63 protein-coding genes and 1 pseudogene (1 of these 64 cut by a window edge) are annotated in these 53,257 nt (G+C 69.1%); 26 read left to right on the forward strand and 38 right to left on the reverse strand.

Annotated features, from left to right (window positions below):
- Positions 1 to 383, forward strand: a pseudogene (locus tag FY251_RS12060) (Rieske (2Fe-2S) protein); the annotation flags it as partial.
- Between the two features lie 70 nt (positions 384 to 453).
- Here FY251_RS12060 and FY251_RS12065 read toward each other — a convergent pair.
- The gene (locus FY251_RS12065; RefSeq protein WP_148415105.1) at positions 454 to 1,488 is read right to left on the reverse strand and encodes an NAD(P)/FAD-dependent oxidoreductase; all 1,035 of its coding nucleotides are present in this window, start codon (positions 1,486 to 1,488) and stop codon (positions 454 to 456) included.
- Between the two features lie 156 nt (positions 1,489 to 1,644).
- Here FY251_RS12065 and FY251_RS12070 point away from each other — a divergent pair, with 156 nt between their 5' ends.
- From FY251_RS12070 to msrB, 5 genes are all read left to right on the forward strand, one after another.
- Positions 1,645 to 2,376: an HAD family hydrolase gene (locus FY251_RS12070; protein ID WP_148415106.1), complete on the forward strand. Its 732-nt coding sequence runs from the start codon at positions 1,645 to 1,647 to the stop codon at positions 2,374 to 2,376.
- Positions 2,373 to 3,149: an aldo/keto reductase gene (locus FY251_RS12075; RefSeq protein ID WP_148415107.1), complete on the forward strand. Its 777-nt coding sequence runs from the start codon at positions 2,373 to 2,375 to the stop codon at positions 3,147 to 3,149. Before FY251_RS12070 ends, FY251_RS12075 begins: the two co-directional genes overlap by 4 nt.
- Before the next feature lie 86 nt (positions 3,150 to 3,235).
- A complete protein-coding gene (locus FY251_RS12080; protein ID WP_089781871.1) occupies positions 3,236 to 3,940 on the forward strand; it encodes an ATPase domain-containing protein in 705 nt (234 codons plus the stop codon).
- 13 nt (positions 3,941 to 3,953) lie between these two features.
- Complete coding sequence (locus tag FY251_RS12085) at positions 3,954 to 4,373, forward strand: hypothetical protein (protein WP_148415108.1); 420 nt, start codon at positions 3,954 to 3,956, stop codon at positions 4,371 to 4,373.
- 63 nt (positions 4,374 to 4,436) lie between these two features.
- Positions 4,437 to 4,838, forward strand: coding sequence for a peptide-methionine (R)-S-oxide reductase MsrB (msrB, locus tag FY251_RS12090; protein ID WP_089781868.1), 402 nt, complete (start codon positions 4,437 to 4,439; stop codon positions 4,836 to 4,838).
- 93 nt (positions 4,839 to 4,931) lie between these two features.
- Here the strand turns inward: msrB and FY251_RS12095 are convergent, their stop codons facing one another.
- The 3 genes from FY251_RS12095 to FY251_RS12105 form a co-directional block, all read right to left on the reverse strand.
- Entirely contained in the window at positions 4,932 to 5,384 is a 453-nt protein-coding gene (locus FY251_RS12095) for a hypothetical protein (protein ID WP_148415109.1), read from the reverse strand.
- Positions 5,381 to 5,680 carry a winged helix-turn-helix domain-containing protein gene (locus FY251_RS12100; RefSeq protein WP_089781884.1) on the reverse strand — a complete coding sequence of 100 codons (300 nt, stop codon included), beginning with the start codon at positions 5,678 to 5,680 and terminating at the stop codon, positions 5,381 to 5,383. The genes FY251_RS12095 and FY251_RS12100 overlap by 4 nt, the downstream gene beginning before the upstream one ends.
- Positions 5,681 to 5,942: 262 nt before the next feature.
- Entirely contained in the window at positions 5,943 to 6,566 is a 624-nt protein-coding gene (locus FY251_RS12105) for a hypothetical protein (RefSeq protein WP_148415110.1), read from the reverse strand.
- A gap of 249 nt (positions 6,567 to 6,815) precedes the next feature.
- Between FY251_RS12105 and FY251_RS12110 the strand changes: the two genes are divergently transcribed.
- The gene (locus FY251_RS12110; RefSeq protein ID WP_148415111.1) at positions 6,816 to 7,094 is read left to right on the forward strand and encodes a hypothetical protein; all 279 of its coding nucleotides are present in this window, start codon (positions 6,816 to 6,818) and stop codon (positions 7,092 to 7,094) included.
- 36 nt (positions 7,095 to 7,130) lie between these two features.
- On the opposite strand, the gene FY251_RS12115 is transcribed toward FY251_RS12110, so the two are convergent.
- Both FY251_RS12115 and FY251_RS12120 read right to left on the reverse strand, forming a co-directional pair.
- Complete coding sequence (locus tag FY251_RS12115) at positions 7,131 to 7,559, reverse strand: universal stress protein (protein WP_148415112.1); 429 nt, start codon at positions 7,557 to 7,559, stop codon at positions 7,131 to 7,133.
- 152 nt (positions 7,560 to 7,711) lie between these two features.
- Positions 7,712 to 8,581 carry a DUF4332 domain-containing protein gene (locus FY251_RS12120; protein WP_148415113.1) on the reverse strand — a complete coding sequence of 290 codons (870 nt, stop codon included), beginning with the start codon at positions 8,579 to 8,581 and terminating at the stop codon, positions 7,712 to 7,714.
- An 83-nt stretch (positions 8,582 to 8,664) separates the two neighbouring features.
- On the opposite strand from FY251_RS12120, the gene FY251_RS12125 reads away from it, so the two are divergent.
- Positions 8,665 to 9,684 (forward strand): NAD-dependent epimerase/dehydratase family protein, encoded by a 1,020-nt coding sequence (locus FY251_RS12125; protein ID WP_148415114.1) that lies wholly within the window; start codon positions 8,665 to 8,667, stop codon positions 9,682 to 9,684.
- 76 nt (positions 9,685 to 9,760) lie between these two features.
- Here FY251_RS12125 and FY251_RS12130 read toward each other — a convergent pair whose 3' ends face one another.
- Positions 9,761 to 10,372 carry a cyclopropane-fatty-acyl-phospholipid synthase family protein gene (locus FY251_RS12130; RefSeq protein ID WP_148415115.1) on the reverse strand — a complete coding sequence of 204 codons (612 nt, stop codon included), beginning with the start codon at positions 10,370 to 10,372 and terminating at the stop codon, positions 9,761 to 9,763.
- A 147-nt stretch (positions 10,373 to 10,519) separates the two neighbouring features.
- Between FY251_RS12130 and FY251_RS12135 the strand changes: the two genes are divergently transcribed.
- Positions 10,520 to 10,747: a hypothetical protein gene (locus FY251_RS12135; RefSeq protein WP_148415116.1), complete on the forward strand. Its 228-nt coding sequence runs from the start codon at positions 10,520 to 10,522 to the stop codon at positions 10,745 to 10,747.
- 126 nt (positions 10,748 to 10,873) lie between these two features.
- Here FY251_RS12135 and FY251_RS12140 read toward each other — a convergent pair whose 3' ends face one another.
- Complete coding sequence (locus FY251_RS12140) at positions 10,874 to 11,482, reverse strand: translation initiation factor IF-2 subunit beta (protein ID WP_004975572.1); 609 nt, start codon at positions 11,480 to 11,482, stop codon at positions 10,874 to 10,876.
- Between the two features lie 138 nt (positions 11,483 to 11,620).
- On the opposite strand from FY251_RS12140, the gene FY251_RS12145 reads away from it, so the two are divergent.
- Positions 11,621 to 11,839, forward strand: a complete 219-nt coding sequence (locus FY251_RS12145) for a hypothetical protein (RefSeq protein ID WP_148415117.1) — start codon at positions 11,621 to 11,623, stop codon at positions 11,837 to 11,839.
- A gap of 76 nt (positions 11,840 to 11,915) precedes the next feature.
- Here the strand turns inward: FY251_RS12145 and FY251_RS12150 are convergent, their stop codons facing one another.
- The 17 genes from FY251_RS12150 to FY251_RS12230 all read right to left on the reverse strand — a co-directional run bounded on the left by FY251_RS12150 (position 11,916) and on the right by FY251_RS12230 (position 27,921).
- Positions 11,916 to 12,635, reverse strand: a complete 720-nt coding sequence (locus tag FY251_RS12150; RefSeq protein WP_148415118.1) for a fumarylacetoacetate hydrolase family protein — start codon at positions 12,633 to 12,635, stop codon at positions 11,916 to 11,918.
- A gap of 109 nt (positions 12,636 to 12,744) precedes the next feature.
- A complete protein-coding gene (locus tag FY251_RS12155; protein WP_148415119.1) occupies positions 12,745 to 12,969 on the reverse strand; it encodes a hypothetical protein in 225 nt (74 codons plus the stop codon).
- A gap of 184 nt (positions 12,970 to 13,153) precedes the next feature.
- Positions 13,154 to 13,996 carry an ion transporter gene (locus FY251_RS12160; RefSeq protein WP_148415120.1) on the reverse strand — a complete coding sequence of 281 codons (843 nt, stop codon included), beginning with the start codon at positions 13,994 to 13,996 and terminating at the stop codon, positions 13,154 to 13,156.
- A 113-nt stretch (positions 13,997 to 14,109) separates the two neighbouring features.
- On the reverse strand, positions 14,110 to 14,928 hold the full coding sequence (locus tag FY251_RS12165) for a hypothetical protein (RefSeq protein WP_148415121.1): 819 nt from the start codon (positions 14,926 to 14,928) through the stop codon (positions 14,110 to 14,112).
- Positions 14,929 to 15,056: 128 nt separating this feature from the next.
- Complete coding sequence (locus tag FY251_RS12170; protein ID WP_148415122.1) at positions 15,057 to 16,427, reverse strand: uracil-xanthine permease family protein; 1,371 nt, start codon at positions 16,425 to 16,427, stop codon at positions 15,057 to 15,059.
- 145 nt (positions 16,428 to 16,572) lie between these two features.
- Positions 16,573 to 17,118 carry a hypoxanthine/guanine phosphoribosyltransferase gene (hpt, locus tag FY251_RS12175; protein WP_148415123.1) on the reverse strand — a complete coding sequence of 182 codons (546 nt, stop codon included), beginning with the start codon at positions 17,116 to 17,118 and terminating at the stop codon, positions 16,573 to 16,575.
- A 257-nt stretch (positions 17,119 to 17,375) separates the two neighbouring features.
- Complete coding sequence (locus FY251_RS12180) at positions 17,376 to 18,449, reverse strand: hypothetical protein (RefSeq protein WP_148415124.1); 1,074 nt, start codon at positions 18,447 to 18,449, stop codon at positions 17,376 to 17,378.
- A 93-nt stretch (positions 18,450 to 18,542) separates the two neighbouring features.
- Positions 18,543 to 19,802, reverse strand: coding sequence for a M20 family metallopeptidase (locus FY251_RS12185; RefSeq protein WP_148415125.1), 1,260 nt, complete (start codon positions 19,800 to 19,802; stop codon positions 18,543 to 18,545).
- Entirely contained in the window at positions 19,795 to 21,195 is a 1,401-nt protein-coding gene (locus tag FY251_RS12190) for an APC family permease (RefSeq protein WP_148415126.1), read from the reverse strand. The genes FY251_RS12185 and FY251_RS12190 overlap by 8 nt, the downstream gene beginning before the upstream one ends.
- Before the next feature lie 114 nt (positions 21,196 to 21,309).
- Positions 21,310 to 21,999: a helix-turn-helix domain-containing protein gene (locus FY251_RS12195; protein WP_148415127.1), complete on the reverse strand. Its 690-nt coding sequence runs from the start codon at positions 21,997 to 21,999 to the stop codon at positions 21,310 to 21,312.
- A gap of 102 nt (positions 22,000 to 22,101) precedes the next feature.
- Entirely contained in the window at positions 22,102 to 23,127 is a 1,026-nt protein-coding gene (locus FY251_RS12200) for a deoxyhypusine synthase (RefSeq protein ID WP_148415128.1), read from the reverse strand.
- Positions 23,128 to 23,208: 81 nt separating this feature from the next.
- Positions 23,209 to 23,970 carry a Nif3-like dinuclear metal center hexameric protein gene (locus tag FY251_RS12205; RefSeq protein WP_148415129.1) on the reverse strand — a complete coding sequence of 254 codons (762 nt, stop codon included), beginning with the start codon at positions 23,968 to 23,970 and terminating at the stop codon, positions 23,209 to 23,211.
- Between the two features lie 54 nt (positions 23,971 to 24,024).
- Complete coding sequence (gene speB, locus FY251_RS12210) at positions 24,025 to 24,846, reverse strand: agmatinase (RefSeq protein WP_148415130.1); 822 nt, start codon at positions 24,844 to 24,846, stop codon at positions 24,025 to 24,027.
- A gap of 15 nt (positions 24,847 to 24,861) precedes the next feature.
- Entirely contained in the window at positions 24,862 to 25,236 is a 375-nt protein-coding gene (locus tag FY251_RS12215; protein ID WP_148415131.1) for a translation initiation factor IF-5A, read from the reverse strand.
- Positions 25,237 to 25,330: 94 nt separating this feature from the next.
- Positions 25,331 to 25,759, reverse strand: coding sequence for a DUF5518 domain-containing protein (locus tag FY251_RS12220; protein ID WP_042662279.1), 429 nt, complete (start codon positions 25,757 to 25,759; stop codon positions 25,331 to 25,333).
- Between the two features lie 57 nt (positions 25,760 to 25,816).
- Positions 25,817 to 27,493 carry an AarF/ABC1/UbiB kinase family protein gene (locus FY251_RS12225; protein ID WP_148415132.1) on the reverse strand — a complete coding sequence of 559 codons (1,677 nt, stop codon included), beginning with the start codon at positions 27,491 to 27,493 and terminating at the stop codon, positions 25,817 to 25,819.
- 8 nt (positions 27,494 to 27,501) lie between these two features.
- Positions 27,502 to 27,921: an Hsp20/alpha crystallin family protein gene (locus FY251_RS12230; RefSeq protein ID WP_042662277.1), complete on the reverse strand. Its 420-nt coding sequence runs from the start codon at positions 27,919 to 27,921 to the stop codon at positions 27,502 to 27,504.
- A 144-nt stretch (positions 27,922 to 28,065) separates the two neighbouring features.
- On the opposite strand from FY251_RS12230, the gene glp reads away from it, so the two are divergent.
- The 3 genes from glp to FY251_RS12245 all read left to right on the forward strand — a co-directional run bounded on the left by glp (position 28,066) and on the right by FY251_RS12245 (position 32,033).
- Entirely contained in the window at positions 28,066 to 29,286 is a 1,221-nt protein-coding gene (glp, locus tag FY251_RS12235) for a gephyrin-like molybdotransferase Glp (RefSeq protein ID WP_148415133.1), read from the forward strand.
- Complete coding sequence (locus FY251_RS12240; RefSeq protein WP_148415134.1) at positions 29,283 to 31,187, forward strand: molybdopterin biosynthesis protein; 1,905 nt, start codon at positions 29,283 to 29,285, stop codon at positions 31,185 to 31,187. The genes glp and FY251_RS12240 overlap by 4 nt, the downstream gene beginning before the upstream one ends.
- A 99-nt stretch (positions 31,188 to 31,286) precedes the next feature.
- Positions 31,287 to 32,033, forward strand: coding sequence for a response regulator (locus FY251_RS12245; protein ID WP_148415135.1), 747 nt, complete (start codon positions 31,287 to 31,289; stop codon positions 32,031 to 32,033).
- A gap of 67 nt (positions 32,034 to 32,100) precedes the next feature.
- Here the strand turns inward: FY251_RS12245 and FY251_RS12250 are convergent, their stop codons facing one another.
- The 8 genes from FY251_RS12250 to FY251_RS12285 all read right to left on the reverse strand — a co-directional run bounded on the left by FY251_RS12250 (position 32,101) and on the right by FY251_RS12285 (position 37,789).
- Complete coding sequence (locus tag FY251_RS12250; protein ID WP_089781721.1) at positions 32,101 to 32,769, reverse strand: HAD family hydrolase; 669 nt, start codon at positions 32,767 to 32,769, stop codon at positions 32,101 to 32,103.
- A 46-nt stretch (positions 32,770 to 32,815) separates the two neighbouring features.
- A complete protein-coding gene (gene lwrS / locus FY251_RS12255; protein ID WP_148415136.1) occupies positions 32,816 to 33,211 on the reverse strand; it encodes an LWR-salt protein in 396 nt (131 codons plus the stop codon).
- Complete coding sequence (locus FY251_RS12260; RefSeq protein ID WP_007275669.1) at positions 33,208 to 33,483, reverse strand: 4a-hydroxytetrahydrobiopterin dehydratase; 276 nt, start codon at positions 33,481 to 33,483, stop codon at positions 33,208 to 33,210. The genes lwrS and FY251_RS12260 overlap by 4 nt, the downstream gene beginning before the upstream one ends.
- A gap of 45 nt (positions 33,484 to 33,528) precedes the next feature.
- A complete protein-coding gene (locus tag FY251_RS12265) occupies positions 33,529 to 34,059 on the reverse strand; it encodes a hypothetical protein (RefSeq protein ID WP_187367405.1) in 531 nt (176 codons plus the stop codon).
- Positions 34,060 to 34,121: 62 nt separating this feature from the next.
- The gene (gene hemA / locus FY251_RS12270; RefSeq protein WP_148415137.1) at positions 34,122 to 35,516 is read right to left on the reverse strand and encodes a glutamyl-tRNA reductase; all 1,395 of its coding nucleotides are present in this window, start codon (positions 35,514 to 35,516) and stop codon (positions 34,122 to 34,124) included.
- Entirely contained in the window at positions 35,513 to 36,160 is a 648-nt protein-coding gene (locus FY251_RS12275) for a bifunctional precorrin-2 dehydrogenase/sirohydrochlorin ferrochelatase (protein ID WP_148415138.1), read from the reverse strand. The genes hemA and FY251_RS12275 overlap by 4 nt, the downstream gene beginning before the upstream one ends.
- Position 36,161: 1 nt before the next feature.
- Complete coding sequence (locus tag FY251_RS12280) at positions 36,162 to 37,223, reverse strand: Lrp/AsnC family transcriptional regulator (protein WP_148415139.1); 1,062 nt, start codon at positions 37,221 to 37,223, stop codon at positions 36,162 to 36,164.
- Between the two features lie 167 nt (positions 37,224 to 37,390).
- The gene (locus FY251_RS12285) at positions 37,391 to 37,789 is read right to left on the reverse strand and encodes a DUF5778 family protein (protein ID WP_148415140.1); all 399 of its coding nucleotides are present in this window, start codon (positions 37,787 to 37,789) and stop codon (positions 37,391 to 37,393) included.
- 149 nt (positions 37,790 to 37,938) lie between these two features.
- Between FY251_RS12285 and uppS the strand changes: the two genes are divergently transcribed.
- A complete protein-coding gene (uppS, locus tag FY251_RS12290) occupies positions 37,939 to 38,868 on the forward strand; it encodes a polyprenyl diphosphate synthase (RefSeq protein ID WP_007275676.1) in 930 nt (309 codons plus the stop codon).
- Positions 38,869 to 38,891: 23 nt separating this feature from the next.
- On the opposite strand, the gene FY251_RS12295 is transcribed toward uppS, so the two are convergent.
- From FY251_RS12295 to FY251_RS12305, 3 genes are all read right to left on the reverse strand, one after another.
- Entirely contained in the window at positions 38,892 to 40,256 is a 1,365-nt protein-coding gene (locus FY251_RS12295; RefSeq protein ID WP_148415141.1) for a serpin family protein, read from the reverse strand.
- A 70-nt stretch (positions 40,257 to 40,326) separates the two neighbouring features.
- Entirely contained in the window at positions 40,327 to 40,695 is a 369-nt protein-coding gene (locus FY251_RS12300) for an Rz1 protein precursor-related protein (protein ID WP_148415142.1), read from the reverse strand.
- A gap of 78 nt (positions 40,696 to 40,773) precedes the next feature.
- Positions 40,774 to 41,382: an undecaprenyl diphosphate synthase family protein gene (locus FY251_RS12305; RefSeq protein ID WP_148415143.1), complete on the reverse strand. Its 609-nt coding sequence runs from the start codon at positions 41,380 to 41,382 to the stop codon at positions 40,774 to 40,776.
- Between the two features lie 161 nt (positions 41,383 to 41,543).
- On the opposite strand from FY251_RS12305, the gene FY251_RS12310 reads away from it, so the two are divergent.
- Both FY251_RS12310 and FY251_RS12315 read left to right on the forward strand, forming a co-directional pair.
- Positions 41,544 to 42,857 carry a DUF92 domain-containing protein gene (locus tag FY251_RS12310; protein ID WP_148415144.1) on the forward strand — a complete coding sequence of 438 codons (1,314 nt, stop codon included), beginning with the start codon at positions 41,544 to 41,546 and terminating at the stop codon, positions 42,855 to 42,857.
- Positions 42,854 to 43,309: a GNAT family N-acetyltransferase gene (locus FY251_RS12315; RefSeq protein WP_148415145.1), complete on the forward strand. Its 456-nt coding sequence runs from the start codon at positions 42,854 to 42,856 to the stop codon at positions 43,307 to 43,309. The genes FY251_RS12310 and FY251_RS12315 overlap by 4 nt, the downstream gene beginning before the upstream one ends.
- A 42-nt stretch (positions 43,310 to 43,351) precedes the next feature.
- Here the strand turns inward: FY251_RS12315 and dnaG are convergent, their stop codons facing one another.
- Positions 43,352 to 44,761: a DNA primase DnaG gene (gene dnaG / locus FY251_RS12320; RefSeq protein ID WP_148415146.1), complete on the reverse strand. Its 1,410-nt coding sequence runs from the start codon at positions 44,759 to 44,761 to the stop codon at positions 43,352 to 43,354.
- A gap of 213 nt (positions 44,762 to 44,974) precedes the next feature.
- Positions 44,975 to 45,724, reverse strand: a complete 750-nt coding sequence (locus tag FY251_RS12325) for a sugar phosphate isomerase/epimerase (protein ID WP_148415147.1) — start codon at positions 45,722 to 45,724, stop codon at positions 44,975 to 44,977.
- Positions 45,725 to 45,940: 216 nt separating this feature from the next.
- On the opposite strand from FY251_RS12325, the gene FY251_RS12330 reads away from it, so the two are divergent.
- The 10 genes from FY251_RS12330 to FY251_RS12375 all read left to right on the forward strand — a co-directional run.
- A complete protein-coding gene (locus FY251_RS12330; RefSeq protein ID WP_089781695.1) occupies positions 45,941 to 46,162 on the forward strand; it encodes a DUF3311 domain-containing protein in 222 nt (73 codons plus the stop codon).
- Positions 46,162 to 47,661 carry a sodium:solute symporter gene (locus FY251_RS12335; RefSeq protein WP_148415148.1) on the forward strand — a complete coding sequence of 500 codons (1,500 nt, stop codon included), beginning with the start codon at positions 46,162 to 46,164 and terminating at the stop codon, positions 47,659 to 47,661. The genes FY251_RS12330 and FY251_RS12335 overlap by 1 nt, the downstream gene beginning before the upstream one ends.
- Positions 47,662 to 47,749: 88 nt before the next feature.
- Entirely contained in the window at positions 47,750 to 48,034 is a 285-nt protein-coding gene (locus tag FY251_RS12340) for an amphi-Trp domain-containing protein (protein WP_148415149.1), read from the forward strand.
- A gap of 75 nt (positions 48,035 to 48,109) precedes the next feature.
- The gene (locus tag FY251_RS12345; protein WP_148415150.1) at positions 48,110 to 48,628 is read left to right on the forward strand and encodes a GNAT family N-acetyltransferase; all 519 of its coding nucleotides are present in this window, start codon (positions 48,110 to 48,112) and stop codon (positions 48,626 to 48,628) included.
- Between the two features lie 113 nt (positions 48,629 to 48,741).
- On the forward strand, positions 48,742 to 49,539 hold the full coding sequence (locus tag FY251_RS12350) for a YqcI/YcgG family protein (protein WP_148415151.1): 798 nt from the start codon (positions 48,742 to 48,744) through the stop codon (positions 49,537 to 49,539).
- Positions 49,540 to 49,567: 28 nt separating this feature from the next.
- Entirely contained in the window at positions 49,568 to 50,134 is a 567-nt protein-coding gene (locus FY251_RS12355) for a cysteine hydrolase family protein (RefSeq protein ID WP_148415152.1), read from the forward strand.
- 84 nt (positions 50,135 to 50,218) lie between these two features.
- The gene (locus FY251_RS12360; protein WP_148415153.1) at positions 50,219 to 50,602 is read left to right on the forward strand and encodes a hypothetical protein; all 384 of its coding nucleotides are present in this window, start codon (positions 50,219 to 50,221) and stop codon (positions 50,600 to 50,602) included.
- Between the two features lie 125 nt (positions 50,603 to 50,727).
- Positions 50,728 to 51,852 carry a putative sulfate/molybdate transporter gene (locus tag FY251_RS12365; protein ID WP_148415154.1) on the forward strand — a complete coding sequence of 375 codons (1,125 nt, stop codon included), beginning with the start codon at positions 50,728 to 50,730 and terminating at the stop codon, positions 51,850 to 51,852.
- Positions 51,853 to 51,903: 51 nt separating this feature from the next.
- Positions 51,904 to 52,848, forward strand: coding sequence for a DUF6293 family protein (locus FY251_RS12370; protein ID WP_148415155.1), 945 nt, complete (start codon positions 51,904 to 51,906; stop codon positions 52,846 to 52,848).
- Positions 52,849 to 53,025: 177 nt separating this feature from the next.
- Positions 53,026 to 53,257: the 5' portion of a DUF4242 domain-containing protein gene (locus tag FY251_RS12375; protein WP_007275693.1), read on the forward strand. It continues 5 nt past the right edge of the window; 232 of the gene's 237 nt are visible here — the first part of the coding sequence; it begins with the start codon at positions 53,026 to 53,028; its stop codon lies beyond the right edge, outside the window.

Genomic DNA, 53,257 nt, shown 5'->3' on the forward strand with positions numbered 1-53,257 from the left:
TTCCCGACCCGACCCCCGACGCCGACCCGGCGGCGGCGCTCGAAACGCTCTCCGCGGCGTTCGACGCCGAGGGGCGGGTGAACGACGCCGGTCGCGCGGCCGCGGGGTTCCTCGACGGCGGCGGCGACCCGGCGAGGCTCCGCCGCGAACTCGGGGGCGCGCTGCTCCGCGAGGACGCCGGCTTCCACACCTATCAGGCGCTCGAAGCCGGGTTCAGACAGGCGGCGACGCGGCCGCCCGAGGAGGCGCGGACGCTCCTCGTCGGCGTCGCGCGCTACCTCGCGGCGCACTCGCCGACGCGCCGGGAGCGAGAACAGACGTTCGGTATCGCCGCTCGGCTCCAGCGCGGCGAGTCGGTGTACGGCGAAGACGCCGACCTCTGAGCCTGAGTCGGGTCGTCGCACCGATCCTGTGGCTGTCGTCGCCGTCGCCGTCGCCGTCGGCTCTTTTCGCCTACTGCTCGGCGATTCGCTCGCCCGCGTCGACGCCGCTCCAGAGCGCGGCGTGGACCCGGCCCTCGCCGACCGTCCAGTCGCCAGCGAAGTAGAGGCCGTGAGACTCCCCGCGGCGGAGTATCTCGCGGTCGGCGACGCCGTCGGGGAGGGCGTATCGCCAGCCCTGGTCGTCCACCCAGTCGGGGTCGCGCAGGCGCTCGTCGTCGAGGAGGGCCGCGACCATCCCCGCGACCTCGTCGGCCGCGTCGTCGAGGGGGTCGTCGTAGTGCGCCGCGGACCACTCGGGGCTCGGTTGGACGACGAGCAGGCTCTCGCCGTCGGGGACGTGGCCCTCCTTGCACTCCTCGCGGGCGACCCAGCCGACCGGGTGGGTCTTGTCGGGGTTGACGAGCGCGTACCACGGTTCCTCGCGCTCGAAGGGGTAGTGGAGGACGACGGTTCGAACCGTCCGGTACTCGACGCTCCCGATGGCCTCGCGGAGCGCGACCATGCACTGGTCGCCCCAGCCCATCTCGGTGAGAATCCCCGCCGTCTGCGGGGCTGGCGGCGTCAGAAGCACCGAGTCGAACGGGCCGTGGCGCGTCCCCGCCTCGTCGACGACCGACCAGTAGCCGCTGTCGGGGTTGTGGTCGATGGCGGCGACACGCGTCTCCCGCTCGACGGTCGCCTCGGTCTCGGCGAGCAGGCGCTTCGCCAGTTGGGTGATGCCCTCGGTCCACGACCACTTGTGCTGGTCGCGGGCGTCACCCTCGGAGATGACGCCGTCGCCGTCGAACGTCCAGACCGGCTCGTCGATGTCGACCAGTCCGTCCGCGCCCAGTCCGCGGACGAGCCGTTCGGTTCGGCGGTCGTAGTCCTTCACGTAGTTCGCGCCGTGGTCGTACCGACAGCCGCGTCGGCGGCGCGTCGCGGCGCGCCCGCACACCCCGCGGCTCTTTTCGAGAATCGTGACGTTCGCGTTCGCCTCGCGGAGCGCGTACGCCGCGCCAGCCCCAGCGGCCCCGGCTCCGACGATGCACACGTCGCGAGTCATCTCGCCACCCCGCGTGAGAGTCCAGCCAGCATCGGCTACAACTGCGGCTTCGAGGCGCTAAAAGACTCGCAACGCGGCGGGAATAGGGACCGCGTCCGCGCCCGCCGCCCCGGCGGGAGGCGAAAACGATTCACGTCGCGCCGCCGGAGTCGGTGTATGTACGACTCGGTTATCTTCGACCACGACGGCGTGTTGACCACGCTCGTCGACCTCTCGCCCCTCCGCGACGCGACGTGGGACGCCTTCGCCGAACTCGGCGTCTCCGACCCCGACCCGGACCACGTCGAACAGGTGGTCATCCACGTCTCCCCCGAGGACGTGCGCGCCGCCGCCGAACCGTACGACATCGACCCCGAGACGCTGTTCCGCGTCCGCGACGAACGCCAGTCGGCCGCCCAACGGCGGGCCATCGCCGACGGGCGGAAAGTCCCCTACGACGACTTCGACGCGCTCCGCCGCATCGACGCCCCGATGGGCATCGTCTCCAGCAACCAGCAGGCGACCATCGACTTCGTCGTCGACCACCTCGACGCCGCGGACCTGTTCGGCACCGCCTACGGCCGCGAGCCCTCGATGACGAGCCTCCACCGCAAGAAGCCCGAACCCTACTACCTCGAACGCGCCATGGCCGACCTCGGCGTCGACTCGCCGCTTTTCGTCGGCGACAGCGACAGCGACATCGCCGCCGCCGAGGCCGCGGGCGTCGACTCCGCGTTCATCCGCCGCGGCCACCGCGCCGACCACACGCCGACGCCCGACCCGACCCACGAAATCGCCGGCCTCGACGACCTGCTCGAACTCGACGGCGTGCCCGTCGTCGGCGACGCGTCCGCCGCGTCTGGTCCCGCGGCCGATGGCGGCCGCGAGGACGGAGCGCCGTCTCGATGACCCACTCGCTCCCCCGCATCGGCCTCGGGACGATGGGTCTCGACACGCCCGACGAGGCCGCCGCCGTGACGACGGCGCTGGAGTTGGGTTACCGCCACGTCGACACCGCGCAGATTTACGGGAACGAGGCGGTCGTCGGCGACGCGCTCGCGGCGGCGGACGTCCCCCGCGAGGACGTGACGCTCGCCACCAAGGTCTGGGCGGACAGCCTCGCGCCCGCCGACGTGCGCCGGACGACCCGCGAGAGTCTCGACCGACTGGGCACCGACTACGTGGACCTCCTGTACGTTCACCGCCCCGTCGACACCTACGACCCCGAGGCGACGCTTGCGGCCTTCGATGGACTCGTCGACAACGGCCTCGTCCGCGGGGTCGGCGTCAGCAACTTCGCCGTCGCCGAGATAGACGAGGCGCTCGACCTGCTCGGCGCGCCGCTCGTCGCCCACCAGACGGAGTACCACCCGCTGTTCCAGCGCCCCGAACTCCTCGACCACGCCGAGGAACACGGCTACGACGTGGTCGCGTACTCGCCCCTTTCGGGGGGCCGCGTCCGCGACGTGGACGAGGTCGTCGCGGTCGCGGAGAGACACGGCGCGACGCCCGAGGCGGTGAGCCTCGCGTGGCTGGCCGAAAAGGGGCTGTGTCCCATCCCGAAGGCGTCGAGCGAGCGTCACCTCCGGGCGAACCTCGACGCCGTCTCGCTGGAACTCGACGCGGCCGACGTGGCGATCATCGACGGTATCGAATCTGAGGCGGAACTGTTCCCCGAGTGACGAGTCGGGCGTTCGATGCCGTCCAGAAGTCTCAATTTCGATACTAGTCCCGGAACGATTATATCAGGGCGGGCGAGTGTCCGACCATGCGGATTCCGAGTGGGGTAAGCGGGTTCGACGAGCTCATCCAGGGTGGTTTCCTCCCGCGCCGACTGTACGTGCTGAGCGGACCGCCGGGGAGCGGGAAGACGACGTTCACGGCGCAGTTCATGGCCGAGGGGCTTCGCAACGGCGAGAAGTGCATGTATATCACCATGCACGAGACCGAAGACGAGCTGATAAACGACATGTCGGGGTTCGACTTCGGCTTCGAGACGCTCGCCAGCTCCGATGGCTTTCACTTCATCAACCTCGTGAGCCCGAAGGGGAAACACATCCTCAACCAGTTCTCCCAGAGCGGGGGGTCGTCGAGCGTCCAGAGCCTCACCGACAAGATCGTCGCGTTCGTCAACTCCCGGCAGGTCGACCGGCTCGTCATCGACTCGACGATGCTGCTCCGGCTGTTTTTCGCCAACGGCTCCGAGGAGATGACGCGGTTTCTGACGGCGCTCAAGCAGGGCGACGCCACGACGCTTCTCATCTCCGAGATGACCGACCCCTCGTCGTACTCCGACGAGCACTTCCTCGCCCACGGCGTGGTGTTCTTCCACAACTATCTGGAGGCGACGGGGATGACGCGCGGCATCCAGGTCATCAAGATGCGCGGGTCGGACATCGACTGCGACATCCGCTCGATCGAGTTCACCGACAACGGGCTGGTCGTCGACCCCCGCTCGAAGGTCGACCTCTGAGGTACCCATAACCATGTACGAACGGGTCTACGGGACGGACTGGCGGACGATTTCGGACGAGGAGGCCATCCGCCGGATGTACGCCCTCGGGGTCTCCAGCGCGCTCGGCCACCCGAACCGCGGGGAGTTCGAGCGCATCCGCCGACAGGCCGGCACCGCCTACGGCCGGAGCGTCCTCCAGCTCGCCTTCGAGGAGGGCAAACAGCGCGTCGCCCGCAACGAGTCGGAGTACGACTCGAAACAGGACGTCTGGGAGGCGCTCGTCGACGAGGAGACGACGCCCGCCACGACGGGTCGCGCCGACGTGACGATGCAGAAGCCGACGGACAAACAGGGCATCCCCGACGCCGTCGGCCGCGCGTCAGTCCTCGACGGCGGCGGCGGCGACGACTTCGCTCGGATTCGACTGCCTGAGTTCCTCCGGCGCGGGTAGCCGGCCACACCGCCGGCGCGGGTAGCCGACGGGCCTTTGGGCGTCCGAGTCCTCTATGAACCCATGAGCGACAGCGAATTCAGCCTCTCCGAGTCCGAGTGGCGCGAGCGCCTCTCGGAGGACGCCTACCGCGTCCTCCGCGAACAGGGGACGGAACCGCGGTTCTCCGGCGAGCACGTCGACCGGAGCGACGACGGCGTCTACCGGTGTGCCGGCTGCGGGACCGAACTGTTCGACTCGGAGACGAAGTACGACTCGAACTGCGGGTGGCCGAGCTTCTACGCCGCCGAGGACTCGAACATCGAGCTTCGGCGCGACCTGAGCCACGGGATGGACCGCACCGAGGTGGTCTGTTCGACCTGCGGCGGCCACCTCGGCCACGTCTTCGACGACGGCCCGGAGCCGACCGGCAAGCGCTTCTGTATCAACTCGGTTGCGCTCGACTTCGAGGCCGACGAGGAGTAGCGCGGAGAGAGAACGCGACAGAACGGAGAACGCGCGACGGAAGGGAGAACGGGGCGGACCGAATCGCCGCCTCCGACCCCGACACCGCCCGCCTCACGCCGAACTCTGGTACGTGAGGAACGTCACGGCGACGGCCGCAAAGAGGTCGGGCAGGAACGTGAAGGGGCCCAGCCCGCTGCCCTTGAACCCGAGGAGGAGAGACGCCAGCGGGTTCGACGTCAGGGCGTACAGGAGCAGCGCCGCCGTGAAGAGGAGCAGGCTCAGGGTAAAGCGGTTCGGAAGCTCCCGGTAGAGCATCGCGTAGGTGCCCGCCAGGAACCCGAGCGCGACGAGGTTGTACGTCGAGACGAACAGCTTCAACTGGATGAACAGGTCCGGGATGGGCGGGCCGCCGGGGCCGCCCGGCTTGTGCGGGCCGAACAGGTCGGGGGCGAACCACGCCACGAGCTCGGGGGTGAACCACGTCGCGAGCGCCGCGACGGCGAGCGAGACGCCCACGACGATGGCGGTTCGTCGCAGGGGGTCTCGGTTAGACGTGTCGCTCACGCGTCGTCACCTCCCGCGGAGACGTCGGTCAAGTTGGCCTTTCGAGCAACCTCGTCGAGCACGTCGAGGTTGGCTTCCATCCGGTCGGTCAGAAAATACGTCTTTCCGTAGTTGTCGCCCATAGTCATCAACACGTTGTTCTCGACGAGGAGTTCCAGGTGGTGCTGTGTGGTCTTGTAGTCGAGGTCGAGTTCGTTCGAGAGTTGGTTGGCGTTCATCGGCATGTCGTCGAGCGCGCGGATGATTCGCAGGCGGTTCCGCCCCCCGCGCGATCCGCCGATTAGCCACCACAGCACACGTCGCATCCGGGTAAACCGTCAAATCCGGACGTATTAAAACGGCGGGCCTCGCGTCCGCGCCGGCCGAGGCCCGCGGTGATTCGCACGTGGTGGGGTGTGGTGGGTGCGTTCAGCAGGGTGCGTTTCGCGAGGGGTTCGAGGGGAGCGAGTCGATGCGTGCCGGTGGGCGCGACGGTGGTGTTTCGGTGGGTCGTCGCGGGTGAATCGGCACGGGTGGTGTGCGTTGGGAGGCGAGTCGTCAGCGGGTGGAACGCGGGCGTCAGTTACCGCGCGGCCCGAAACCGCCGCGGTCGCCCGCGCGGACTTGTACGCCGTCGCGGTCGCGGTCGCCGACGCCATCGCCGTCACAGGCGAGCGTCGGCGTGTCGACGCCGAACTCGGCGAGCGTCTCGTGGACGGCGGTCCGAATCTCGTCGGTCGTCGCGCCGTCGGCGCGCATGTCGGCGACGAGCGTTTCGAGTTCCGTGGCCTGTTCATCGGTCAGGTCGAGTCGCTCCGTGACGTAGAGCGCCGGGTCGGGAAGCAGGTCGGCTTCGTCGACGCCGAACGCGACGAGTCTCTCGTGGACGGCGGTCCGAACCTCGTCGGCCGTCGCGCCGTCGGCGCGGAGGTCGGCGACGAGCGTTCGAATCTCGTCGGTCTGTTCGTCGGTCAGGTTGTAGCGGTCTTGTAGGCGGTCGCCCGGCGCGTACCGGGTTTCGTCGTCGGTCCCGGCGAAGGGACCGTGCCAGTCGCCGCCGTCTCTGACGGTGGTTCCGCCGGTCGCGTGGACGGCGTCCGACGCATGCGTCTGGACCCCGAAGCCGCCAGTGGCGGCGGCCGTCCCCGCGAAGACGAGCGAGACGACGACGAGCGCAACCCCGAGCGTTGTGAGTTTGGTCATAATCTGTTCCTCCGTCTTATCCGACGTTCAGCGGCTAAAAGAGGGTTTTCCGAACTCGAACACGAGTCCACCGTGAATCCGCCCGGAGTTAGGCCCAAATTACGCCGGAAACCCACCGACTGACGGTGGTGAGCGGCGGTGCGCGCGGCGCTCCGAGAACCCCGGTTTCATGGCGGTAGGACGGGTCTAACGCCCGTCCCCGGAGAGTAGCCGACACGTACCAAACTAGGGTGACGGCGTATGTGGTGTATGTCTCGCAGCTACCCCGTCAGCCGTCATACGACCCGGACCCGGCGGAGTCCCTCGCTCACGCCGTACGCGTTCGTCGTCGCCGGCCTGCTGACGTTCTGTGTCGCCGTCATCGCTCCCGTCGCCGACCTCTCGGCGGGCATGTCGGTGATGAACATCGCCGGCGGCGGGACGCCCCCGGCGTTCGACGGCGGCACGCTCGTCGTCAGCGGGGGCCTGCTCCTCGTCAGCGTCGCCTCGACGTTCTTCGGCGTCCTCCTGTTGCTCCTCAGACTCTGAGTCGGGCGCAACGGCGGGCGGGCGACCGCGGGCGACCTAGCGGCGCTCGATAGGGGTGGCGAGTACGGGGACCTTCGACTGGACGACGACCGACCGCGAGACGCTTCCGAGGATGTTGTCCTCGAACCGGGCGTGGGTCCCCATCGAGATGAGCGCGGCGTCTATCTCCTCGGCGACGGCGAGAATCTCCTCGGCCGGGTCGCCGCGGCGGAGTTCGGTGGCGGCGTCGACCCCGTACTCGGCCATCGTCGCGGCGGCTTCACCGAGTGCCGCCTCGCCCTGCGACCTGAGTTCCTCGTACACCTCGTCGACGCGCTCGTCGGCGAGCGTCAGGAAGGCCCGTTCGTCGACGACGTAGAGCAGGGAGACGGCGGCGTCGCGTTCGGCCGCGAACGCCGCGGCGTCTTCGATGACCGGTTGCATCGAGTCGCTCCCGTCTATCGGCACGAGGATTGTGTCGTACATCAACCGGAAGTTAGGTGGGGAAACTATCACTCTCTTCGCCGGTTCCCGCACGGTGGGAACTACGCGGGACGTGGAACGCTACGCGGGGCGTGAGACGCCGACCGAGGCTCCCCCGGAGGCGAACGACCCGCGCGACGGAGGCGACGGGCGACTCACTCGGCGTCGGTCGCGTCGTCGGCCGCCCCACCGGCGTTGGCGTCACCGTCGTCGGCGTCGCGTCCGGTGCTCGCGTCGCTCTCGGGTTCGGCATCGACCTCCGACGCCGGGCGCTCTGCGTACCGGTCGGCCCGTCGCTTCCAGTCGGTGACCCGTCGCGCCGACACGCCCGCGGCCGCCGCGAGCTCCTCGTCAGACGCCTCGCGGAGCGCCGACACGGTGTCGATGCCCGCCGCCCGGAGCCGGGTCGCGTACGCCTCGCCGATACCGCGGACGTTCCGCGGGTCTTCGGGGTCGCGGTCCGCTTCGGTCTCCCCGGTACCGTCGCCCGCCGAGACGACCGCCGCGAGCCGTTCTGTCATCGCGTCCACCCGGCCGTCGAGGCCGTCCACTCGGCGTTCGACTGCGTCGATTCGCTCGACGAGGTCGGCGTGGGTGTGTTCGGTCCCCCCGTCGTCGTCCCCGGTCACGCCCGCGACCCCCGAGTCGATACCGGCCTCGACGGCGGTCCGAGCGGACTCGTCGCTGTCGGAGTCGGCCGTCTCTCCATCTCCGGTCTCGGCTTCTCGTTCGTCGGCTTCGTCGTCTCCGTCCTCGTCGCCCGCGTCGTCGGGTCCGTGGGCCTCGTCGCCGTCGAACTCGTCGGGTGTCCCGCCCGCGTCGCCGTCCCCGTCTCCGTCGCTGTCCTCGCCCAGCGAGTCTCCCGGTTCCACGTCGTCGGGGAGGACGTACACCAGCGCGTCCGCCGGCACGTAGCCGACGACCTGTTTTCGCTTCTTGTCGGCGGTGAGAACGACCCCGCCGGAGTCGAGCGCCTTGTAGCCGCCGCACTCGAAGCTCGTCCCGTCCGCGAGATAAACTTTCATAATCAATTATTCTATTTGTGGCGAGATGAGTGTTATCGCTCCGCTGTCCGGGGTTTATCACCGCTCGCCGCGGCGCTCCACACATGGACGTGTTCGTCATCGGCGGCACCGGACTGCTCGGCACGGGAATCGTTCGGCGACTCGTCGCCGCCGGCCACGACGTGACCAGCCTCCAGCGTGGCGAGACCGACGACGACCTCCCGTCGGGCGTCGACCGGGTTGCCGGCGACCGCGACGACCCGTCGGTGCTTCGCGGGACGATTCGAGACGCGACGCCCGACGTCGTCGTCGACATGGCGTGCTTCGACGCCGACACCGCCCGCGACGCGGTCGAAATCTGCCGGACCGTCGTCGACCGCTACGTCTTCTGCAGCACCGTCGACGTCTACCACCGACCGCCGCCGAAGAACCCCGTCACCGAATCGAGCCCGCGGACCCCGCCGGTCAGCGACTACGCGGCCGGGAAAATCGCCGCCGAAGACGCGTTCTTCGACGCGCACGACCCCGGCGAGTTCGAGGTGGTCGTCCTCCGCCCGTGGAACACCTACGGCGAGGGCGGGACGCTCGTCCACACCCTCGGCACGGACTCGTCGTACATCGACCGAATCCGCGAGGGGAAGCCCATCGTCGTCCACGGCGACGGGACCTCGCTGTGGGGGCCGTGCCACCGCGACGACGTGGCGCGGGCGTTCGTCGGCGCGGTCGAGCGCCCGGGCGTCGGCGGCCGCGCCTACAACGTCACGAGCGAGGAGACGATGACGTGGAACCAGTATCACGAGCGCGTCGCGGCCGCGCTCGACGCGCCCGAACCCGACCTCGTTCACGTTCCGACCGAGGTGCTCCGCGCGGTCGCGCCCGACCGGACGCGGATGCTCCGCGACCACTTCCGGTACAGCACCGTCTTCGACAACGGCCGGGCGAAGGCCGACCTCGGATTCCGCTACACGGTCGGGTTCGAAGAGGGCGTCCGCGGGGTGGTGTCGTGGCTCGACGCTCGCGACGCGGTCGAGCCGTGGGACGCCGACCCGCTCTCTGACGACCTCGCGGCGGCGTGGCGGGACGCGACCGACGCGTTCGTCGCGGGGTTCGAGCCGGGCCAGTGAGCGCCCTCGTGCGGTGACGAACCGGGCGAATCGGAACCAGTCGGCCTCCGAACTCGCTCCGGTTCCTGCGGAAAAATCACTCCGGTTTCTGCAGAAGCAACTCCTCGCAGGCGTGTCGGTGCGGTTCGCCCGCGGAGTCGTCGTCAAACACGTACCCGTCGCTGTGCCGGACGTCCCAACCGTCGTAGTAGCCAGCCAGTTCGCCGGGGTCGTAGAGGTGTTCGTTCTCACCCCAATCGGGGGCCGGCGCGACCTCCGGGTGGTCGACGAAGGCCCACACCGCGTGGACGCCGCCGGGGCGCGTCGCCTCGCGGAACCGTCGGAACTGCGACTCGCGGTTCTCCGGGCGGACGTACTGGAGCGTCCCGATGGAGTAGACCACGTCCCAGCGGGAATCGAACGCGAGGTCGTTCACGTCGGCGCGCCGGGTCGCGAGTTCGACGCCCCGCTCTTCGGCGAGTCGTTCGGCCTTGTCGAGACCGTTCGGCGAGATATCGACCGCCGTCGCGTTGTGGCCGCGCTCCGCGAACCGGACCGCGTCGCGCCCCTCGCCCGCCCCGAGGTCGACGACTTCGGGGTGCGTCTGCGGCGAGACGGCGTCCGCAGTCCGGGTCGCCAGTTCGTTGGGCTCCGTCCCCCAATAGTAGTCCGCGCCGTCGTACAGTCGCTGTAGCTCCTCGAATCGCATGACGTGACCGATTCGAGGCGGCCTGATACGACTTGTGGCTCGGTCGGCCGCGAGCCGCGGCGACCGTGACGCCCCGCGAACAACGGTCGCTCCCGCGGTGTGGGAACCGACGGCGGTTTTTCCTCGCTTCCGCCCCGATATTCGGACATGCTCCGAGCCCTGATAGCGGCGTTCGGCCTCGCGGAACTGCTCTTTCCGGACAAACTGGTCGCCGCGATGACGCGCCTCGCCTACGAGGACGGCGGCGAGATGACGGCGAAGCCGTGGGTGACGACCGCGGCCCGCGTCGAGGGAGCGACGCTCCTGTTGGTCGCGCTCGTCGGCCTCCGCGGTCGGTGCGGCGGTGACGGCGACGGCGAAGACGAAGACGAGTAACTGCGTCTCGCGGGCGTCATCGTCGCCGGTGACCCGGCCCGCGAAAGAAGCGACCGCGGCGAGAGAATATGAGACTGTGCGCGGAAGTCGGTCGCCGAGCGACTCGTGTTCCGCCGTGCGCCCGGTTCAGGCGAGTCGCGCGAACGCGAGCGACCCGCTCGTGTTCTTGATGTAGACGCGGACGGTCTGTCCCTCTTGTGCGCCGGGCACGAAGATGGTGTACTTCCCGCGCTGGGCGACGCCGTCGCCCTTGCGGCCGGTCCCGGTGATTTCGACCTCGTAGGTGCGGCCCTCTTCGACGGCCTCGCGCTGGCGCTTGTTGCTCACGCTGGAGCGCTTCTGGACCGGGCGGAAGGCACCACAGGCCTCGCAGCGAAGCATGTCGACGCCGTCCTCGGTGACGAGGCGGGTGTCCGGCAGGCCGCACTCCGAGCAGATGACGTACTCCTCGACGTAGCCGTCGATGGCCTCCTCGAAGTCGTTGATGGAGAACGACCCGCTGTAGCGGGCGCGGTCGCCTTCCAACTGGCCGCTCGTCCCGAGCGTGCGCTGGATGGCGCTGTGGAGGTGCGCGGGCGTCCGCGACAGCGCGTCCGCGATTTCCCCGAGGTTGGTGAGGCGGGTGAACGCGCCGTCGGTCTCGCCGGACGGGTCCGGGACTTTGAGGCGTTCCTGTTCGACGTTTCGTTCCGGTAGGACGTTGAGCGCTCGGTCGAGCGCAGTCTGATACTCCATAGGGGTTCGAGTGGCTGGCGACGTATAGCCGTTCCGTGACCGTCTTTGCCGCGACACCGGCGCGACGACTTCGTTTCACCATCCCCGACGACGGAACCGAGCGCCACGCCTTCGGCGCTGGCTCTCTAACGACTCGTCATGGGCTACACGTGGCAGTACTACGATCTCGTACTTCTCGGCATCCTCGGGAGCCTCGTCGCCGGCGTCGTCGTCGGCCGAGTCACCCCGATGGAGCCGCAGACGACGCTCGTCGCCTTCAGCGCCCTCGCCGCGGTCGTGATGGCCCACGGCCTGTTCGTCAACGGCCCCGTGGACGAGCCGACCGACCTCACAGACGAGGTCGACGCGCTGAACTGAGCCGGGCGATTCGACGGCCGGCGGCCGTCGGCCCTCTCCTCGGTTCCGTACTCGCGCGCCTCTTACTCCTTACTCCTCACTCGCCGTCGACGACGCGGTTCGTGAGCGTGCCGACGCCCTCGTACCAGATTTCCACGTCGTCGCCGGGTTCGACCAGTCCGGGGTTCGCCGGGCTGCCGAACGAAATCACGTCGCCCGGCTGGAAGGTGTAGCGCTCCGAGAGGAACGAGACGACTTCGGCGGGCGAAAAGAGCATCCGCTCGGTGTTGGCTTCCTGCCGGAGTTCGCCGCCGACGTGGGTCGTCATGTCGACGTTCGACGGCTCTACCTCGGTCTCAATCCACGGGCCGAGCGGTCCGGAGCCGTCGAACGCCTTTCGAGCCGTCCGGCCGGGCTGGTCGAGCGCGTCGAGGTCGTTGAGAATCGTGTAGCCGCGGACCACGTCCGCCACGTCGGCCTCGGCCACGTCCGAGCACTCGCGGTCGATGACGGCGGCCAGCTCGCCGGCGTAGGTCAACTCGTCGGTCCAGTCGGGGTACTCGACGTCCGCGCCGGGGTCGAGCACCGACACCGGCGGCTTGATGAACCAATCGGGCTGGTCGGGGATGTCGTAGTCCATCTGGTCGACCGTCGCCGCGTAGTTCCGGCCCACGCAGTACAGCGCGGTCGGCTCGCAGGGCGCGAGCAACTCGGCGTCGACGCCGACCTCGTACTCCTCGCCGTCGGCCGCCACGACGCCGTCGTCGTACCGGCCCGACAGCACTCCGTCGTCGGTTCGAATCCGTGCTAATCGCATTACTCGCCCCTGCGGCGGCCACTCACTTCAAGCGACGTGTCTCCGCAAGCGAATGCGGGCAGGAAAGCGAACGCGGAGAGTACGAACACGTGCGGGCCGCCGACGCGACTCAGTCGGACGCCGACTCCCGGTTCATTCGAGGCATCGACTCGTTCTCGCGGTCGACGAGGTTGTGGATGCGCTCGGTCCGCGCCGATTCGAACTGGCGTTGACACCGGGCGACGCCCGACGCGGGGTCGGAGGGGTCGGCGTCGGGTCGAGTTTCGGTCTCGGCGGTCGAGTCGCGGTCTGTTCGCAGGGTCGGTTCGTAGGTCGGGGTGGCGTTTGTGCTCACGATTTTGGATGGAGTTCGGGTCGGTCGGACGGCTGTGCGGCGGCGAGGAGAGCTATCGAAGTACGCGTACGACCGACATTGCTGTACCCGGCAGTACAGACTAATCTATAATAAATATTCATGTTCGAACAGCGGGCGCGTGCTCGGCCCGCGAACCGTCCGACCGCGTCCGCGGACGCGCGTCTCACTCCCGCGAGTCGTACTCCTGATAGATGACGTGGCCGCAGGACTTGCAGTGGGAGGCGTCGGCGTCGTGGTAGGCCAGCCCGCAGTTCTGGCAGGTGACGTTGACCTTGTCGCGGTGGCCCCACTCCTTGACGATTTTGCTCGCCTGCCACGGGATGAGGATGACGCCCGCGAGGATGGCGGCGACCGTCACCCACCGGCCCGCCTCCGTCACCGGGACGATGTCGCCGAAACCGACCGTCGAGAGCGCGACGACGACGAAGTAGAACGCATCGCCGAACGTCCCGACGGCGGGGTTCACCCGGTGTTCGAACGAGTAGAACATCCCCGCGGCGACGAAGAAGATGGTCAGCACCGTCAACAGCAGTTTCATGACGCGGAGCGTCCCGACCGAGACGGTACCGAAGAAGAACTCCTCGTCGCGCGTGAAGCGGTAGAACCGGAGGACCCGGACCACGCGAATCGCCCGCAGGAAGCCGATGTTGGCGGCGACCGACGAGACGGGGAGCGCGAGCACCGCCAGCGTCGGCAGAATCGCAAGGAGGTCGACGAACGAGTAGACGTTGAACAGTTCGGCGGTCCGGTCTCGCGCGCCGTAGAGCCGGAGGAGATACTCCGCGAGGAACACGACGGAGACGGCGGCCTCGACGGACCAGAGCGCCGACTGGACCGCCGCCGAAAGCGGGTAGGTCTCGGCGACGAACAGCCCGACGAAAAGCAGGTTGAGCGCGAGGAGCGCGATGTCGATGGCCTTGCCGACCGGGGTCCGGTGGTCGAGGAGGTAGAACCTGACCACGTCCCGCGGCGTCTCGCGGCGCGACCCTCGCGCGTGCCCGTCCATAGCTCGTCTTCGGCGGTGAGGTACTTATACGGTCGTCCGTGGGTCGATGGCCTGACGGCGGCGAGTTGGAAGTGAGTCGGCGGCGAGTCGGCGGCGAGTCGATGGCAGCCCCCTCAGAGGACGATTGCGCCCTCGGGGAGGAGCTCCCGCTCGGTTCGTCGCGCCTCCTCGCCCTCCTCGACGAGCGTCGGTTCGCCGACCGACTCCGAAAACCGGTTCGGATCCGGTTCGACCCGCTTGAGCATCGACGAGAACACCGGTCCCTTCCGCCCGCCGGCGGAGGTGATGCCGCCGTACCGCCGCTCTTCGAACGTCGACTCGTCGGGGCTGGGGAACTCCTCGCGGATTATCTCCGCGGTGTCTCTGATGTACTCGGCGGCCTCCTTCTGCGAGTAGAGGCTCTCGTTGTAGTAGCGCTCGGCGTACTCGTCGTCGAGTTCCTCGGTGGAGTGTTCCGGCGACTCGTAGAGGACGGACTCCGTGGTCGTGTAGCCGCTGGCGAAGCGGATGTTGACGGTGAAGCAGTCGGGGTACCGCAGGATGACGGGGAAAAACAGCATGTCGGTGACGGTGATTCGCTGCTGCATCCGCCAGAGCCCCTCGAAGTAGTAGGCCGTGAGCGCGCCGATACGGTCGTCGCGCTCCCCGCGGTTGTACGCCATCGCAATCTCCTCGAAGTCGTCGCCGGCGATGTGGCGACAGCGCCGCTTGTAGCTCTCGGCGATGCCTTCGAGTTGCGTCTCGTAGGCTTCGAGCAGGGGGATATCGGGGTCGGCGAGCATGTCCGCCTTCCGCTCTTGGGCGTCCGCGATGTTCATCATGTTCTCGTAGAACAGTCGCTCGGCGTCCTCGTCCGGCAGGGGCGTTCGAACCGCCTGTCGGTACAGCACCCGCGTATCCCCGTTGAACGTGACCCGCTGCTGCTCGCTCATCGTACACTGGTAAGGCAGCGAACAGAAATGAATTCGTCGGTAATCCGGACGGTTTCCCGACAGTCACGAGACACGAACTATAACACGCCCATCGAAACCGTAATCAGTTATCATCTGTTCGATGTGTATCAGTCGTCGGTTGACGCGCGGCCGTCCGCAGCGACCGACTCGTCGGCCGCGTCGAAAAGCGGGCTCTGGTCGCCCGGCGCGAGCGTGTTGAGCACGAGCGCCGTCAGCGCGGTCACGATGACCGGCTGGCCGAAGAACGTCGCGGCGGCCTGCGGGAGTCCCGAAAGCGCGTCGGGGCGCGTGGCGACGCCCAGACCGAGCCCGAGCGAGGCGGCGACGACGACCATGTTCCGGCGGTCGAGGTTCGTGTGGAGGAAGACGAGGCGGACGCCGCTGGCGGCGACCATGCCGGCCATGAGCAGGACCGCGCCGCCGAAGACGGCGCTCGGGATGGTCGCGACGGCCGCGCCGACCTTCGGGCTGAGACCGAGGACGGCGAGGACGACGCCCGCGACGCCGACGACGTACCGGCTCATCACGCCGGTGAAGTTGACGATGCCGACGTTCTGCGAGAACGAGGTGACCGGGAACGCGCCGAACACCGACGCGATGGAACTCATGAAGCCGTCGGTAAAGAGGCCGCCGCGGAACTCCTCGTCGGTCGGGTTGCGCCCCTCGGCGGCGGTGATGCCGGACATGTCGCCGACGGTCTCCATCGCGGAGACGAGAAACAGGAACGCGAAGGTGACGATGGGGACCGGTTCGAAGCTGACGCCGAACGCGCCGGGGCGGGGAATCGCGAACCACGCCGCCTCGGCGACGGGCGTGAAGTCCACCACGCCGAGCACCCACGCCACGACGTAGCCGACGGCGATACCGACGAGCGTGCTCAGGAGTCGCGTGATGCCGTCGGTAAAGAGGTTGAGCGCGACGGCGACGCCGAGGACGAGCGCCGCGAGACCGATGTTGTATGCCGCGCCGTAGTCGGCGGCACCGGCCCCGCCGGCGGCGTAGTCCATGCCGACCGGGACGAGGTAGAGGCCGATGATGACGACGACGAGGCCCGTCACCAACGGCGGGAAGAAGGGTTTGATGCGGTCGAACTGCCAGCCGATGAGCCCCTCGACGACGAAGCCGGTGACGAGAATCGCGCCGAACACCGCGCTCAGGCCGTAATCGACGCCGATGGTCGTCGCCGCGCCGACGAAGGTGAAACTCGTCCCCATCACGATGGGGAGCCGCGAGCCGACCGGTCCGACGGCGTACGCCTGAACCACGGTGGCGAGCCCCGAAAACAGGAGCACCATCTGGACGACGTAGGCCGTGTCGGCGACGCCGAGGCCGACCGCGCCCGCGACGATGAACGCCACGGCGGTCGCCGGGACGATCATCACCGAGACGTGCTGTATCCCGAGGAGAATCGACTCCAGCAACGGCGGCCGGTCGTCGATTTCGTATTCGAGGCCGAGTTCACCGCTGTCGTCTGCCATCTGTACTCGCCACGAGCGACCCCCGTTCAATAATAGTTTCGCGTTCGAGCGTATTTCACGCTATCCAACGAGTGTTTTCGGGCACGATTGTGCATATCAAATGCGAAAACCCGAATCGGGGTCGCGCCGGTCGGCGACGGTCCACTCAGTGAATCTCGACGCCGTCCTCGTCGACGCTGATGTCCACGAGGCTCGTCGCCTCGTAGTCGGTGTCGTCCAGCGCCGTCTCGCCGACCTTCCGGATGGCGACGACGATGTCGGAGACCTCCGCGCCGATGTCGTCGAGCGCGCCGCAGATGGCCGCGAGCATCCCGCCGGTCGAAAGCAGGTCGTCGACGACGAGCACGCGGTCGCCGTCTTCGATGTCGTTGATGAACATCTCCGACTCGGAGTAGCCGGTCGTCTGGTGGAGCGCGACCTCGCCGTCGAGGCCGTACTCGCGCTTGCGGATGACGACGAGGGGCACGTCCGTCTGGAGCGACAGCGCGGTGGCGATGTGGATACCCATCGCCTCGGGCGCGACGATTTTGTCCACGTCGAGGTCGGCGGCGCGGGCGATGCCGACGACGACCTCGCGCAGGAGTTGCGGGTCGAGCATCGGCACGCCGTTGCTGACGGGGTGGACGAGATAGGAGTAGCCGTCCTTGTCGATGATGGGCGCTTCGTGTAGGGACTCTTCGAGTCGCTGCATGGGGTCCGTTTCACGAATCGGCCCAAAAGTGGTTCGCTCTCCGGGAGCGCCTCGTGCCCGTCCCCGCGAGCGATTCGACCGGCTTCGGTAGCTCTGTCACCGTCACTCGTTCGGGAAAATGGCCTCGGCACTCATAGGGCTCCGCATCACCGAGTGCCTAGTTCGGTTCGGAACGGTGCCGTCGTCATCGGCCACCTCGCTCTCGCCCCGCGACCGAGTAATCACCATCGGTCTCGTTCGTCCCGCCCCCGGCTCGCTCACGGCTTCTCCAACGCGGACACGTCGATGCGGGGGTACCGCACGCCGCCCGAAACCGACCCCTCGCCGGCGACGACGCCCCAGAGCCGGACGCGCTCGTCGGCGAGCAGTCGAAAGCCGATGTCGTCGTCGAAAAAGCGGCCGGTGGGCCAGCGGGCGACTACGTCGCCGCTGAGTCGTCCTCGGTCGTCCTCGACGGCGACGAGCGCCAGTCGGACCTCGTCGCGCTCCATCGTCTCTTCGACGCGGCCGGTGTAGGTGACGACCGTTCCCGTGTGCGTCTCGGGGTTCGTCCGGAGGTCGGCGTAGGGAATCGTCGTCGCGTTCGCCGGCGTCGCAACCGCGGTCGTCCGGTTCGGCAGGGTCGACTCCTCCGAGAGCGGTTGCGGCGTCGGGAGCGACCACTCGACGGTCGGAAGGCGAACGTCCGGGAGGCGGGTGTCGAGCCACGCCGCGCGGCGAGCGACCGCGGCGCGGAGCTTCGGCGAGCGCTGGACGAGGTCGGACAGTCGCTCAACGGCGAGGTAGGTGACGAGGCCGCCGGCGACGTAGGCACCGGCCTTCTTGAGCGCCTCGCGGCGGGTGAGTCGGTCGGTCTCGTCAGCCTCGTCGTTCACCGGGTCGTCGCCGTCGCCGTCCGCGTCGGGATTGCCGCCGCCGTCCGCACCGCCTTCACCAGCGGCGAGGTCGCGGACGAACGATTCGACACCGGTCTCGCGGATTTCGACGGCGATAGCCGGTGCATCGAGCACGACGAGGCCGGGCCGGTGGGCGTCGGGTGCGACGCGGCCGCCGCCGACCGCCGCGACGTAGGGTTCGATGCCGGCGCGCTCGCACCGCCGGACGAACGCGCTCGCCTTGTCCGCGGTGACGGTGCCCGTCGTCGTAATCCAGATTCGGAGGTCGCGCTTCGCGCCCTCGGGCGTCTCCCCGGTGGCCTCCACGTGCACGTCGGGGCCGCGGAAGCGGACGCGCGTCTCGTAGCCTCGCGCCCCCCAGACGCGCTCGAAGACGGCGGCGAGTTCGACGTCGGAGCGGTCCGAAACGACCGACGTGAGACTGGGCGCAGTCATTGCGTCCGAGGTGCCGGGCGAGGCGGTTAGCTGTTTGCGCCCGGTTCTCGGCGCTGAGAACGCGGCAAAACGGGGTGGAGCGGCCGAAACGTCTCAGCCGAGGAACCGGACGGCGGCGTCGGCGACGATGTCGGCCACGTCGACCACGTCGTCGGTGAAGACGAACTCGCCGGCGGCGTGGATGTTCTCGCCGTCGGGGCCGACGATGACCGTGGGGAGGCCGGCGCGGTCGCCGAGGTAGTTGAAGTCGCCGACGCTGGAGAAGTAGCCGTAGGCGGGGTCGACGCCCGCGACCGCGCGAGTCGAGTCCGAGAGGGCCGACACGAGCGGGTGGTCGTCGTCCGTCACGTAGGGACCGTAGCGGATGCCCTCGTCGGGCGACTCGCGGAATCCCACGTCGACCTCGCTCTCCAAGCCGAGTTCCTCGACGGCGCGTTCTGCGTCGGCGCGGGCGTCTTCGAGGGTCTCGCCGACGACGACGTGGCGGTCCACCATGAGGCGAGCGCGCTCGGGGACCGACAGCGTCTGGCTCCCGCCCTCGATTTTCAGCGGGCAGGTCGACCCCGACCCGAGTTTCGGGTGGTTACCCACGTCGAGGTCGTCGAGCGCGGCCGCGAGTCTGCCGGCCTCGACGACCGCGTTGACGCCGGTTTCGGGTTTCGAGCCGTGCGCCGCCTGCCCGCGGACGTCGATGTCGTAGAAGTAACGACCGCGCGCGCCGAGTAGAAGCGCCGGGTTCTCGATGTCCTCCTGTGCGAGAATCGGACCGGGTTCGGTGACGATTGCGGCGTCGCAGTCGTCGACGACGCCGTCGCGGATGAGGCGGTCGGTGCCGAGCCCGTAGGGGCCCTCCTCGTCCACGACGGCCGTGAGGAGCACGTCCCCCGCGAGGTCGGCGTCGGCGAGGGCGTCGAAGGCGACCATGACGGCGGCGAGACCGCCTTTCATGTCGCACGCGCCCTGTCCGTACAGTTTCCCGTTCTCGATGCGGCCCGAACACGGGTCTTCGTCCCAGTCTTCGACCAGTTTCACGGTGTCCATGTGGGCGTTCAACAGGAGCGTCGGCGCGTCCGGGTCCGAGCCCGCCAGTCGAGCGACGACGTTGTCGCCCTCGTACTCCGTGATGTCCGGTTCGCTCACGTGGTGGTACTCCGGGTCGTGCCCCCGGGCGTCCAACCAGTCGTAGACGAACTCGCTTATCTCGGCCTCCTCGAAGTACGGGCTCGGAATCCGCACGAGTTCCTGCAAGAGGTCGATGGTCTCGTCGGGGTCGACGCGAGTGGCGGCGTCGAGGGCGGCGAGGTCGTCGGCGTCGTCCGAGCCGTCACCGCGCGGTGTCGCGTCGTCAGTCATCGCTCACTCCGCGAACCGAGGGGTTGTACTCGTCGGAGGGGACCCCGGGGAGCGTCCCGAGGATGGCCTCGACGTCGTGGTCCTTCTGTTGGCCGCGGTACCAGTAGACGCCGAAGACGACGAGACCGACGGCGACCCACGGGACGTAAATCGACAGCGAGCCCTTGTACGCCTCGGTCAGGAGGCCGACCGCGCCGAGCGAGCCGACGAGCCCCGTCACGGTCAGCAGCGCCGGGCGGGAAAAGCCCGCCTCCGCGCGGAGGTCGGTGCGGCTGTAAAGCACGTACAGCACCGTTATCGACACCGCGGCGTAGGCGATGAGGTAGCTGAACGTGGCGATGGCGATGGCCTGACTGAGGCCGGTGCTCCAGAAGGTGAGGCCGGAGGCGACGACGTACAGCGTCAGAAGCGACCAGTGGGGCGTCCCGAAGCGGTCGGAGACCGCCGAGAACTTCTTGGGGAACACCTCGTCCCACGCCCACGAGTAGGGCATCTTGATGCCCGCGGCCATGACCGCGTGGACCGACGACGCGGTGGCGAGCAGGCCGCCGACGCCGACGATGGCCGTGCCGATATCGCCGAGGAACACCGCCGCGGCCGTCGAGAGCGGCCGCGCCGAGTCCGCGAGGACCGTGTAGTCGCCGACGACGCCGTAGATGACGGCGGCGGTCAGCACGTACAGGAAGATGAGGATGGCCGTGCCGCCGGCCATCGCCAACGGGAGGTTCCGCGAGGGGTTCTTCACCTCCGCGCCCATCTGCCCGGCGACGGCGATGCCGATGTAGGCGTAGAACAGCGGGACCGCGGCGGCGACGAAGCCGTCGAAGCCGCCGGTGAAGAACGGCTGGTAGTTCGCGGCGTCGATGTTCAACAGCCCGGGCCCGACGAGCACGAGTATCGACAGGATGAGGAAGCCGAAGATGGCGTTCTGCGAGCGGCTGTAACTCTTCGCGCCGATGAGGTTGACCAGAAAGAGGACCGTCAGCAGGCCGAAGCCGGCGAGCGTCGGGTCCACCGAAGGATAGAACACCTGTAAGTAGCTCCCGAAGCCGATGGCGAGGACCGCGTCGGCGGCCATGTAGCCGAGCCACTTCGACCACGTCACCACGAAGCCGGGGAGGCGGCTGTCGAACGCCCGCGAGACGTAGGCGTACGACCCCGCCGCGCCGGGGAAGATAGTCGCCATCCAGCCGTAGTTGAGCGCGATACTCATCGCGAGCAGCCCCGAGAGGATGACGACGAGGATGACGCTCGGTCCCGTCGTCGAACTCGCCGTGCCGAGGGTGACGAACAGCCCCGCGCCGAGCGTCCCCACCACCACGGTGCTCACCGCGCCGAACAGTCCGATGTCCCGCGAGAGACTCCGTCCGTCGTTCACGTCTACCGATGACATGCTATCACATGGGTCGGTTGTCCGGCAAAGTACCCCTCCCTCTCATGAGCGGGGCGGCGGAAGAGCGAGCGGCGACCCCGGCGGAATCCGGCCCGAGAACCCGAAAAATCCGTCTCAGTAGTCGCCGAGCAGTTTCGACTCCGCCTTCCGGAGGTGTTCGAGCAGCGTCGCCTTCGAGATGTCCAACTCCGCGGCCAGCGACGCGGCGCTCACCTCGCGGGGCCACGTGTAGTAGTCGCGGCGGCGAGCCAACTCGTACACCTCGCGCTGGCGGTCCGAGAGCGCGTCGGTGCGGAACATGCCGCCGCCGTCCTCCGGGGCGGTGATGAGTTCCACGTCGATGTCGGCGTTCCGCTCCTCGCGAACCTCCTCTAACCGCTCGTGGACGGTCTGCCGCGTCTCGTGGACGAGCACGGTCCAGCGCTCGCGGCCGCCCTGCATCCGAACCGGTTCGTCGGGGATGAACCCCCGCGAGACGAGGGCGTCGTTGATGGAGTTCCGGAGGTCGTAGCGGACGACGATTCCCCGCGCGGCGCTCCCCGGAACCCCGGCGTCGCCGTCGTGTTCGTCGGTCTCCCACACCGACTCGGTCAGGTCGGACGCGCGGACGGCCGCGACGAGTTCGTCCACCTCCTCGGTCGTGTCGGCGTAGGCGGTAAACCGGCCGTTGGCGAGGCCGTCTATCTCGTGGACGCCGTGACCGAGGAGTCCCCCGCTCGTCTCCGCGGTCACCTGTAGCGTCCAGCAGTCCGGGTGCCAGATGTCGAGACAGACCCGAACGCCCCGTCCACCCTCTCGTGCCATTCGTTGGCATGGAAGGGCGCTCGCCGTTCAAAAAGGTATCCCACCTCACTCGACGGCGGGTGAGCGCGTGCTGACGCGACGGTCGAGCGGTTCGCCGCGGCGTTACTCGATTCGCTCGCGCGCCGCGGCGACGAGTAGGGGGAGCATGATTGTCGCGTCGCCGAGGACGGTCGTGTTGCGGGCGTCCTTCTCCAGTTTGCCCCACGAGCGCGCCTCGTCGAGCGTCGCGCCCGAGAGGCCGCCGGTCGCGGCGGGGTCCATCGTTATCTGGACGCCGTAGTCGTACGCGCCGGGCGTGACGAGCATCGTCTGGAGCGTGAAGTTCTTCGGGACGCCGCCGCCGACGAGGAGACAGCCGGCCGTGTCGGCGTCGTACGCGAGGTCCGTCAGCGGCGTCATGTCGGCCAGCGCGTCCAGCGAGAACGACGAGGTCTGCGAGTACATCCACGCCTGCAGGCCGAGGACGGAGTCCTGCACCGCGGGGCAGTAGATGGGCACGTCGGCCTCGTAGGCCGCGGCCGCGACGCCGGCGTCCTCCTCGATTCCCTCGCGGTCGTTGACCTCGCTGTTGGCGCGGCCGAGTTCGCGGCAGAGGTCGGCGATGCTGACGGTCCCTTCTTCCTCCAGCGCCGGGAACACCTCGCTTCGGAGGTGCGACTCGAACAGCGCGAAATGCTCCTGCGGGAGGTAGACGTTGTAGATGCGGTCGACCTCCTCGTCGCGGAGCGTCTCGTCGTGCTCGCGTTCGGTCTTCTCGCCGTGGTTCTGAGACCCATGATGATGTTTGCCGCCGATGGCCTCGATGGCGTCGTGGGTGAGGTTCGCGCCCGTCGTCACGAGGGCGTCGACGTGGCCGTCGCGGACGAGGTCGGAGACGATTTTGCGCATCCCGGTCGGGACCATCGCGCCGGCCAGCGACATGAACACCGTGCAGTCGTCGTCGGCCAGCATCTCGGCGTAGATGTCGGCGGCCTCGTGGACGTCGGCCGCGCCGATGCCCGCGTGGCCGTACTGCTCGACTAACTCGCCGACGGTCATGCCGCCGCGGACCTCGGCGTGGCCCAGCGGGTCGTGTTGGAACTCCTCGCGGTCCGGCATCTCGTAGCCGTCATCGTCGTGGTCGCTCATGCGAGGGAGTGCGTCGGCCGAGCGTTTGAACGCCCCGGTCCGGCGAGGCCGTGCGGCGGGTTGGCAGACGTTCGGTCGCCCCTACAGCCCGGTCGGGTGACTGACGTACTCGGTCTCCAGCCCCCACTCGTCGGCGAGGTCGCGCAGGCTCCGCACCCCGAACGTCTCGGTCGCGTAGTGGCCCGCGAGGAACACCGAGATACCGGCCTCCCGCGCCTCGTGGTACGCCTTCTGTTTGCCCTCGCCGGTGACGAGCGCGTCGACCCCGCGGTCGATGGCCTCGTCCAGCCAGTCGACGCCGGAGCCGGTGACGACCCCCACCGACGAGAGCTCGTCGGGGCCGAAGTCGAGGACGGTCGTGCCCGCGCTCCCGTCGAGTTCGTCGAGCGCCGCCCGAAGCTCGTCGGTCGTCTTCGGCGACTCGAACGACCCCGCCTGCCCGATGTGAATCGGCCCGAGCGACCCGAACGGCTCGGTGTCCGCGAGTCCGAGGTGGTCGGCGACGCCGGCGGCGTTGCCGAGTTCCTGGTGGCCGTCCAGCGGGAGGTGCGAGACGTAGAGCGCGAGGTCGCCGCGAAGGAGCGGCTCGATGCGGTCGAAGTCGCGGCCGGTCAGCCGGTCGAGGCCGCCCCAGACGAGGCCGTGGTGGACGACGAGCAGGTCGGCGTCGGCGTCGAGCGCGGCGTCGATGGTCGCCTCCGCGGCGTCGACGGCGAAGGCGACTTTCTCGACCGATTTCTCGTCGGGGCCGACCTGCAGGCCGTTGGCGCTGGCGTCCACGTCGGCGAACTCGTCGGTCGCGAGCGTCTCGTCGAGTCGGGCGACGATGTCGGAGAGCTGCATACCGGGGAGTCGTGGCTCGGGAACTTGTAAGGAACGGGGTTCGCCGTGGGTCGGTTACTCGTCTGCCCGCCCGGCGGCGTGCGAGAAGACGAACTCCCGGAGGAGCTTCGCCGCCAGCGACGCGGCCTGCCCGTCGTCGCGGTCGTTGACCTCGACCACGTCGAAGCCGTCGGCGCGGGGCGCGACCGCTCGGACCGCGTCTCGCATCTCCCGAGAGGTGAGGCCGAACGGCTCTTTGGTGCCCGTTCCGGGCGCGAACGCCGGGTCCGCGGCGTCGATATCGACGCTCAGATAGACGGACTGGTCGTCGTCGAACTCGGGGTCCCAGTCGGCGACGGCCTCGGGTTCGACCACGGTCACGTCGTCGGCGTCGGCGCGTTCCCACTCGTCGGGCGAGCCGGTTCGCGCGCCGAGAATCACGACCTCGTCGACGCCGAGGCCGTCGAGGACGCGGCGGGTGACGGTGGCGTGGCTCCACTCGTTGCCGTCGTACTCCGTTCGCAGGTCGAGGTGGGCGTCGAGACAGACGAACACGTCGGGTTCGACGCCGGTGACGCCGGCGGCGGTGACGGTGTGTTCGCCGCCGAGGACGACGGGGACGGCGTCGTCCCAGACGGCGTCGCGGACGCTCCCGGCGAGCCATTCGACGTACTCAGGTGCGTCGTCCCACGCGCGGACGTCGCCCGCGTCGTGGACGCGCAAGTCGGTGAAAAACTGGTCGGTGCGCCGGTCGTAGTCGTCGAACGACTCGGCGAACCGACGGATTCGGTTCGGTCCGAACCGGGTTCCGGGTTGGAAGGACGTCGAGATGTCGAGCGGAGCGCCGAGAAGGACGTAGTCGGCGACCTCGCGGTCTGCGATTGCTCCGGGGAACATCTCTGCGACCCCCGTTTAGACGATCTTTCGCTGGCCTTCGTATTCGAGGTACTCGATCTCGTCTTCGGGGGTGAGGTCTTCCTCCTCGGGGATTCGCATCGTGAACGTCTGGTACGTTTCGAGGTCCATGATCTGGGCGTCCTCGCCGGTGACGGAGACGACCTGGCCCTGTTTCCGCTCGATGATGGGCACCCACACCTTCGCGTCGACGGGCTGGGAGAGCGAGCGCTTCTTGCTGTCGAAGACGCCGCGGGCTTCGACGCGCGCCTTCGCGCTGCCGTGCTTGCCCGGCTTGGCGGTACTGTAGGCGTAGATCTTGCACGGCTTTTCTTCCATCATGACGTAGCTTCCTTCTTGGAGCTCGCGCACCTGCTTCTGCTCTTTCGCCATGCCTCTCCGTTATCGGATGGAGGGTATAAACGGTTTGGAACCGTCTTCGCACGCGAATCTCTGCCGTGGAAGGCGCGGCCGTCGGCCGATTCGGTCAGGCGTCTTCGACCGCGTCGACCTCGGCCATCTCGGGGTCGAACCACGTCCCCGTCGCGTCGCGCCTGACGCGGCTCCCGAGCGCGCCGGACGCGACGTTCGGCAGCGCGAGCGCGAGCATGATGGCCGTCGTCAGTTCCCCGGGCGTCTCGACAAGCGGGATGACGTACTGGAACGGAAACAGAATCGGCGTCCGTTCGAGAAAGGTCAAAAGCACCGAAAGCGGCATGAGCAGACAGCCCCAGGCGACGCCCGCCATGAGGCCGTGCCACCCGCCGTCGGCGGGGTCCGTGCCGACGACGTAGCCGGCGAGCGCGCTCCCCGTGACCCCGCCGACGAGCGTGAACTGCCCCGTCATCGCGTAGACGAGCGATTCGGTGCACGCGGCGAGACACACCCCCACGAACACCGGTCGCCACTCCGTCATGCTGAACAGTGTGTCCGCGAGAGCCGATAAAATTACGCGCCCGATTCTCAGTGTTGATTACTCTCTGCGGCGCTCTTTGAGGTTCTGCCGGGTGAACTGCGGCGTCGTCCGGATGCCCTTCCGCGAGCGGAACGACCGCCACAGGAGCAGGGCGACGACGCCCGTCGGCGCGCCCGCCGCGCCGACCGCGACGAGGTTCTCCGGGTTCAGCGCGTAGATGATGACCGTCGAGACGAAGCCGAACGACAGGAAGATGCCGTAGATGAGTCGCTTGGCCAGCTTGTCGAGGACGCCCCGGTTGTCCTCCAACCGGACGTTGAGCGTCAGGTTGTCGCGGTCCGCCCGGTCGAGGACGCGTTCGAGTTTGGGCGGCACGCGGAACAGCGACTGGGCGGTCTTTTGGCCCTGCTGGCCGACGCCCTCGATGATTTTCTGGACGCTCTCCTCGCGGTATCCCTCCTCCGTCAGGTAGTCGGTCGCCACCGAGATGAAGTCGAACTCGGGGTCGAGCGTGACACAAACCCCCTCGACGACGCCGGCGACCCGGAGCACGAGCGCGAGGTTCCGGGGGAGCCGAAGCGGGAACTCGTAGATGGTCGATTCGACCTGTTCGAGGATCTGGTTGACGCGGTACTGCTCGATGTCGTCGCCGCGGGCGTCGGCGATGGCGAGTTCCATCACGTCGCCCATCACCTGCCGGTCGACGTTCGGGCTGAGCGTCCCCATCTCGATGAGCGTGTCGAGGATGCCGTCGACGTCCTGGTTGGCGACGGCGATGTAGAACTCCACGATTTTCTCCTGGACGAACGGGTCGACCTCGCCGTGCATCCCGAAGTCGTAGAAGATGATGCGGCCGTCGTCGGTCACGGAGAGGTTCCCCGGGTGGGGGTCGGCGTGGAACACGCCGTCCTCGACGATCATCTGGAGGTAGATTCGCTGGAGGTTCGTCGCCAACTCCGTGCGGTCGATTCCGCGGTCGTCCAGCGCCTCGATGTCGTTTATCTTGGTGCCGGGGAGGTACTCCATCGTGAGCACCCGGTCGTCGGAGCGCTCGGGAATCGGCTCGGGGATGACGAGCGTGTCGTCGTCCGCGAAGTTCTCCTGAATCTCGACGAGCGTCTCGGCCTCCTCGTCGTAGTCCATCTCCTCGCGGATGGTCTTGGCGAACTCGTCGGCGAGGTTCTCCAGCGAGAACGCCCGTCCCTGACCGATAAAGCGCATGAGAATCGGCATCGACCACCGAATCACCCGGAGGTCGGCCTCGACGAGGTCCTCGATGCCGGGGCGGCGGACCTTGACGGCGACCTTCTCGCCTTCGTACTCGGCGACGTACACCTGCCCGAGGCTCGCGCCGCTTATCGGGTCGCTGTCGAACGCGTCGAACGCCTCCTCGACGGGTCCGAGCTCCGCTTCGAGGACGGCCTTCGACTCGTCCCACGGCGCGGCCGGCACGTCGTCTTGGAGGCTTCCGAGCACCTCGATGTACTCCGGCGGGAGGATGTCGGGGCGCGTCGACAGGAGCTGTCCGAGCTTGATGAACGTCGGCCCGAGCGTCAGTAGCGACTCCAGGAGGACGTCGGCGCGCTTGACGCGCATCTCGGTCGTGACGCGTCGGCCCCCGCCGAACAGGAGGTACTTCCGCTTGTCACGGGTGTACGCGACGATGAGCGGGAAGAACTGATACAGGACGACGAGGAACCGCCAGTAGGCGCGGAGGTTGACCAGCGTGACCACCCGCCTCGTCAGGCGTCGTCACCGGACGTCTTCCGGTGGGCCGACGAGGCGTCCTCGTCGTCGTCGCCGTCGCCGTCGGTTGTGATGGGGATGGTCCGCTCGGAGGCGGCCTCGCGCTTGGGGAGGCGGATTTCCAGCGTCCCGCGCTCCATCGACGCCTCGGCCTCGTCGGCCACGGCGTCCGGGGGAAGCGGGACCTCGGCGTCGAGGAACAGCGGGCGCTCCTCGCGGACGTAGTCGAACTCGGCGGGGAGCCGTTTGTCGCGTCGCGCTTCGACGACCAATCTGCCCTTCTCGACTCTGAGCTCCGCCGTCTCGGCGGTCACACCCGGGAGGTCGAGGACCAAGAGGTACGACGTCTCGGACTCCAACAGGTCGGCGAACACCGCGTCCGGGAGGTCGGACAGCGCGTCGCGCAGTGCTGACATGAACGCTCATAGGGAGTCGGGGTCGAAAAACCCGGCGGTCTCGCGCGCTCGCGCGGGCGAGACGCCAAACGGGCCGGCGCTCGGAAACCGCCCGCCGTCGCGTCCGAGGCCGACGCTTTTTGCCCCCCGAGCCGAAGGGTTGGTATGAACCACGACGACCGACGCACGGCCGGGTTCAAGCAACGAACGCGGCTGTCGGACGCCCGCGAGACGCTCCTCGCGGCGGCGACGCCGCACGACCGAACCGTGCGCCGACCGCTCGCCGAGGCCGACGGCCGGGCGCTCGCGGAAGACGCCGTCGCCCCCGCCGACGTCCCCGGCTACGACCGCGCCGCCATGGACGGCTACGCCGTCCGCGCGTCGGACACCTTCGGCGCGAGCGGCCGCTCGCCGAACGTCCTCCGCATCGTCGACGGCCCGGTCGAACCGGGGACGGCCGCCCGCGTCCACACCGGCAGCGACGTGCCCGACGGGGCCGACGCCGTCGTGATGGTCGAACACACGGAACGCCTCGGCGACGAACTCGAAGTGTTCGACGCGCTCGCGGAGGGCGAGAACGTCGGCGAGCGCGGCGAGGACGTGCGTGAGGGAACGCCGCTGTTCGAGGCCGGCCACGAGCTTCGCCCGTCCGATATCGGCCTGCTTCGCTCCGTCGGCGTCGAGGAAGTGACGGTGTTCGAACGCCCCCGCGTCTCGGTCATCCCGACCGGCGAGGAACTCGTCGAGTCCGACCCCGGCCCCGGCGAGGTCATCGAGACGAACGGCCTGACCGTTTCCCGACTGGTCGAGCGCTGGGGCGGCGAGGCGAGCTACCGCGACATCGTCGTCGACGACGCCGACCTGCTCCGCGAGGCCGTCGAATCGGACCTCGACCACGACGTGGTCGTCACCACAGGCGGGTCGTCGGTCGGCGAGCGCGACCTCATCCCCGAGGTCATCGACGACATCGGCGAGGTGCTCGTCCACGGCGTCGCCCTCAAACCCGGCCACCCCGTCGCGGTCGGCGTCGTCGAGGACACGCCGGTCGTGATGCTCCCCGGCTACCCGGTCGCCTGCGTCGTCAACGCGTTCCAGTTCCTCCGGCCGGTACTGAAGCACGTCGGGTCGCTCCCCGAGCGCCCGCTGCCGACCCAAGAGGCGACGCTCACCAGGAAAATCCCGAGTTCGCCCGGTACGCGGACGTTCGCCCGCGTTCGACTCGACGCGTCGGGCGACGAGCCGACCGCCGAGCCGACCCGGACGAGCGGGTCGGGCATCCTCTCCAGCGTCGCGCTCGCGGACGGCTGGGTCGTCGTCCCCGAGGAGATAGAGGGCTACGACGAGGGCGACACGGTCGCCGTCGAGGGCTGGGAGTGGTCCGCATGAGAAAGCAGTTCCGCGACCTCGCCGCTCCCGACGAGGCGCGCGAGGCCATCGCGTCGCTCGACCTGACGCCCGACGCCGAGACCGTGGCGCTCGACGACGCCCGCGGCCGCGTCCTCGCCGAGCGCATCGACGCCGAACTCGACGTGCCCGGCTTCGACCGCGCGAGCATGGACGGCTACGCGGTCCGCGCCCGCGACACCTTCGGCGCGGACGAGGCCGACCCGGTCGAACTCGACCTCACCGGAGCGGTCCACGCCGGAACCGAACCGGACGTGACGGTCGAGTCCGGAACCGCCGTCGAAATCTCCACCGGCGCGGTGATGCCGCCGGGCGCGGACGCCGTCGTCATCGTGGAGCGAACCGAGGAGCGAGACGGCTCGCTCGTCGTCTACTCGGCGGTCGCGCCGGGTGACAGCGTGATGCCCGCCGGGACCGACATCGCCGCCGGCGCTCGCGCGCTCGGCCCCGGCACGCGCCTGACGCCCCGCGAAATCGGCCTGCTGTCGGCGCTCGGCGTCGACGAGGTGCCGGTCCGCGGGAAACCGACCGTGGGCATCGTCTCGACCGGCGACGAACTCGTCCGGCCGGGCGACGAACTGCGACCCCAGGCGGGCGAAATCTACGACGTGAACTCCTCCACCATCGCCGCGGGGGTCGAGGAGGCCGGCGGCGTCCCGAAACTCTACCCCCACGCGGGCGACGACTACGAGGAGATGGAGCGCCTGCTCCGCCGGGCGGCCGACGAGTGCGACCTCGTGCTCTCGTCGGGCTCGACCTCGGCGAGCGCGGTCGACGTCATCTACCGCGTGGTCGACGAGCGCGGCGAACTCCTGTTGCACGGCGTTTCCGTCAAGCCGGGGAAACCCATGCTCGTCGGCACGCTCGGCGAGGGGAGCGCCTACATCGGTCTGCCGGGCTATCCGGTCTCCGCGCTCACCATCTTCCGGACGTTCGTCGCGCCGGCGGTCCGCGACGCCGCGGGCCTCCCCGAGCCCCGGACCGCGACGGCCGAGGGGACGATGGCCGCCCGCGAGCGGTACGCGGAGGGACGGACGCGGCTCATGCCGGTCGGGCTCGTCGCCGACGGCGACGGGAACACGCTCGTCTATCCCGTCGATAAGGGGTCGGGCGCGACGACGAGCCTCGTCGAGGCCGACGGCGTCGTCGAGGTCTCGGCCGACGTGGAGTATCTCGCGGAGGGCGAGTCGGTGACGGTCCACCTGTTCTCGCCCGACGTCCGCGCGCCGGAGCTGCTCGGCGTCGGCGAGGACGACCCCGCGCTCTCGCGCATCCTCGACCGCGTGTCGTCGCCGCGGTATCTCCCGTTCGGCTCCCGCGAGGGCCTGCGACGGCTCCGAGACGGCATCGCCGACGTGGCGGTCGTCGCGGGCGACCGAGGCGACGCAATCGACGACATCGACGCGGTCGAACTCGGCTCGTGGACCCGCGAGTGGGGACTCGTCGTCCCCGCCGGCAACCCCGACGGGGTGTCCGGGCTCGCGGACCTCGTGGACGGCGACCTCCGCTTTATCAACCGCGACTCGAACTCCGGCCTGCGGACCGACCTCGGCAACGCCGTCGCCGCCCTCGCCGACGAGCGCGGGACGACCCGCCACGAACTCACAGAGGCCATCGAGGGGTTCGACCGCGGGACGAAGGCGTTCGAGAGCCCGGCGCGGGCGGTCGCCGCCGGCCGCGCCGACGCCGGGCTCGGCCTCCGCGCGACCGCGGACTCGCTCGGCCTCGATTTCGTCTCGCTCGGGACACAGCCGGTCGCCGTCCTCGCGAACCCCGACCGGACCGAGAAACCCGGCGTCGACTCGTTCCGCGACGCGCTCGCGGCGAGCGACGATGTGTTTGACGCCCTCGCAGGGGTCGAGAGGAGCCAAACGCCGCGGTAACCCTTTAGAAAGTCGCCGCGAGCGGTTCAGATATTCGCGTTCCGCTGAAGTATAAACTAAGTGGAACGTTTTTATCCACGTAGCGTGTATAACTGGTATATGAACCGCCCGCTGAAGGTCCTACACGTCGACGACGACCCCGAGATGCTCGCCCTCTCGGCCGCCGCGTTCCGCCAGCTCGACGCCGTCTCCTTTCTCACCGCCGAGTCGGCGACCGAGGCGCTCGACGTCATCTCCGCCGAGTCGGTCGACTGCGTCGTGAGCGACTCGCTCGTCCTCCCAAACGGAGTACCGCTCGTCAAAGCCGTCCGACAGGAACACGCGGACATCCCGATCCTCCTGTTTACGGCCAAAGAATGGCCCGAGGTCGCCGACATCGCCTCGACTGCCGGCGTCACCGAGTACGTCCAGAAAGCCGGTCCCGGCGATCTCGCGACGGTCCTCCAGCGGGTCCGCGACCTCGTCGACGACGACAGCGTCGACTCCGCGCTCGCCGTCGGGGCCTCCGCGGTCACACAGGCCCTCGAAGAACACGCCGACGCGACCGCCGAGGCGTCGTTCGGCGTCGACGACAACTGGGAGCTCGTCGGGCAGTGGCTCGGCGACGAGGAACTCGGCATCGTCATCGTGGAGGCCGTCGAGTCCTACGGCGGACTCTCGGCCATCGAGACGCCGCTGTACGAGTACATCGACACCGACGCGCTCGAAGAACTCCTCCGGCCCGTCGTCGAGGACGAAGAGCGCCCCGGCATCGAGGTCCGGTTCCCGTACGAAGACGTTCAGGTCGCCGTGACGAGCACCGGCGACATCTTCGCTCGCCCGTCGACCGAGCGGACGCTGTCCTGAGCGTCGGTTCCGTTCTTCACTTTTCGCCCCGTCGCCGCCGGAGCGCCGTTGAGCGGAATCGCCCGACTCAGTCGGACCGGACGAGGTCGTCGAAGCTCTCGACGCGGTACTCCCCGAGCACGCAGCGCCCGCGGTGTTCCGGGCCGTGGCGTTCGACGTGGATGCCGTCCAAGCCGGCGTTCCACGCGGCCCCGATGTCGCTTTCGCCGTCGCCGGCGAGGACGCCCGCGGTGCCGCCGTCGGTCAAGAGGCGGTCGTCCAGCCCCAGTTCGCCGATAGCCTGCCGGACCGGCGCGGCGTCGGGTTTCCACCCCGTCTCCTCTGTACAGCAGACGACGGTATCGAACCAGTCGCGCACATCGAGGCGGTCCAACACGGGGTCCGTCAGGAACTGCTGGCAGTGGGTGACGATGCCGACCGGGCGGCCGGCGGCGTGAATCTCTTGGATGAGGCGCTCGGCGTCGTCGTGGAGGTACGTCACTTCTGCTCGCTTTGCGGGGTCTTCCTCGCGGTGGAACGCGGGCCAGAACTCGGCGGGGTCGATGCCCCACTCGCGGAGCATCGGGTCGCGCGCGCCGCCGAGTCCGTGCCAGATGGTCTCGGCTTCGCGGTCCGTGAACTGACGGCCCAGTCGGTCGCCGACGCGGTCGAACACGTCGCGCGTGTACGACCACTCGGCATCGACGAGGGTCCCATCGAGGTCGAACAGCCAGAAATCGTAGTCATCGGCGACCATTCGGACAACAAGGTACGTCAGGCATGGATAAATGTCTTCCCCCGCGTCACGAACCGCTCGATTCGACGCGAATCGCGCTCCCGAAGTACTTGTGGAGCACCTCGCGGACCGAGTCGGCGTTGAACGCGTCGAGGTCCGCGGCGACGGCCTCGCGGAGGGCGTCCAGCGACGCCTCGTCGGTCCGAAGCTCCGCGAACGAACACGAGACGACGGGCACGTCGAGCCACGACGCCGCGAGGTCGCGGGCGTGGCGCTCGTCGTTCACCTCTCCCCGCCACAGCGCGTCGCGGAACAGCAGCCAGCCCTCCTCGCCCGGCGGCGGCGGCGTGACGCGGACCGTCGTCTCGAACTCCCGCGGGTCGGTCTCGACGCCGGCGGCCGAGTCGAGGCGGAAGCGGACCCGGAAGACGTAGGTGAGCGCCGCGGTCTCCCCGCCGCTCACAGCTCGTCGTCGAACAGGTCGGCGAGTCGGAGGTCCTTGTCCGTGATGCCGCCCTCCTCGTGGCTCGTGAGGCGGACTTCGACCTCCTGGTACCGGATCGTTATCTCGGGGTGGTGGAACTCCTCTTCGGCGACTTCGCCCACGCTGGCGGCGAACGCAACGCCGTCGAGGTAGTCGTCGAACTCGTAGACGCGGACGATTTCGTCGCCGTCGCGTTCCCAATCCGACCCGAGCTGTGCGTCGACTTCGTCGTCCGAGAGCAGGTCTGCCATGCCGAACCCGTCGGGTGGCACCCCGATAAGGATTCTGCCGGATTGTCAAGTTGTGTCCGCGCGGACGACGAACCGCGGCCCCGTCAGGAGTCGTCGCCCGCCGCGCTCGCGGCCGCGGACGACGCGCCCCGTGACCGACACCTCGTCGCCGCGGCCGACGGTTCCCGTCGCCCCGCCGCCGCCGAACGCGACGTGGCCGGCCGGCGGGACGCGGACCCGGACCTCCCCAGTGCGGTCGCGGAGGACGAACGGGCGCGTCGCGCGGCCGACGACCGCGCGGTCGCCGTCGCCTCTTCGGTCGCCGTCCGCGTCCTCGACGTCCGTCCAGACCTCGACCGCCGGCCCGTCGCCCGCGACTCTCGCGACGGTGCCGACGACGGTCGCCCGAGCGACGCCGTCGAGGTCGCACACCCGACGTCTCGGGGTCGCGCCGACGAGGCGGCGACGCGCTCGCGCCCGGAGGCGATTCACGAGATACCGGCCGACGGCCGAAAACGCGCTGGCCGCGGCTCGTCGGCGGTCGGCGTCGAGACGGGAGCGGCGCGCGAGGCTCGTCGCTGACAGTCGGCGTACCATCGACGCGGAGTGGTCCCGCGTTCGGATAAGAACGTTCGCCCGCCGTCCGCTTCGGCCGCCCGTCAGTCGTCGGAGAGCTGTTCGAGGACGCGCCGGGGCACCTCGCCTTCGAGCGCCTCGCGGTCGAGGTCCTCCGGCGGCTCGCCCGAGAACTCGATGGACGGCCCGGACGGCTCGGACGGCCCGGCCGAGTCCGACGCCCCGAGGTCGCCGAAGCCGGGGTCGAACAGCTGCATGGCGGTCTGGATGGTCGTCCAGTCGTCGTCGCCGGCGGCGTCGCGGAGGCTCTTGGTCGGCGCGGCGAGGATCTGGCCGACGAGCGCGTCCGCGAGCGACTCGACCGTCTCGCGCTGCTCGTCGGTGAGCTCGCCCTGCGCTTCGAGTTTCGACAGCGCCGTCGACACCTCGCGGCGCTTGACGTGCTCCGCGGCCTCGTACATCGAGCTGATGGCCTCGTCGGCGCGCTTGCGCTTGTAGGCGGCGAGCAGGCGGTCGAACTCCTCGTCTATCATCGCCTCGACCTCGCGGGCGGCGCGTTCGCGGCGCTCCGCGGTCCGGTCGGTCACCGTCTCCAAATCGTCGATGTCGCGGACGCGGACGCCGTCGATATCGCCGGCGGCGGGGTCCACGTCCCGCGGCTGGGCGATGTCGATGAGCATCGTCTCGCCGGCGTCGTCCAACTGCTCCGGCGTGACGACGTAGTCGGGACTGCTCGTGGCCGTGATGACGAGGTCCGCGTCGCGGAGGCGACCGCGGAGGTCGCCCAGTCCGGCGGCGGTCGAGACGCCCGGCACCTCGCGGGCGAGGTGGCGGGCGTTGGCGACCGTCCGGTTCGCGACGACGAGGTCGCCCACGTCGACCGACGCGAGCGCCTTGGTCGCGAGCGTGCCCATCTCGCCGGCTCCCACGACGAGGGCGTCCACCTCGCCGACGGGGGCGTCGAGTTCGGCCCGCGCGAGCCTGACGGCGGCGCTCCCGAGGGAGACCGCACCCTCGTTGATTGCCGTCTCGTCGCGGGCGCGCTCGCCGACGTGGACGGCCTTCATGAGCGCGTCTTCGAGCATCGGACCGATGGCGTCCCGCTCGCGGGCGGCCTCGATGCCGGCTTTGACCTGTCCGAGAATCTGGTCTTCGCCGAGGACGAGCGATTCGAGCCCCGACGCCACCCGCATGAGGTGGCGCAGGGTCTCTTCGTGGTCCATGTAGCGGACGCTCCCGTCTCGGACGTCGGGAGCGAAGTCGTCGAGCGCGCGGCGGCCGTCGGCCGCGTCGTCGGTGACGACGTACGCCTCGGCGCGGTTACACGTCTGCAGGGAAAACGCCTCGGTGACGCCGTCGCAGGCGAGGAGCCGTTCGACGACCGTCCGAACGTCGTCGCTCGACGCGGCCTCGATCTCGCGAACGCTGGCCCGGTCGTGGGCGACGCTCACACCGGAGATGACGCCCGAATCTCTCATGAATCACCTCGCTGTGTGTCTCGTATCACGCGCGCTGCCTCTCGTCGGGGGTTTGCATCGCCGGTACGTAAAGCCTTCCAAACTGACGGGTTTCGCACGACCGCGCGAATCGCATCACGGCGCTCTGTTGGCGACCGGTCGGACGCCTTGAGCTCCGCGCGAAGCTCCGCGGTCAGCGCGGCCATCTCGCCCGCCCCCGCCAGCTCGGATTCGATGCGCTCCCGGAGGTGCTTCGAGAGGGCCGGACTCGCCCCGCCGGTCGTGATTGCGACCGACACGTCGCCGTCTTCGACGGTGGCCGGGACGACCACGCTCCCGGCGTCGCGCTCGCCGCTCCGGTCGGCCCGGTTGACCAGCGCGCCGACGTCTCGGGCCGCCGCGACGACCGCGTCGTTCACCGCGTCGTCGTCGGTCGCCGCGACGACGAGCGCCGGCCCGAACCGCCCGACCCAGTCGGGAACATCCTCGGGTTCGGGGGCCGCTCGAACGAGTTCCGCGTCGCCGAACTCGCGGTCTCCGAACTCGGGACTGACGACGACGGTCCGCGCCTCGCGGGCGAACCGGCGGGCCTTCCGCGCGCCGACGGGCCCCCCGCCGAAGACGACGACGGTCTCGTCGGAGAGGTCGTGAACCAGCGGAATCATCTCACGCAGTGTTCGCCTCGGCTCGTTCGTCCAGTCTGATTCCCGTCTTCTTCAGGATGCGCGTCGAAAACAGGGTGTCCCAGTCGTCGTCGCCGACGTCCCAGTAGTCGCTCATGACCTCGCGAACCTGTTCGACGCGGGCCTCGCTCTCCGCCTCGGAGCGACCGTGTGTCATCGCGAAGAAGTTGTACGGCCAGACGCCCTCGTGTCGCGGCCGGCGGTAGCAGTGGGTGACGAACTCCAGCGCGGCGATTTCGGGGCCGACCTCCGCCACGAGGTCGTCGGGGACGTTCCAGACGGTCATCCCGTTTTCCGAGTAGCCGAGCGCGTAGTGGTTCGGGATGACGCCGACGCGGCGGACCTTCCCCTCCAGATTGAACCGTTTGATGGTCTCGACGACCCACGACGGCTCCTGTCCGAGTGCCGCCGCCACGTCGGCGTAGGGCGTCTCGGTAATCGGCAGGCCGCCCTGAATCTCCATGACGAGGTCGCGCTCGTCGGGCGTCAGGGTGCGCGCGTCCGTCGGCTCCACGTCGGGGCCGAGGTGCGAGAGATCGAGGTCGCCGTCGGAGACGGGGCCGTCGAGGAGGAACTTCGCGCCGACGTGGAACTCGCGGCGCTTGGGCATGTTGTACGTCGCTTGGCCCGTCTCGTCTTCGATGTCGCCGAGCACCTCGTCCACCCGCGACTCGTCGGCGACCGAGACGACGAACCACATGTTCAGGTGGGGGTGCTCGCGCTCGTAGTTGTGTGCGACCTCGCGGTGGGCGTTCACCTGCTCGGCCACCTCGTCGAACCGCTCGGGCGGCGCGTGCATGGCGACGAGCGTCGCCGTGCCGCCGATTTCCTCGGCGTTGACGAGCGCGCCGAACCGCGAGAGGACGCCCTCCTCGTCGAGCGTCCGAACCCGCTCGCAGAGGTCGGTCGCCGACACGTCCACCCCGCGCTCGCGGAGCGCGGCCGCGGCGGGTTCGAAGGGACGCTCGACGACGGGGAAGCCGCCCTGGAAGGCGTTGACGATGGCGCGGTCGAGACGAGAGAGGTCCGCGTCCGCCTGTATCATGGGCGTCACTCGGGATGCGAGGCGGATAAACGCCTCGCTTGTTCTCACCGTGACGAACCGGAGCGAACGCCCGGCGAACAGCCGGTGAACAGTCGACGCGAGCGAGTCGAGCACCCGCGCCCGTGAACTAAAAAAGGCGTTCCAGCGACGACGGGCCGCCCCCCGTCTCAGGGGACCGGCGTAACACGGTCGATGTCGTCGAGCGCTTCGAGTCCCTCGACGATGGCGTCTTGGTCGGCGATAGCCTCGTAGTAGAACACGAGGTCGAACGTGCCGTCGCGGACGAGCTGTTGGCACTCCCAGACGAACTCGTCGTCCTCGACGGAGAGGCCCTGGAACTGGTTCGACGAGAAGTCGGTGTCGTCGTTGCCGGCGTAAATCCACGCGTCGCCCTTCCCCGCGTGCTCGGCGATTACCTCGTTGATTTCGACGGTCAGCTCCTGCATCTCCAGGTCCTCGCGGCTGGTCAGGTCGGTGTGGACGATGGTCCCGACGAGTTCGATATCGCCGGGTTCGAGCAGCGCGAGGGTCCGCTGGTAGAGGTCCTCGTCGATGGTCTTGCTCATGTCCGAGTCTTCTCGGGGAGGTACAAACGGGTGGCGATTCGTCGTCCACCGTCGGAACCCGCCATTTTGGGGTGGGTCCCCGCACCACGCCGCACCGTGTGACGCGATACCCCACAAGACACATTGCCTCGGGAGACGACCGAGGGTATATGTTCGGGTGGGTCCGACGCGGCTTTCGACGCGCCTACGAGCGGGTGCTCGACCGGGAGATAGACGACGGACCGACCCACGTCGCCATCATTCAGGACGGCAACCGTCGGTACGCCCGGAAGAACGGCGACGACGCCCCCGACGGTCACAAGGCGGGCGCGCAGACGACGGAGAACGTGCTGACGTGGTGCGAGGAACTCGGCATCGAGGAGCTGACGCTGTACACCTTCTCGACGGAGAACTTCGACCGCCCGGACCACGAGCGCGAACCCCTCTTCGACCTCATCGAGGACAAGCTCTACGAGTTCGCCGACGCCGACCGCGTCCACGAGAGCGAGGTCGCCGTGCGCGCCATCGGCGAGGTCGACATGCTCCCCGACCGCGTCCGCGACGCCGTCGAGTACGCGGAGTCCCGGACCGCCGACTACGACGGCTTCACCCTCAACATCGCCCTCGCGTACGGCGGCCGGGCCGAACTCCTCGGAGCCGCCCGCGACGTCTGCCGGGCGGTCGAGCGCGGCGACCTCTCGCCCGACGAGGTGGACGTGTCGGCGGTCGACCGCCGCCTGTCCAGAAAGCCCGTCCGCGACGTGGACCTCATCATCCGCCCCGGCGGCGACGAGCGCACCTCGAACTTCCTGCCGTGGCACGCCAACGGCAACGAGGCCGCGGTCTACTTCTGTGCGCCCTACTGGCCGGAGTTCTCGAAGGTCGACTTCCTCCGCGGCATCCGCACCTACGAGTCCAGAGAGCAGTCGTGGCAGCGCACCCGGACCGAGCGCGCCGTCACGCTCGTCCGGGCCGTCGCCGAAGTCGAGTTAGAGGACGCCCGCACCGTCGCGGGTCGGCTCCGCGAGCAACTCCCCTCGTCGGGGGCCGACGAGGTGTCCGCCGAGTTGGCGAAGCGGACCGACGAGACGGCCGACTGAGGCCGACGCCCGCTGTTTTGCGGTTATCCGTCGCCCTGCGCAGCCCCGGCGTCGACGACGCGACCGTAGAACAGAATCGCGTCCGTCGGCCGGTCGCGGACGCAGAACAGGAACGGCCGGTCGAACCGGAGTTCGCCCCAGCTCGGCGGCAGCGAACTTTCGACGACGACGCCCGTCGCCGCCGCGGCCTCCGTTCCCTCCTCGTCCACGGAGACGAACGATTTGTGGAACACCTCGTCGATTGCGAGGCCTGACCCGTCACCCTCGACCATTCCGCCGAAGCCGGCGTCCGAGCCGAACGCGGCGGACATCCCGAGGTTCGACAGCGCCTCGGAGAGTTGGACCTCCGTCTCGAACTCGAACCGCGGGAGCACGACGTCGCCGATTCGCTCTCGCATCGCCTCGAAGACGCCGAACAGCCGACTCGCGGTCAGACTTCGCTCGAACGACTCGAACTCGCCTTCGTCCGGGAGCAGAAGCACCATCGACACGTCTCGCCCGACGTACGGGAGTTCGACTGCCTGCGCGCTCGGGAGATCGGCGTAGTTCGCCTTGAGTTCCTGCCGCATGAGCGGCACCGTCGACTCGGCCCCGTCCAGCGCGGTGAACGTCCCGTCCTCGGTGTCCTCGGGGTCGAACGTGTGGGCCCACTGCGCCATGAAGTAGATGGCGTTGGTGAGCACGAGCGCCGTGTCGGGCGTGACAGCGCCCGCCGGAAGCAGGTTCTCGATTCGGCCCTCCGTCCGGTCGGCGACCCACCCGTTGATTCGCGCTCGCTCGCCGTCCGGGTCGCCGGCGAAGTCGGCCCGCCGGAGCCCGGCCCCGTAGTTCGATTCGAGGCGGTCGAGGAACTCCTCCGAGAACGCGAACCCCTCGCGGCCCCACAGCGCGTTCGCCGCGGCCAGTCGGAAGGCGTCGGCTTCGCCGCCATCGACCGGGTCCCGAGCCGTCTCCCGCTCTTCGAGCGCCGCCCGAAGGTCCGCAAAGGCGGGGTGAACGTTCTCGCCGAGGGTGTAGTGGAGCGTCGCTTCCATCTGTTCGCGGGTCGCACCGCGAGCGCCCGCGTAGGTCATCGCCAACGCGACGGAGATGCTGTACGGCGAGAGGAACTGGTTGCCGCCCTGTTCGGACGCGACCTGTCTGTGCAGGTCGAGGGCGAACTCGGCGTTGCCGGCCGCGAGCGCGGCGAGTCGCTCGTCGTTCACGCTCGGTTCGCCGGCCGGCGGTTCGTCGTTCGGGGTCTCTGTCGACGTGTCCGTGGTCGCGGTCGCGGTGGTCGCCTCGGTGTCCGTCTCGGTCTCCGCGGACGGCTGACCGTCGCCCGTACAGCCGGCTATCGTCGCGGCGGCGAGCGCGCCCGACAACGCCAGCACCTCGCGGCGGTTCATGTCGGAACGTTCAGCCGTCTAACAATATGTCTTCTGTAAGCACAAACAGCGGTTTGAGAGACCACAGGGGTCACGCCGGCGGTCGAACCCGCCGTCGGAACGTCCGCCAGCAGAACCATCCCAGCAACGCGACGCTCTGGCCGAGCACGATGGCGACGAACTCGGCTTCCTGCCGGGGCCACAACACCAGCATCATCCCGATGTAGGCGACGGTCGGAACCCACGAGCGCCAGTCGTCGTAGCGCGATTCGAGGAACAGCCACGGCGGGACGATAGCGACGCCGACGAGCGCCCACGGCCAGTCCGGCGGGGCGGGCCGATTGAGCCAGAGAATGAGCAACAGCGAGAGCGCGAGGAGGACGTGGCCGTCTTCGAGCCACTCGCTGGACGGCGGTGGCGACGGGAGGAGGTCTGTCCTGTCGGTCGGGGTGGAGGGCATTGGGTTCGTGTTGCTACTCAATCAACATATCTGTGTGGTCGAGGAGAGCGCGTCGGCACCGCCGCCACGTGATTCGCCCTACCGGCCAAATCTCCGCTGACGGTCCTGATAGTCCCGCAACGCCCGCAGGTAGTCCCGCTTCCTGAAGTCCCGCCAGTTCACGTCGGTGAAGTAGAGTTCGGCGTAGACGGACTGCCAGATCATGAAGTCCGACAGGCGCTCCGCGCCCGTCTTGACCACGAAGTCGGGCTCGTCGGGGAACACGAGTCGCCGTTCGATGTCCGCGGCGTCGATGTCGTCGGGGTCGAGCGCGCCCTCCTCGACCTCCTCGGCCAGCGACCGGACGACCGAGGCGAACTCGCGTTTCCCGCCGAGACCGATACTGACCTGCACGGGGGCGTCGGCGCGCTCGGTGTCGCCCGGCTCTCGGAGCTCAACCCGGTGCGGAACGTCGAGGTCGCGGAGCTCGCGGGCGAGCGTCGGGACGACCGCCTCGTCGAGGACGCTCACGGAGATGGTGACGCGGTCGCTTCCGAACTCGAACGCCCAGCCGACGAACGCTTCGAGCGTGTCGTACGCGCCCTGTTCCAGCAGGTCGCGCTCGGTGATGACGAGCGCGACGTGCTCGGGGGCGTCGGCGTCGTCGAGGCGGAACCGGAGGGCGAGATAGGAGTCGTACAGTCCCACGGGAGTCGTTCTCGCGGCGATTCTCCTAACGCTTCGGGTTCGGCGTCACCTCCGCGGTCGCCGCCGCGGCACGGGTCCGTGACGCCGGCCCGCGGACCCGGTGTGGTGCGGTCGTCGGTGATGTCGGGAGGGTTAAGTGCGCGTCGGGGATACCGCATGGTGTGACTTCCACGGTACGGCGAGCGGGCGGATTCGCGGTCGTCGGGACGTTGGCCCTCGCGGCCCCCAGTCTCGGCGCGGCCGCCTTCGCGCCCTTCGCCGCAGTCGCGCTCTTGGCGGCCTTCGTCGTCGACGACGGCCCCCTCTTCGAGCTGTTCGCGCGCCCCGGCGACCGGCAGGACGGCCGGCTCAACGGACTCGCCGGGTTCGCGCTGGCCGCGACCGGCCTCGCCCTCTTGGCGACGGTCCCGCGCGTCACGATGCCGCTTTCGGTGTTCGCCGCCGCGGTGTTGATACTCGCCTACGGCAACCTCGGCGCGCGACTGGTGGGTTCGAGAACGTCCGACGAGTCGCTTCGCGCGGCGGGCTTCGTCGCGGCCGCGGTCCTCGCCGGCACCGCGGGACAGGTCGTTATCGCGTCGCTGACGGGCGACGCCGCGCTCCTCGCGCGATTCATCCTGCTTTCGGCCGTCGGCGGCCTCGTCGGCGCGGTGCTCAGGACGGCCCTCTACGAGCGCGACGACCCGCTCGTCATGCTCTCCATCGGCCTCGTCCTCTGGGGCGTCGAGGTGCTCGCGGGGCCGGTGTCGCCGACGCAGACCGGCGTCGCGCTCGCCCTCACGGTCGCGCTCGGCTACGCGGCCTACGCGCTCGGCACGGCCTCCGTCGCCGGCATGATAACCGGCGTGCTCCTCCTCCTCTTCGCGGTCGTCTTCGGCGGCTTCGGCTGGGCGCTCGTGCTCGTCTCCTTCTTCGGCGTCGGCGCGCTCGCCACCAAGTTCCGGTACGACAGCAAGGCCGAACGCGGCGTCGCCGAGGACAACGACGGCGCTCGCGGGACCGGCAACGTCCTCGGCAACTCGGGCGTCTCGCTCGTCGCCGTCGTCGGCTACGCCGCGGCGCAGACCCTCGGCTACCCCCTCGCCAGCGACCTGCTCGTCCTCGCGTTCGCCGGGTCGGCCGCCGCCGCGATGAGCGACACGCTCTCCAGCGAAATCGGCGGGCTGTTCGACCAGCCGCGGCTCATCACCTCGCTCAAACCCGTCCCCGCCGGAACCGACGGCGCGGTGACGTGGCAGGGCGAAGTCGCCGGCGCGCTGGGCGCGGCCCTCGTCGCGGGCGTGAGCGTGCTGGTGCTTCCCCTGCCGGCGCAGACGGCAGCCATCGCGGTCCTCGCCGGCGGCCTCGTCGGGATGACGGTCGATAGCCTGCTCGGGGCGACCGTCGAGGGGGCCGGCCTCGGCAATCAGGCGGTCAACTTCCTCGCCACGCTCGCCGGCGCGCTGGGCGCGGTCGTCGTCTGGATTCCGCTGTGACGGGGGGCGACGCGGCCGCGACGGGTGTTCGCCCCGCCCGCGCCGCCGACGTGCCGGCCGTCGAGTCGCTCCAGCGACTCGTCTCCCACCCGTCTCCCGACCTCTTGGACGCGTGGCCCGCCGTCGGCACGCTCCTCGTCGCCGTCGACGCCGCCGACCGGCCGGTCGGCTACCTCCTCGGTGTCGGCGCGCACCTGACCGAACTCGCCGTCTCGCCCGACCACCGGCGCGAGGGGCGCGCCACCGCGCTCGTGGACGCCTTCCGCGACGCGAGCCGCTCTGACGCCGACGCGGCCGACACGACTGACGCGGCCGACGCGCCGCTCACGTTGCTGGTCCATCCGGGGAACGACGGCGCGCGCGCCTGCTACGAAGCGATCGGGTTCCGCTTGGACGCCCGCGTCCCCGACGCGTTCGACGGCGACGACGGGCTTCGACTCGTTCTCGACTGACCGGGGCCGGTCGCCTCGGCCGGCGTCGCGGCGTGTCCGTTCTCAGTCGAGAAGCTGGTCCGCGGTTCTGACGCGGACGCTGACGGGCTTTTTGACGTACTCGCCGGCCGAGCGCGCCACGACGTGTTCGACGCCGCGCTGGGCCGCGATGTCGACGAGCTTCTGGCTCGCCTCGCCGTCGACGACGACGATTGCCGGGGCGGGGTCGGCGTACTCGACGGCGTCGTAGACTTTCTCGACCGCGACCTCGTCGGCGACGTCGAGGTCGGCGTCCAACAGGCGGGCCATGCCGCTCTCGTCGGCGATGACCTCCCGAACGTGGTCGGCGAGCGAGGGCCGTTCGTCCGCCGGTTCGACCGCCTCGGCGACGGCCTCGACCTCGGACTCGGTGAACACCTCCGCGTCGGCGGCGGCGTCGGCCGCCGCGTTCTCGCCCGCGGTATCGGCGGGCTTTTCGACCGCGACGGTGCCCCCGGTGGCCCCTTCGGCGGGCGGTTCGCTGACCGCATCGGCCGACCCGTTGGCCGGGCCGTCTGCGGATGGAGTCGACGACGCCTCAGTCGTCGGCGACTCCGTGCGAGGGTCCGTCGGGACCTCCCCCGTCCCGTTGACGGCGGCGACGGCGGCCCGGAAGTCCCCGTCGCCGTCGTCGGGGAGCGACGAGAGCGCGACCTTGTTCCGGAGGGCGCGGACGACCGACGCGCGGTCGAGGTCCTCGACCGACTGGCCGTCGGGCGCGAACGCGACGTAGTCCACGTCGCCGACCTGCGAGAGTTCGCGCAGGATGAGTTCGCCGCCGCGGTCGCCGTCGAGGAACGCCGTGACGGTCCGCTCTTGGGTGAGGCCGGCGACCGAGTCGGGGACGTTCGTCCCCTCGACGGCGACGGCGTTTTTGATGCCGTAGCGGAGGAGGGTGAGCACGTCGGCGCGCCCCTCGACGACGATGATGGCGTCGGAGTCGGCGACGCGGGGGCCGGCCGGAAGGCCGTGATACTCGGTGATGTCCTCGACGCGGACGCTCTCTTTGACCGCTTCGAGAATCTCGGTCGAGGACATCACGGTGTCGTCGAACGACTCCGTGAGGAGTTCCTTGGCGCGCTCGACGACCATCCGGCGCTTGGCCTCGCGCACGTCCTCGATGTTCGTGACCTCGATGACGGCCTGACAGGGACCGACGCGGGTCAGCGTCTCCAGCGAGGCCGCGAGGATGGCCGTCTCGACTTTGTCGAGGCTGCTGGCGATGGTCATCTGGCCGAACGAGTGGCCGTTCTCGGAGTCTATCTGTACGTCTATCCGACCGACCTTGGAGGACTGTTGGAGGTCGCGGAGGTCGAGTTCGTCGCCGAGGAGGCCCTCGGTCTGGCCGAAGACGGCCCCGACGACGTCGCTCCGTTCGACGACCCCGTCGGCGGAGATGGAAGCGTGAATGAGATATTTTGCAGTGTCGTCCATTGGTGAAGTCACCCCGTAGGGGGTGGTGATGTGATGATTGTGATGGCGTCATGGGTCGTCCCCACGAACGTCATTATATAAGTTGCGCCCGAGGGAAATATCTATCGTGGCCGACGATTCGAACGTCGGCCGGCCGATCGTCGCCGTCCGCGAACCCGCGTCGTCGCCGGCGAATCGCCGCTCTTCCGCCGCCGTCGACGACCGGCCGATTCGTTACGCCTCCTCGTCGGTTCGGTGCGCCGCGACGAACTCGCCGGCGTCCCGGCAGAACGCCGCGGGGTCCTCGGGGAAGTCGTGTTCGGCGACGGCCCACTCGACGAACCCCTCGCGGGCGGCCGCGAGACAGCGGTCGACGTCGAGGTCGCCCTCGCCGAGGTGGACCGGCCGCCCGCCGCGTTCCGCGTCGGCGTCGACCACCACGTCTTTGAGGTGGACGACCGGGGTCCGGTCGGCGTAGCGGTCGAGGTACGCGACGGGGTCGTAGCCGGCGGTGAGAATCCACGCGAGGTCCAGTTCGAAACCGATTCCCGACTCCTCGGCGAGTCGGTCGAGCGCGGGTTCGCCCTCGACCGTGACGAGTTCGTGGTCGTGGTTGTGGTACAGCAGTCTGACGCCCCGGTCGTCGCACTTCGCGGTCAGGTCGTCCAGCCGGTGTGCGGTCTCGTCGACCGCGTCGGCGTCGGCGAACGCCTCGGGCGGGAGATACGGCACTACGAGCGTCTCGACGCCGAGCGCGCCGTATCGCTCGCAGACCGCGTCGAGGTCGGCTTCGAGCTCCTCGATGGGGACGTGGGCGGCGGGCGCGGCGACGCCCGTCTCGTCGAGGGCCGCGCGGACCGCCGCCGCGTCGTCGACGCCCGCGAACTCCACGCCGTCGAAGCCGGCGTCCGCGGCGCGGCGAACGAGCGCCGCGGTCGGCTCGTCGAGGTCTCGAAGCGAGTAGAGCTGGATGCCGAAGTTCATGTCTCCCCGCTCGTCCGCGCCGCTGGAAACTGTTTCGGCGCTCGATTCGCCGCGACCGACCGACTGACGACGGGACCGCGGCCCAGCACCGCGGCCGTGACGTGGGTGGTCTCGGTCATTCGACAGCCATTGTTGAAGAAAATAGTTCTTCAATCGGGGGCAACGTAGGTCGATAGAGTAAGATTCACGCCTCGTTATCGATTATCGTTCCTACGAATGACGCGAGTACGCATCGACTACCGCTGGATTGCCGTCTTCGCAATCCTCGTGACGTTCGCCGTTCCGTGGTTCCTCTGGGGCGACAGCAGGGTGTTCGCCGGCCTGCCGCTGTGGCTCTGGTGGCACATCGGCTGGATGGGGCTGACCGCGGTCGTCTTCCACCTGTTCACCCGGACGGCGTGGGACCGCGGCATCGTCGGGGAGGGGGAGAGTCGCTGATGGTCTCGGCGCTCGGCGTCCAACTCGGCGTCGTCGGCGCGTACCTCGTCGTCGCGCTCGCGGTCGGCCTGCTCGCCTACCGGCTGACCAGCCGCGACGCGGAGGACTACTACCTCGCCGGTCGCTCCATCGGGACCGTCGTCCTCCTGTTTACGACCTTCGCGACGCTCCTGTCGGCGTTTACGTTCTTCGGCGGCCCCGACCTCGCCTACCGTGCCGGCCCCGAGTGGATTCTCGTCATGGGCGTCATGGACGGCGTGCTGTTCGCCATCCTCTGGTACGTCGTCGGCTACAAGCAGTGGCTCGTCGGCCGCGCCCACGGCTACGTCACCCTCGGCGAGATGCTCGGCGACCGCTTCGGCTCGACCCGCCTGCGCGCCGTCGTCGCCGGCATCAGCCTGTTCTGGCTGTTCCCGTACGTGATGCTCCAGCAGATGGGCGCGGGGGAGGCCATCGTCGGCCTGACCAACGGGATGGTCCCGTACTGGGCCGGCGCGGCCGGTATCACCGTGTTCATGATCGCTTACGTCGTCATCGCGGGCCTCCGCGGCGTCGCGTGGACCGACACGCTTCAGGGGCTGTTCATGCTCGGCGTCGTCTGGCTCGCGGTCGGCTGGGTCGCGGCCGCGGCCGGCGGCCCCACGGCGCTCTCGAACGCCCTCGCCACGAACGAACCCGAGTTCCTCTCGCTCGGCGGCGGCGTCTACTCGCCGCAGTTCATCATCTCGTCGGCCGTCACCATCGCCTTCGGCGTGGCGATGTTCCCGCAGATAAACCAGCGCTTCTTCGTCGCCAAGTCGAGCGCGGTCCTCAAGCGCTCGTTCGCGCTGTGGCCCGTCCTCGTCGTCCTGCTTTTCGTGCCCGCGTTCATCCTCGGCACGTGGGCCGCCGGCCTCGGCGTCACCGTGCCCGAGGGCGCGAACGTCCTCCCCGTGCTCCTCAACGAGTACACGCCGGTGTGGTTCGCCGCGCTCGTCATCGCCGGCGCGATGGCCGCGATGATGTCGTCGTCGGACTCGATGCTCCTCTCCGGGTCGTCGTACTTCACCCGCGACCTCTACCGCCCCTTCGTCAACCCCGACGCGAGCGACGCCCGCGAGGCGTGGCTCGCCCGCATCGGCGTCGCCCTGTTCGCCACGCTCACCTTCGTCGCCAGCCTGTTCCGGCCCGGCACGCTCGTCTCCGTCGGCGACACCGCCTTCGGCGGGTTCGCCCAGATGGCCCTGCCGGTCATCGTCGCGCTCTACTGGTCGCGGACGACCCGGTCGGGGATGTTCGCCGGCATCCTCGGCTCGCAGGCGTTCTACCTCGCGCACGTGTTCGTCCCCGCGATAGAGGTCGGGTCGATGACGCTGTTCGGCGCAACGTATCTCACGTGGGACTACGCCCTCTGGGGCATGGCGCTGTCGGCGCTTCTGACCGTCGGCGTCTCCGCGCTGACCGCCGCCGCGCCCGAGGAGAACCAGTCTCGCTTCACCGACGGTCTCCGGGCCGACTGACGCCGCACCGACCCGTCCGCGACTCCGCGCCGACCCGTCCGCTTTCGCCGCAACGAACCTTATCTTCCTGCGCGAGTAACCACCTCCCATGCCCGAAGAAGTGCTGTTCGAATCCGAGAACCGACAGACTCGCGCCGAAATCGCGTCGTACCTCCGCACCGTCGCCGACAAACTCGACGCGGGCGAACCCATTACGCTGAAATCAGGCGACCAGACGGTGACGATGGAACCTCCCGCGTCGCCGACGTTCGAGGTGAAAGCCGAGCGCGAGGGTCCCGCGGGCGGTCCCTACGAACTGAGCGTCGAGTTCGAACTGGAGTGGGACGAGGGCGCGGAGGACGGTGCGGACGCGAGCGGCCTCGAAATCGAGTGAGGCGGTCGAAAATCGCCTCCGGCGACCGCCGAATACGGTTACTCTTTTGACACCGCCGCGAGTCGTCGGTGACTCATGCAGATTCGACCGCTTCGGGCCGACGAGGTAGAGGCACTAGTGGACGACCTGTGGCTCCCGTTCGCCGACGAGATGGGCGACGTCGACGACTACGACGCGCTGGCCGAGGACGTCGATGCGCGCGCCGAGGCGCTCGACTACCGGGCCGAGCGGGTAGACGCCGAGGGCGTTCAGACGTTCGTCGCCGTCGCGGACGGGGAGTCGGCGGCGGAGTCCGGTCCCGCCCCTGACTCCGCCGAGGGGTCGCTCCGCGGTTACGTCACGGTCGCCGCGTCCGAGTCGCCGCCGGTGTTCGCCCGCGGGTCGGTCGCCAAGGTGAAAGACCTCTACGTCGCGTCCCCGGCGCGGGGCGAGGGCGTCGGCACGGCACTCCTCGAACGGGCCCACGAGTGGGGCCGCGACCGGGGGTGCGAGCGGGCCGCGCTGAGCGTCCACGCCGACAACGACGCCGCCCGGTCGTGTTACGAGTCGATGGGCTACGAGACGCGCTACCTGAAGCTCGACCGCCCGCTCTGAGCGCGGGAACGGAGGCGGCTTCGACCGCGAAAATGAGGGCTGAGCCGCCGTTTCGAGGCCGAGTTCGCCCCTCGAACCCGAACCCTCAAAGCCGCTGGCTCCAACTGACGCGCATGAACGAGTCGGGCCACCAAGTGCTCATGGAGCAGGACGTGCTCCGCCACCGCCTCGACGATGGCGACCTCCCCGACTGGGCGAGACAGCACTACGAGACGTTCCACGAGACGATGCTCGGCGACCGCGACGGCGCGCCGTTCCCCTGTTACTTCGGCATCGAGTCCGAGCGAAACGGCGACGCCCTCTACACGTTCGTCGATTCGATGACCGACAAGGACGCGCTGTTGGCGCTCCGCGAGACGCTCCTCGAATACCTCGACGTGTACCCGGACTACTCCGAGGCGTGCTCGCTCGTCGCGTTCTTCAAGCCGCCGGCGGAGGACCTCACCGAAGCCGACTACCACGAACGCCTCTGGCACGTCCTCCAGTTCCTCCACGTCAACGACCCCGAGCCGTGGCCGGCGGACATCCCGACCGACCCCGACGACCCGACGTGGGAGTTCTCCTTCGGGGGCGAGCCGATGTTCCCGACCACTCGCGCGCCGTTCTACGACGAGCGCGTCAGCCGCTACTGCCCGTGGGGGCTCGAAATCACCTTCCAGCCGCGGGCGCTGTTCGACGGCATCACCGCCGACACCGAGGCCGGCCAGCAGGCCCGCGCGGTCATCCAGAACCGCATCGAGGAGTACGACGGCGTCTGCCCGCACGCCGACCTCGGCGACTGGGGCGTCGAGGGCGACCGCGAGTGGCCGCAGTACATGTTCTCGTCGGACGAGTCGCAAGCCCCCGACGAGTGCCCGATTCGCATCACTCGCGAGCACCCGAAAACGCCGGCGGCCCCGGCGGACGACTGATGGCGGGGTCCGATTCGAGGGTCGGCCGATGACCGCTTCCGACCTCCCGGCCGATGCCGTCCTCGTCTGCGTCGATATGCAGGTCGGCTTCGACGACCCCGCGTGGGGCGACCGCAACAACCCCGAGATGGAGGCGCGCGTCGCCGACCTGCTCGCGGCGTGGCGCGCGGCCGACCGCCCGGTGGTCCACGTCCGCCACGACTCCACCGAACCCGACTCGCCGCTCCGGAGCGACCGCGAGGGCTTCGCGTGGAAACCCGAGACCGAACCCGCCGACGGCGAACCCGTGTTCACGAAGCGCGTCAACAGCGGCTTCATCGGCACCGACCTCGAAGCGTGGCTCCGCGAGCGCGACTATTCGACGCTCGTCGTCTGCGGCCTCACGACCGACCACTGCGTCTCGACGACCGCCCGGATGGCCGAGAACCTCGGCTTCGACGTGTACCTCCCGGCGGACGCGACGGCGACGTTCGACCGCGAGGGCTACGACGGCGAGCGCTTCTCGGCCGACGAGCTGCACCGCACCGCGCTGGCGCACCTCAACGGCGAGTTCGCCACCGTCGTCGAGTCGGCCGACCTGTCGACGACGCGGTGAGCGGCTGGCGGCTCCGACGGGCTCGCCGTCGGTCGGCCGCAGAGCTGTGGCTAGTTTTACATCTCCGCGCCGAAAGCGACGCACATGGACCGCCGATTCCTCGCCGTCGTCGGGGTGTTCGACCTGCTCATCGCGGGCGGCCTCGCGTTTCTCGGCGCGCTCGCGCACCCGCTTTCGTTCGCCCGGGTCGCGCTGTTCGTGGCCGCCGGCGTGCTGTTGGTCGTCTCGGGACTCCGCGAATCGGTCGCTCTCGGGTCGACGACCCTCGGATGGCACGTCGTCGCGGGCGCGGGCTACGTCTGCTTCGGGTTGGCAATACTCGTGAACGGCCTCTCGTCCGTCCTCGACGCCCGCGGCGACCCCTTGTTCGGTGGGCTGTCCGCGCTTTTGCTCGCCCCTGTGATGCTGTTTATGGGCATCGATTACCTCCGCGGCGGCGTCCACTTCGACCTCTCGACGTTCGAGTGAGCGTCGGCGTCGACGACCGCGGGGCGTCGAGGCCGGCGTAACCCAATTCAGTTTCTCGAACCGGCCACTGTTCCGTCTCTCGATTACGCAAATACATTTCCCCGTCGACGCGGAATCACCACCCAATGGGCGTCTCGTTCCCGTACGGCGACGAGCTCGCGGTGGACTTCGAGTGGCACGAGTTCACCGGCGCGGTCGGTGATTCGGTTACGGTCCTTCCCATCGTCGTCGCCGTCGCCCGCCTGACCGACCTCTCGCTGGCCGTCGTGCTCGTCTGGTTCGGCGTGTTTCAGGTCGTCTGGGGGCTGTACTACGCGGCCCCGCTGTCGGTCGAACCGATGAAGGCGCTCGCGGCGCTCGTCCTCGCCGAGACGGTCACGACCGGCGAGGCGCTCCTCGCCGGGTTCGGCCTCGGCGTCGTCCTCCTCGCCATCGGTCGGACCCGCTCGCTCGGTCGCGTGAGCCGGTACATCGGCGCGCCGGTCGTCCGCGGCGTCCAGTTCGGCGTCGCGCTCGTCCTCCTGTCGACCGGGCTCGAACTCGGCGCGGCCGACCTCCCGCTCGCCGGGCTCGCCGTCGCGGTCGCCGCCGTTTCATTCCTCACCAGACGCTCGAACGTGAGCGCGCTCGCGGTCCTCGCGGTCGGCGGCGCGGTCGCGTTCGCCGACGTGGGCCATCTGTCTCTCGCGGTCCCCTCGGTCGGCGCACCCCGGCTGTTCTCGCTCGACAATCTCTCGTTTTCCGTCGCTGAGGCCGCAGTCGCCCAGTTGGCGATGACCGTCGGCAACGCCGCGCTCGCCACGTCGGTCCTGCTCGCGGACTACTTCGACCGCGACGTCTCCGCCGACGAACTCGCCACCAGCATGGGCGCGATGAACCTCCTCGCGGTCCCCCTCGGCGGCTTTCCCATGTGCCACGGCAGCGGCGGCGTCGCCGGCAAGTACGCCTTCGGCGCGCGGACCGCCGGCGCGAACGTGATTCTCGGCGTCGGCTACGTCCTCGTCGCCCTGTTCGCCGCGGACGTGGTCGCCGCCTACCCCGTCGCCATGCTCGGCGTCGTGCTGGCGATTATCGGCCTGCAGCTGGCGCGGACGAGCCTGACCAGTCTGTCCCGCGCGGACGGCTACCCCCTCGTGGTCGCTATCGGCCTCGTCGGCGTCGCGGTGAACCTCGGCGTCGCGTTCGTCGGCGGCGTGGTGGCGTGGCTGGCGTGGGAACGGTGGGGCCGCGCGGTGTGGGACGAGGTGTGATAGTCGGGTCAGTTGGTCGGTTTCATAACCGACCCCGCCCACGTACCACGTATGCAGACGCACATCGTTCCCGTCGGGTTCGACTACGACCGACTCATCGCGCCGCTCATCCGCGATCAGTTGGACGTGGACCGCGTCATCCTCCTCGAAGGGGCCGTCGGGAGCGAGGCGAACGTCGAGTACTCGCGGAACCTCTCGGGCAAACTCGAAAAGGACTTCGAGAACCTCCTCGGCGCGGAGACGGAGCGCGTCATCGTCGACGACGTGTACGACTACGACGCGGCGTTCGAGCAGGCGTACGACCTCATCAACGCGGAACTCGACGCCGACGACGAACTCCGCGGCGACGACGACGAACCCGGCGAGGTGTGGGTCAACGTGAGCGCGATGCCCCGCCCGGTCTCCTTTGCCTTCGCCACCGCCGCCCACTCCATCATGGTCGAGCGACAGGCCGACCGCGAGCGCATCCACACCTACTACACGGCCCCCGAGAAGTACCTCGAAACCGAACTCGCCGAGGAGTTGCGGACCGAGCGCGCGCTCCTTTCGGACCTCCTCGACTCCGGCGAAATCGACGCCGACCGCATCCGCGAGCGCCTCGACGCCACCTCCGACCTGCTGTCGGAGTTCGACGAGCGCGGGACGACCATCGGCGCGAAGCAGATAGACGGCCGCCACATCGTCGAACTCCCGGTGGCCTCCTTCTCCAACGTCAAGCCGTTCGAGGAGGTTATCCTGTTCAAACTCGGCGAACACGGCGAGTTCGGCTCGGTCTCCGAACTCGCGGAGGCGCTCGCCCGCGAGATGAACGAGGAGTACACCGACTCCTTCCGGTCGAAGGTCATCTACAACGTCGATCGCCTCGGCCCCGGCGGCAAGGGCTACATCGAACAGGAGGAACGCGGGAAGTCCTACCGGACGCGCCTCTCCAGAATCGGCGAGTTGTGGGTCCGCGCCCACGCCGACAGCGACGAGTTCCGGACGAGCGAGGAGTGAGGCCGGCGGCGACGATAGTAGGACCTGACGACAATCTGATGGCGGTTTTGTGAGGTTCGAACCGGCGATACTCCAAGCTGACTCGGGCCGTGACGGTTATATCAGAATATTCTGGTAACTATCGAAGAACGGTTATGAGCTCCGGAGTGCTATACACTAGCACCCATGCCGCTATACATGGACGTACACCGGAACGTAGAGGGGAGTGCGAAAGACGTCGCCGAGGCCCACCGCGCCGACCTGGAGACGCAGGGCAAGTACGGGGTGAACTACAAACACTACTGGGTCGACGAGACGGACGGCGCGGTCTTCTGCCTCTTCGAGGCACCGAACAAGGAGGCCGGGGCGAAAGTCCACGAGGAGGCCCACGGCCTCGTCGCCGACGAGATATTCGAAGTCCAGCAAGGCG

The organism is Haloferax sp. KTX1, from assembly GCF_902410085.1.
GTDB classification, from domain to species: domain Archaea; phylum Halobacteriota; class Halobacteria; order Halobacteriales; family Haloferacaceae; genus Haloferax; species Haloferax massiliensis.

Bases quoted from the DNA above. Each gene is read 5' to 3' on its own strand.
- FY251_RS12065 (WP_148415105.1), bottom strand. From the start codon at position 1,488: ATGACTCGCGACGTGTGCATCGTCGGAGCCGGGGCCGCTGGGGCTGGC.
- FY251_RS12070 (WP_148415106.1), top strand. From the start codon at position 1,645: ATGTACGACTCGGTTATCTTCGACCACGACGGCGTGTTGACCACGCTC.
- FY251_RS12075 (WP_148415107.1), top strand. From the start codon at position 2,373: ATGACCCACTCGCTCCCCCGCATCGGCCTCGGGACGATGGGTCTCGAC.
- FY251_RS12080 (WP_089781871.1), top strand. From the start codon at position 3,236: ATGCGGATTCCGAGTGGGGTAAGCGGGTTCGACGAGCTCATCCAGGGT.
- FY251_RS12085 (WP_148415108.1), top strand. From the start codon at position 3,954: ATGTACGAACGGGTCTACGGGACGGACTGGCGGACGATTTCGGACGAG.
- msrB (WP_089781868.1), top strand. From the start codon at position 4,437: ATGAGCGACAGCGAATTCAGCCTCTCCGAGTCCGAGTGGCGCGAGCGC.
- FY251_RS12105 (WP_148415110.1), bottom strand. From the start codon at position 6,566: ATGACCAAACTCACAACGCTCGGGGTTGCGCTCGTCGTCGTCTCGCTC.
- FY251_RS12110 (WP_148415111.1), top strand. From the start codon at position 6,816: ATGTCTCGCAGCTACCCCGTCAGCCGTCATACGACCCGGACCCGGCGG.
- FY251_RS12115 (WP_148415112.1), bottom strand. From the start codon at position 7,559: ATGTACGACACAATCCTCGTGCCGATAGACGGGAGCGACTCGATGCAA.
- FY251_RS12120 (WP_148415113.1), bottom strand. From the start codon at position 8,581: ATGAAAGTTTATCTCGCGGACGGGACGAGCTTCGAGTGCGGCGGCTAC.
- FY251_RS12125 (WP_148415114.1), top strand. From the start codon at position 8,665: ATGGACGTGTTCGTCATCGGCGGCACCGGACTGCTCGGCACGGGAATC.
- FY251_RS12130 (WP_148415115.1), bottom strand. From the start codon at position 10,372: ATGCGATTCGAGGAGCTACAGCGACTGTACGACGGCGCGGACTACTAT.
- FY251_RS12135 (WP_148415116.1), top strand. From the start codon at position 10,520: ATGCTCCGAGCCCTGATAGCGGCGTTCGGCCTCGCGGAACTGCTCTTT.
- FY251_RS12140 (WP_004975572.1), bottom strand. From the start codon at position 11,482: ATGGAGTATCAGACTGCGCTCGACCGAGCGCTCAACGTCCTACCGGAA.
- FY251_RS12145 (WP_148415117.1), top strand. From the start codon at position 11,621: ATGGGCTACACGTGGCAGTACTACGATCTCGTACTTCTCGGCATCCTC.
- FY251_RS12150 (WP_148415118.1), bottom strand. From the start codon at position 12,635: ATGCGATTAGCACGGATTCGAACCGACGACGGAGTGCTGTCGGGCCGG.
- FY251_RS12160 (WP_148415120.1), bottom strand. From the start codon at position 13,996: ATGGACGGGCACGCGCGAGGGTCGCGCCGCGAGACGCCGCGGGACGTG.
- FY251_RS12165 (WP_148415121.1), bottom strand. From the start codon at position 14,928: ATGAGCGAGCAGCAGCGGGTCACGTTCAACGGGGATACGCGGGTGCTG.
- FY251_RS12170 (WP_148415122.1), bottom strand. From the start codon at position 16,427: ATGGCAGACGACAGCGGTGAACTCGGCCTCGAATACGAAATCGACGAC.
- hpt (WP_148415123.1), bottom strand. From the start codon at position 17,118: ATGCAGCGACTCGAAGAGTCCCTACACGAAGCGCCCATCATCGACAAG.
- FY251_RS12180 (WP_148415124.1), bottom strand. From the start codon at position 18,449: ATGACTGCGCCCAGTCTCACGTCGGTCGTTTCGGACCGCTCCGACGTC.
- FY251_RS12185 (WP_148415125.1), bottom strand. From the start codon at position 19,802: ATGACTGACGACGCGACACCGCGCGGTGACGGCTCGGACGACGCCGAC.
- FY251_RS12190 (WP_148415126.1), bottom strand. From the start codon at position 21,195: ATGTCATCGGTAGACGTGAACGACGGACGGAGTCTCTCGCGGGACATC.
- FY251_RS12195 (WP_148415127.1), bottom strand. From the start codon at position 21,999: ATGGCACGAGAGGGTGGACGGGGCGTTCGGGTCTGTCTCGACATCTGG.
- FY251_RS12200 (WP_148415128.1), bottom strand. From the start codon at position 23,127: ATGAGCGACCACGACGATGACGGCTACGAGATGCCGGACCGCGAGGAG.
- FY251_RS12205 (WP_148415129.1), bottom strand. From the start codon at position 23,970: ATGCAGCTCTCCGACATCGTCGCCCGACTCGACGAGACGCTCGCGACC.
- speB (WP_148415130.1), bottom strand. From the start codon at position 24,846: ATGTTCCCCGGAGCAATCGCAGACCGCGAGGTCGCCGACTACGTCCTT.
- FY251_RS12215 (WP_148415131.1), bottom strand. From the start codon at position 25,236: ATGGCGAAAGAGCAGAAGCAGGTGCGCGAGCTCCAAGAAGGAAGCTAC.
- FY251_RS12220 (WP_042662279.1), bottom strand. From the start codon at position 25,759: ATGACGGAGTGGCGACCGGTGTTCGTGGGGGTGTGTCTCGCCGCGTGC.
- FY251_RS12230 (WP_042662277.1), bottom strand. From the start codon at position 27,921: ATGTCAGCACTGCGCGACGCGCTGTCCGACCTCCCGGACGCGGTGTTC.
- glp (WP_148415133.1), top strand. From the start codon at position 28,066: ATGAACCACGACGACCGACGCACGGCCGGGTTCAAGCAACGAACGCGG.
- FY251_RS12240 (WP_148415134.1), top strand. From the start codon at position 29,283: ATGAGAAAGCAGTTCCGCGACCTCGCCGCTCCCGACGAGGCGCGCGAG.
- FY251_RS12245 (WP_148415135.1), top strand. From the start codon at position 31,287: ATGAACCGCCCGCTGAAGGTCCTACACGTCGACGACGACCCCGAGATG.
- FY251_RS12250 (WP_089781721.1), bottom strand. From the start codon at position 32,769: ATGGTCGCCGATGACTACGATTTCTGGCTGTTCGACCTCGATGGGACC.
- FY251_RS12260 (WP_007275669.1), bottom strand. From the start codon at position 33,483: ATGGCAGACCTGCTCTCGGACGACGAAGTCGACGCACAGCTCGGGTCG.
- FY251_RS12265 (WP_187367405.1), bottom strand. From the start codon at position 34,059: ATGGTACGCCGACTGTCAGCGACGAGCCTCGCGCGCCGCTCCCGTCTC.
- hemA (WP_148415137.1), bottom strand. From the start codon at position 35,516: ATGAGAGATTCGGGCGTCATCTCCGGTGTGAGCGTCGCCCACGACCGG.
- FY251_RS12275 (WP_148415138.1), bottom strand. From the start codon at position 36,160: ATGATTCCGCTGGTTCACGACCTCTCCGACGAGACCGTCGTCGTCTTC.
- FY251_RS12280 (WP_148415139.1), bottom strand. From the start codon at position 37,223: ATGATACAGGCGGACGCGGACCTCTCTCGTCTCGACCGCGCCATCGTC.
- FY251_RS12285 (WP_148415140.1), bottom strand. From the start codon at position 37,789: ATGAGCAAGACCATCGACGAGGACCTCTACCAGCGGACCCTCGCGCTG.
- uppS (WP_007275676.1), top strand. From the start codon at position 37,939: ATGTTCGGGTGGGTCCGACGCGGCTTTCGACGCGCCTACGAGCGGGTG.
- FY251_RS12295 (WP_148415141.1), bottom strand. From the start codon at position 40,256: ATGAACCGCCGCGAGGTGCTGGCGTTGTCGGGCGCGCTCGCCGCCGCG.
- FY251_RS12300 (WP_148415142.1), bottom strand. From the start codon at position 40,695: ATGCCCTCCACCCCGACCGACAGGACAGACCTCCTCCCGTCGCCACCG.
- dnaG (WP_148415146.1), bottom strand. From the start codon at position 44,761: ATGGACGACACTGCAAAATATCTCATTCACGCTTCCATCTCCGCCGAC.
- FY251_RS12325 (WP_148415147.1), bottom strand. From the start codon at position 45,724: ATGAACTTCGGCATCCAGCTCTACTCGCTTCGAGACCTCGACGAGCCG.
- FY251_RS12330 (WP_089781695.1), top strand. From the start codon at position 45,941: ATGACGCGAGTACGCATCGACTACCGCTGGATTGCCGTCTTCGCAATC.
- FY251_RS12335 (WP_148415148.1), top strand. From the start codon at position 46,162: ATGGTCTCGGCGCTCGGCGTCCAACTCGGCGTCGTCGGCGCGTACCTC.
- FY251_RS12340 (WP_148415149.1), top strand. From the start codon at position 47,750: ATGCCCGAAGAAGTGCTGTTCGAATCCGAGAACCGACAGACTCGCGCC.
- FY251_RS12345 (WP_148415150.1), top strand. From the start codon at position 48,110: ATGCAGATTCGACCGCTTCGGGCCGACGAGGTAGAGGCACTAGTGGAC.
- FY251_RS12350 (WP_148415151.1), top strand. From the start codon at position 48,742: ATGAACGAGTCGGGCCACCAAGTGCTCATGGAGCAGGACGTGCTCCGC.
- FY251_RS12355 (WP_148415152.1), top strand. From the start codon at position 49,568: ATGACCGCTTCCGACCTCCCGGCCGATGCCGTCCTCGTCTGCGTCGAT.
- FY251_RS12360 (WP_148415153.1), top strand. From the start codon at position 50,219: ATGGACCGCCGATTCCTCGCCGTCGTCGGGGTGTTCGACCTGCTCATC.
- FY251_RS12365 (WP_148415154.1), top strand. From the start codon at position 50,728: ATGGGCGTCTCGTTCCCGTACGGCGACGAGCTCGCGGTGGACTTCGAG.
- FY251_RS12370 (WP_148415155.1), top strand. From the start codon at position 51,904: ATGCAGACGCACATCGTTCCCGTCGGGTTCGACTACGACCGACTCATC.